The organism is Streptomyces sp. NPDC014864, assembly GCF_043081525.1.
Lineage (GTDB): Bacteria > Actinomycetota > Actinomycetes > Streptomycetales > Streptomycetaceae > Streptomyces.
The window spans coordinates 226,594-282,775 of the sequence record NZ_JBIBWT010000008.1 but is presented as its reverse complement, the minus strand read 5'-3'; the positions used below and the strand labels follow the sequence as shown (position 1 = coordinate 282,775).

General features: G+C 73.8%; 50 protein-coding genes and 1 pseudogene (2 of these 51 running past the window's edge). 14 read left to right on the top strand and 37 right to left on the bottom strand.

Annotated elements, in window-relative coordinates; all coding sequences use genetic code 11:
- The 4 genes in view from ACF1A5_RS17485 to argC are tightly spaced (each overlapping or abutting the next) and all read right to left on the bottom strand, a layout consistent with a single transcriptional unit that may run on beyond the window.
- Positions 1–605, bottom strand: the 5' portion of a protein-coding gene (locus ACF1A5_RS17485) for an acetylornithine transaminase (protein WP_392193723.1). The gene continues 580 nt to the left of window position 1, outside the view; only the first 605 of its 1,185 coding nucleotides appear in the window; it begins with the start codon at positions 603–605; the stop codon falls past the left edge of the window.
- Entirely contained in the window at positions 602–1,576 is a 975-nt protein-coding gene (gene argB / locus ACF1A5_RS17480) for an acetylglutamate kinase (protein ID WP_392193722.1), read from the bottom strand. Before argB ends, ACF1A5_RS17485 begins: the two co-directional genes overlap by 4 nt.
- Complete coding sequence (gene argJ / locus ACF1A5_RS17475) at positions 1,573–2,724, bottom strand: bifunctional glutamate N-acetyltransferase/amino-acid acetyltransferase ArgJ (protein WP_392193721.1); 1,152 nt, start codon at positions 2,722–2,724, stop codon at positions 1,573–1,575. Before argJ ends, argB begins: the two co-directional genes overlap by 4 nt.
- Complete coding sequence (gene argC, locus ACF1A5_RS17470; protein WP_392193720.1) at positions 2,721–3,749, bottom strand: N-acetyl-gamma-glutamyl-phosphate reductase; 1,029 nt, start codon at positions 3,747–3,749, stop codon at positions 2,721–2,723. Before argC ends, argJ begins: the two co-directional genes overlap by 4 nt.
- A gap of 174 nt (positions 3,750–3,923) precedes the next feature.
- Here argC and ACF1A5_RS17465 point away from each other — a divergent pair, with 174 nt between their 5' ends.
- Positions 3,924–4,385, top strand: coding sequence for a DUF6314 family protein (locus ACF1A5_RS17465; RefSeq protein ID WP_392193719.1), 462 nt, complete (start codon positions 3,924–3,926; stop codon positions 4,383–4,385).
- Here ACF1A5_RS17465 and ACF1A5_RS17460 read toward each other — a convergent pair.
- Genes ACF1A5_RS17460 through ACF1A5_RS17450 form a run of 3 tightly spaced genes read right to left on the bottom strand, consistent with a single transcriptional unit; the run spans position 4,367 to position 6,991 of the window.
- On the bottom strand, positions 4,367–4,960 hold the full coding sequence (locus tag ACF1A5_RS17460) for a histidine phosphatase family protein (RefSeq protein ID WP_392193718.1): 594 nt from the start codon (positions 4,958–4,960) through the stop codon (positions 4,367–4,369). The genes ACF1A5_RS17465 and ACF1A5_RS17460 overlap by 19 nt on opposite strands.
- A 52-nt stretch (positions 4,961–5,012) precedes the next feature.
- On the bottom strand, positions 5,013–5,480 hold the full coding sequence (locus ACF1A5_RS17455) for a GNAT family N-acetyltransferase (protein ID WP_392193717.1): 468 nt from the start codon (positions 5,478–5,480) through the stop codon (positions 5,013–5,015).
- 35 nt (positions 5,481–5,515) lie between these two features.
- Positions 5,516–6,991, bottom strand: coding sequence for a PLP-dependent aminotransferase family protein (locus ACF1A5_RS17450; protein ID WP_392193716.1), 1,476 nt, complete (start codon positions 6,989–6,991; stop codon positions 5,516–5,518).
- Between ACF1A5_RS17450 and ACF1A5_RS17445 the strand changes: the two genes are divergently transcribed.
- Both ACF1A5_RS17445 and ACF1A5_RS17440 read left to right on the top strand, forming a co-directional pair.
- Positions 6,990–7,994 carry a DMT family transporter gene (locus ACF1A5_RS17445; protein ID WP_392193715.1) on the top strand — a complete coding sequence of 335 codons (1,005 nt, stop codon included), beginning with the start codon at positions 6,990–6,992 and terminating at the stop codon, positions 7,992–7,994. The genes ACF1A5_RS17450 and ACF1A5_RS17445 overlap by 2 nt on opposite strands.
- A gap of 143 nt (positions 7,995–8,137) precedes the next feature.
- Positions 8,138–8,335, top strand: coding sequence for a DUF1918 domain-containing protein (locus ACF1A5_RS17440; RefSeq protein ID WP_392193714.1), 198 nt, complete (start codon positions 8,138–8,140; stop codon positions 8,333–8,335).
- Here ACF1A5_RS17440 and ACF1A5_RS17435 read toward each other — a convergent pair.
- Positions 8,332–9,648 (bottom strand): glycoside hydrolase family 10 protein, encoded by a 1,317-nt coding sequence (locus ACF1A5_RS17435; RefSeq protein WP_392193713.1) that lies wholly within the window; start codon positions 9,646–9,648, stop codon positions 8,332–8,334. The two genes, ACF1A5_RS17440 and ACF1A5_RS17435, sit on opposite strands and share 4 nt — an antisense overlap.
- A 172-nt stretch (positions 9,649–9,820) precedes the next feature.
- Here ACF1A5_RS17435 and ACF1A5_RS17430 point away from each other — a divergent pair, with 172 nt between their 5' ends.
- Both ACF1A5_RS17430 and ACF1A5_RS17425 read left to right on the top strand, forming a co-directional pair.
- Positions 9,821–10,693, top strand: coding sequence for a 3-hydroxybutyryl-CoA dehydrogenase (locus ACF1A5_RS17430; RefSeq protein WP_392193712.1), 873 nt, complete (start codon positions 9,821–9,823; stop codon positions 10,691–10,693).
- Positions 10,694–10,887: 194 nt separating this feature from the next.
- A complete protein-coding gene (locus ACF1A5_RS17425; RefSeq protein ID WP_392193711.1) occupies positions 10,888–11,145 on the top strand; it encodes a hypothetical protein in 258 nt (85 codons plus the stop codon).
- Positions 11,146–11,175: 30 nt separating this feature from the next.
- On the opposite strand, the gene ACF1A5_RS17420 is transcribed toward ACF1A5_RS17425, so the two are convergent.
- The 10 genes and pseudogenes from ACF1A5_RS17420 to infC form a co-directional block, all read right to left on the bottom strand.
- Positions 11,176–11,721, bottom strand: coding sequence for an NUDIX hydrolase (locus ACF1A5_RS17420; RefSeq protein ID WP_392193710.1), 546 nt, complete (start codon positions 11,719–11,721; stop codon positions 11,176–11,178).
- A 164-nt stretch (positions 11,722–11,885) separates the two neighbouring features.
- On the bottom strand, positions 11,886–13,226 hold the full coding sequence (locus tag ACF1A5_RS17415) for a transcriptional regulator (RefSeq protein WP_392193709.1): 1,341 nt from the start codon (positions 13,224–13,226) through the stop codon (positions 11,886–11,888).
- A 302-nt stretch (positions 13,227–13,528) separates the two neighbouring features.
- The gene (locus ACF1A5_RS17410) at positions 13,529–14,647 is read right to left on the bottom strand and encodes a PP2C family protein-serine/threonine phosphatase (RefSeq protein WP_392193708.1); all 1,119 of its coding nucleotides are present in this window, start codon (positions 14,645–14,647) and stop codon (positions 13,529–13,531) included.
- A 345-nt stretch (positions 14,648–14,992) separates the two neighbouring features.
- A complete protein-coding gene (pheT, locus tag ACF1A5_RS17405; RefSeq protein WP_392193707.1) occupies positions 14,993–17,506 on the bottom strand; it encodes a phenylalanine--tRNA ligase subunit beta in 2,514 nt (837 codons plus the stop codon).
- The gene (pheS, locus tag ACF1A5_RS17400) at positions 17,506–18,633 is read right to left on the bottom strand and encodes a phenylalanine--tRNA ligase subunit alpha (protein WP_392193706.1); all 1,128 of its coding nucleotides are present in this window, start codon (positions 18,631–18,633) and stop codon (positions 17,506–17,508) included. The genes pheT and pheS overlap by 1 nt, the downstream gene beginning before the upstream one ends.
- Positions 18,634–18,802: 169 nt before the next feature.
- Positions 18,803–19,948: an ATP-binding protein gene (locus ACF1A5_RS17395; protein ID WP_392193705.1), complete on the bottom strand. Its 1,146-nt coding sequence runs from the start codon at positions 19,946–19,948 to the stop codon at positions 18,803–18,805.
- Positions 19,949–20,045: 97 nt separating this feature from the next.
- Positions 20,046–20,907, bottom strand: a pseudogene (locus ACF1A5_RS17390) (TrmH family RNA methyltransferase).
- Positions 20,908–21,016: 109 nt separating this feature from the next.
- Complete coding sequence (gene rplT / locus ACF1A5_RS17385; RefSeq protein ID WP_003989074.1) at positions 21,017–21,400, bottom strand: 50S ribosomal protein L20; 384 nt, start codon at positions 21,398–21,400, stop codon at positions 21,017–21,019.
- Positions 21,401–21,499: 99 nt separating this feature from the next.
- Complete coding sequence (gene rpmI / locus ACF1A5_RS17380) at positions 21,500–21,694, bottom strand: 50S ribosomal protein L35 (protein ID WP_003977225.1); 195 nt, start codon at positions 21,692–21,694, stop codon at positions 21,500–21,502.
- A 106-nt stretch (positions 21,695–21,800) separates the two neighbouring features.
- On the bottom strand, positions 21,801–22,448 hold the full coding sequence (infC, locus tag ACF1A5_RS17375; protein ID WP_392193820.1) for a translation initiation factor IF-3: 648 nt from the start codon (positions 22,446–22,448) through the stop codon (positions 21,801–21,803).
- A 367-nt stretch (positions 22,449–22,815) separates the two neighbouring features.
- Between infC and ACF1A5_RS17370 the strand changes: the two genes are divergently transcribed.
- Entirely contained in the window at positions 22,816–23,172 is a 357-nt protein-coding gene (locus ACF1A5_RS17370; protein WP_356190052.1) for a DUF1844 domain-containing protein, read from the top strand.
- Positions 23,173–23,367: 195 nt separating this feature from the next.
- On the opposite strand, the gene ACF1A5_RS17365 is transcribed toward ACF1A5_RS17370, so the two are convergent.
- Complete coding sequence (locus tag ACF1A5_RS17365) at positions 23,368–24,099, bottom strand: SseB family protein (RefSeq protein ID WP_392193704.1); 732 nt, start codon at positions 24,097–24,099, stop codon at positions 23,368–23,370.
- Between the two features lie 210 nt (positions 24,100–24,309).
- Between ACF1A5_RS17365 and ACF1A5_RS17360 the strand changes: the two genes are divergently transcribed.
- Complete coding sequence (locus ACF1A5_RS17360; protein WP_392193703.1) at positions 24,310–25,002, top strand: serine hydrolase; 693 nt, start codon at positions 24,310–24,312, stop codon at positions 25,000–25,002.
- A 94-nt stretch (positions 25,003–25,096) separates the two neighbouring features.
- Here the strand turns inward: ACF1A5_RS17360 and mycP are convergent, their stop codons facing one another.
- Together mycP and ACF1A5_RS17350 are read right to left on the bottom strand one after the other, a co-directional pair.
- A complete protein-coding gene (mycP, locus tag ACF1A5_RS17355; protein WP_392193819.1) occupies positions 25,097–26,296 on the bottom strand; it encodes a type VII secretion-associated serine protease mycosin in 1,200 nt (399 codons plus the stop codon).
- An 890-nt stretch (positions 26,297–27,186) separates the two neighbouring features.
- Positions 27,187–28,299, bottom strand: a complete 1,113-nt coding sequence (locus ACF1A5_RS17350) for a hypothetical protein (RefSeq protein ID WP_392193702.1) — start codon at positions 28,297–28,299, stop codon at positions 27,187–27,189.
- Positions 28,300–29,506: 1,207 nt separating this feature from the next.
- On the opposite strand from ACF1A5_RS17350, the gene ACF1A5_RS17345 reads away from it, so the two are divergent.
- On the top strand, positions 29,507–30,709 hold the full coding sequence (locus ACF1A5_RS17345; RefSeq protein ID WP_392193701.1) for an amino acid deaminase/aldolase: 1,203 nt from the start codon (positions 29,507–29,509) through the stop codon (positions 30,707–30,709).
- 15 nt (positions 30,710–30,724) lie between these two features.
- On the opposite strand, the gene ACF1A5_RS17340 is transcribed toward ACF1A5_RS17345, so the two are convergent.
- The 4 genes from ACF1A5_RS17340 to ACF1A5_RS17325 form a co-directional block, all read right to left on the bottom strand.
- Complete coding sequence (locus ACF1A5_RS17340; protein ID WP_392193818.1) at positions 30,725–31,717, bottom strand: DUF2510 domain-containing protein; 993 nt, start codon at positions 31,715–31,717, stop codon at positions 30,725–30,727.
- A 71-nt stretch (positions 31,718–31,788) separates the two neighbouring features.
- Positions 31,789–32,580 (bottom strand): 3-oxoacyl-ACP reductase, encoded by a 792-nt coding sequence (locus ACF1A5_RS17335; protein ID WP_392193700.1) that lies wholly within the window; start codon positions 32,578–32,580, stop codon positions 31,789–31,791.
- Positions 32,577–33,956 (bottom strand): aldehyde dehydrogenase family protein, encoded by a 1,380-nt coding sequence (locus ACF1A5_RS17330; protein WP_392193699.1) that lies wholly within the window; start codon positions 33,954–33,956, stop codon positions 32,577–32,579. The genes ACF1A5_RS17335 and ACF1A5_RS17330 overlap by 4 nt, the downstream gene beginning before the upstream one ends.
- 11 nt (positions 33,957–33,967) lie before the next feature.
- Positions 33,968–35,338 (bottom strand): glutamine synthetase family protein, encoded by a 1,371-nt coding sequence (locus ACF1A5_RS17325; protein WP_392193698.1) that lies wholly within the window; start codon positions 35,336–35,338, stop codon positions 33,968–33,970.
- Between the two features lie 85 nt (positions 35,339–35,423).
- Here ACF1A5_RS17325 and ACF1A5_RS17320 point away from each other — a divergent pair, with 85 nt between their 5' ends.
- Together ACF1A5_RS17320 and ACF1A5_RS17315 are read left to right on the top strand one after the other, a co-directional pair.
- Complete coding sequence (locus tag ACF1A5_RS17320) at positions 35,424–36,161, top strand: FadR/GntR family transcriptional regulator (RefSeq protein ID WP_392193697.1); 738 nt, start codon at positions 35,424–35,426, stop codon at positions 36,159–36,161.
- An 81-nt stretch (positions 36,162–36,242) separates the two neighbouring features.
- Positions 36,243–36,953, top strand: a complete 711-nt coding sequence (locus tag ACF1A5_RS17315) for a gamma-glutamyl-gamma-aminobutyrate hydrolase family protein (protein ID WP_392193696.1) — start codon at positions 36,243–36,245, stop codon at positions 36,951–36,953.
- A 709-nt stretch (positions 36,954–37,662) separates the two neighbouring features.
- Here ACF1A5_RS17315 and ACF1A5_RS17310 read toward each other — a convergent pair.
- Positions 37,663–38,637: a phosphotransferase gene (locus ACF1A5_RS17310; protein WP_392193695.1), complete on the bottom strand. Its 975-nt coding sequence runs from the start codon at positions 38,635–38,637 to the stop codon at positions 37,663–37,665.
- Between the two features lie 64 nt (positions 38,638–38,701).
- Entirely contained in the window at positions 38,702–39,661 is a 960-nt protein-coding gene (locus tag ACF1A5_RS17305; RefSeq protein WP_392193694.1) for a LysR family transcriptional regulator, read from the bottom strand.
- Between the two features lie 70 nt (positions 39,662–39,731).
- Between ACF1A5_RS17305 and ACF1A5_RS17300 the strand changes: the two genes are divergently transcribed.
- Complete coding sequence (locus ACF1A5_RS17300) at positions 39,732–40,904, top strand: C4-dicarboxylate ABC transporter (RefSeq protein ID WP_392193693.1); 1,173 nt, start codon at positions 39,732–39,734, stop codon at positions 40,902–40,904.
- On the opposite strand, the gene ACF1A5_RS17295 is transcribed toward ACF1A5_RS17300, so the two are convergent.
- The 4 genes from ACF1A5_RS17295 to ACF1A5_RS17280 all read right to left on the bottom strand — a co-directional run bounded on the left by ACF1A5_RS17295 (position 40,816) and on the right by ACF1A5_RS17280 (position 46,284).
- Positions 40,816–41,535, bottom strand: coding sequence for a helical backbone metal receptor (locus tag ACF1A5_RS17295; RefSeq protein ID WP_392193692.1), 720 nt, complete (start codon positions 41,533–41,535; stop codon positions 40,816–40,818). The genes ACF1A5_RS17300 and ACF1A5_RS17295 overlap by 89 nt on opposite strands.
- A complete protein-coding gene (locus ACF1A5_RS17290; RefSeq protein WP_392193691.1) occupies positions 41,535–42,101 on the bottom strand; it encodes a helix-turn-helix domain-containing protein in 567 nt (188 codons plus the stop codon). Before ACF1A5_RS17290 ends, ACF1A5_RS17295 begins: the two co-directional genes overlap by 1 nt.
- Before the next feature lie 486 nt (positions 42,102–42,587).
- Entirely contained in the window at positions 42,588–45,203 is a 2,616-nt protein-coding gene (locus tag ACF1A5_RS17285; RefSeq protein ID WP_392193690.1) for an ABC transporter permease/substrate binding protein, read from the bottom strand.
- On the bottom strand, positions 45,196–46,284 hold the full coding sequence (locus ACF1A5_RS17280; protein ID WP_392193689.1) for a glycine betaine/L-proline ABC transporter ATP-binding protein: 1,089 nt from the start codon (positions 46,282–46,284) through the stop codon (positions 45,196–45,198). The genes ACF1A5_RS17285 and ACF1A5_RS17280 overlap by 8 nt, the downstream gene beginning before the upstream one ends.
- 227 nt (positions 46,285–46,511) lie before the next feature.
- On the opposite strand from ACF1A5_RS17280, the gene ACF1A5_RS17275 reads away from it, so the two are divergent.
- From ACF1A5_RS17275 to ACF1A5_RS17265, 3 genes are all read left to right on the top strand, one after another.
- Positions 46,512–47,417 carry a 5'-3' exonuclease H3TH domain-containing protein gene (locus ACF1A5_RS17275; RefSeq protein ID WP_392193817.1) on the top strand — a complete coding sequence of 302 codons (906 nt, stop codon included), beginning with the start codon at positions 46,512–46,514 and terminating at the stop codon, positions 47,415–47,417.
- Positions 47,418–47,520: 103 nt separating this feature from the next.
- Positions 47,521–48,366 (top strand): siderophore-interacting protein, encoded by an 846-nt coding sequence (locus ACF1A5_RS17270; RefSeq protein ID WP_392193688.1) that lies wholly within the window; start codon positions 47,521–47,523, stop codon positions 48,364–48,366.
- Positions 48,367–48,620: 254 nt separating this feature from the next.
- The gene (locus ACF1A5_RS17265) at positions 48,621–49,574 is read left to right on the top strand and encodes an RluA family pseudouridine synthase (protein WP_392193687.1); all 954 of its coding nucleotides are present in this window, start codon (positions 48,621–48,623) and stop codon (positions 49,572–49,574) included.
- Here ACF1A5_RS17265 and ACF1A5_RS17260 read toward each other — a convergent pair.
- The 6 genes from ACF1A5_RS17260 to ACF1A5_RS17235 form a co-directional block, all read right to left on the bottom strand.
- Positions 49,568–51,160 carry a cytochrome P450 gene (locus ACF1A5_RS17260; RefSeq protein ID WP_392193686.1) on the bottom strand — a complete coding sequence of 531 codons (1,593 nt, stop codon included), beginning with the start codon at positions 51,158–51,160 and terminating at the stop codon, positions 49,568–49,570. The genes ACF1A5_RS17265 and ACF1A5_RS17260 overlap by 7 nt on opposite strands.
- A gap of 58 nt (positions 51,161–51,218) precedes the next feature.
- Positions 51,219–51,839, bottom strand: coding sequence for an ATP/GTP-binding protein (locus ACF1A5_RS17255; RefSeq protein ID WP_392193685.1), 621 nt, complete (start codon positions 51,837–51,839; stop codon positions 51,219–51,221).
- Complete coding sequence (locus tag ACF1A5_RS17250; RefSeq protein WP_392193684.1) at positions 51,820–52,224, bottom strand: DUF742 domain-containing protein; 405 nt, start codon at positions 52,222–52,224, stop codon at positions 51,820–51,822. Before ACF1A5_RS17250 ends, ACF1A5_RS17255 begins: the two co-directional genes overlap by 20 nt.
- Positions 52,221–52,628, bottom strand: a complete 408-nt coding sequence (locus tag ACF1A5_RS17245; RefSeq protein WP_356190000.1) for a roadblock/LC7 domain-containing protein — start codon at positions 52,626–52,628, stop codon at positions 52,221–52,223. The genes ACF1A5_RS17250 and ACF1A5_RS17245 overlap by 4 nt, the downstream gene beginning before the upstream one ends.
- The gene (locus ACF1A5_RS17240) at positions 52,625–54,238 is read right to left on the bottom strand and encodes a sensor histidine kinase (RefSeq protein WP_392193683.1); all 1,614 of its coding nucleotides are present in this window, start codon (positions 54,236–54,238) and stop codon (positions 52,625–52,627) included. Before ACF1A5_RS17240 ends, ACF1A5_RS17245 begins: the two co-directional genes overlap by 4 nt.
- 409 nt (positions 54,239–54,647) lie before the next feature.
- Positions 54,648–56,182: the 3' portion of a DEAD/DEAH box helicase gene (locus ACF1A5_RS17235; protein ID WP_392193682.1), read on the bottom strand. Its footprint extends 1,318 nt past the window's final position; only the last 1,535 of its 2,853 coding nucleotides appear in the window; the start codon falls outside the window, past its right edge — the gene reads right to left on this strand; its stop codon occupies positions 54,648–54,650.

Sequence of the window (56,182 nt, the reverse complement as noted above, 5' to 3'; positions counted from 1 at the left end):
GCCTTGAGATAGCCGGCCGGGGGCACCACCACCCCGTTCTCGCCCTGGATCGGCTCGATGACGACCAGGGCCGTCTCCTCGGTGACGGCGGCGGCCAGGGCCTGCGCGTCTCCGTAGGGCACGTGTGTGACGTCGCCGGGCAGCGGGCGGAACGGCGCCTGCTTGCCGGGCTGCCCGGTGAGCGCGAGGGCGCCCATGGTGCGGCCGTGGAAGCCGCCCTCGGTGGCGACCATGTGGGTGCGCCCGGTCAGCCGGCCGATCTTGAAGGCGCCCTCGTTGGCCTCGGCGCCGGAGTTGCAGAAGAAGACCCTGCCGTCCCGGCCGAAGAGCTGGAGCAGCCGTTCGGCGAGCGCGACCGGCGGTTCGGCGACGAACAGGTTGGAGACATGGCCGAGGGAGGCGATCTGCCGGCTCACGGCCTCGACGACGGCCGGGTGGGCGTGGCCGAGGGCGTTGACCGCGATGCCGCCGACGAAGTCGGTGTACTCCTTGCCGTCCGCGTCCCACAGTTTCGCGCCCTCGCCGCGCACCAGGGGCAGCCGCGGAGTGCCGTAGTTGTTCATGAGCGCGCCCTGCCAGCGCGCGGTCAGTTCCTCGTTGCTCAAGACTCCCCCTGTTCGTGCCGGTCGCCCTGGTCGGCCCCGTTGCCGCGGTCGCCCTGGCCGGCCGGCGTGTCGTCGGGCACGACCATGGTGCCGATGCCCTCGTCGGTGAAGATCTCCAGCAGGATCGAGTGCTGCACCCGGCCGTCGATGACGCGGGCGGTGGTGACGCCGTTGCGCACGGCGTGCAGGCAGCCCTCCATCTTCGGCACCATGCCCGAGGACAGCTCCGGCAGCAGCTTCTCCAGCTGGGACGCGGTCAGGCGGCTGATCACCTCGTCGCTGTGCGGCCAGTCCTCGTAGAGGCCCTCGACGTCCGTGAGGACCATGAGGGTTTCGGCCCCCAGTGCCGCAGCGAGTGCCGCAGCAGCCGTATCAGCATTGACGTTGTAGACATGTCCGTCGTCCTGACTGCGGGCGATGGAGGAGACGACCGGGATGCGGCCGTCGGCGAGCAGGGCCCGGATCGCGCCCGTGTCGATCTCGGTGATCTCGCCCACCCGCCCGATGTCGACGAGCTCGCCGTCGATCTCGGGCGTGTGCCTGGTGGCGGTGATGGTGTGCGCGTCCTCGCCGGTCAGGCCGACGGCGAGCGGGCCGTGCTGGTTGAGCAGCCCGACCAGCTCCCGCTGCACCTGCCCGGCCAGCACCATGCGGACGACGTCCATGGCGTCCTCGGTGGTGACGCGCAGGCCGGCCTTGAACTCGCTGACGATGCCGTGCCGGTCGAGGGCGGCGCTGATCTGCGGGCCGCCGCCGTGCACCACGACCGGCTTGAGACCGGCGTGCCGCAGGAAGACCACGTCCTGGGCGAAGGCGGCCTTCAACTCCTCGTTCACCATGGCGTTGCCGCCGAACTTGATGACGACGGTCTTGCCGTGGTGCCGGGTCAGCCAGGGCAGCGCCTCGATGAGGATCTGGGCCTTGGGCAGCGCGGTGTGCTTGCGCGTGGTTCCCGTGCTCGCGTGGCTCATGAGGAGTAGGCGCTGTTCTCGTGGACGTAGTCGGCGGTCAGGTCGTTGGTCCAGATGGTGGCGGTCTCGATGCCGGCGGCGAGGTCGGCGACGATGTGCACCTCGCGGTAGCGCATGTCGACGTGTTCGCGGTCCTCGCCGACACCGCCGTTCTTGCAGACCCAGACGCCGTTGATGGCGACGTTGAGCTGGTCGGGCTCGAAGGCCGCGCCGGTGGTGCCGATCGCCGACAGCACGCGGCCCCAGTTGGGGTCCTCGCCGTGGATCGCGCACTTGAGGAGGTTGTTGCGGGCGATCGAGCGGCCCACCTCCACGGCGTCCTCCTCGGTGGCCGCGTTGACCACCTCGACCCTGATGTCCTTGCTGGCGCCCTCGGCGTCCCGCACGAGCTGCTGTCCGAGGTCGTCGCACACGGCCCGCACGGCCTCCGCGAACTCCTCGTAGGCGGGGGTGACCTCGGCGGCGCCGGAGGCCAGGAGCAGCACGGTGTCGTTGGTGGACATGCAGCCGTCGGAGTCGACGCGGTCGAAGGTGACCCGGGTGGCGGCGCGCAGGGCGCGGTCCAGCGTCCCGGCGTCGACGTCGGCGTCCGTGGTGAGGACGACCAGCATGGTGGCCAGGCCCGGCGCGAGCATCCCGGCGCCCTTGGCCATGCCGCCGACGGTCCAGCCCTCCTTGGTCACCACGGACGTCTTGTGGACGGTGTCGGTGGTCTTGATGGCGATGGCGGCCTTCTCGCCGCCGTGCTCGGACAGCTGGGCGGCGGCCGTCTCGACCCCCGGGAGCAGCTTGTCCATGGGGAGCGTCACGCCGATCAGCCCTGTGGAGCAGACGGCCACCTCGATGGCGCCGACACCGAGGACGTCGGCGGTCTTCTCGGCGGTGGCGTGCGTGTCCTGGAAGCCCTTGGGGCCGGTGCAGGCGTTGGCGCCGCCCGAGTTGAGGATCACGGCCGAGAGCCGTCCGTCCTTCAGCACCTGCTGCGACCACAGCACCGGCGCCGCCTTGACGCGGTTGGAGGTGAAGACGCCCGCGGCGGCGCGGCGCGGACCGGTGTTGACCACGAGGGCCAGGTCCGGGTTGCCGTTCTCCTTGATTCCGGCGGCGATGCCGGCCGCCGTGAATCCCTTGGCTGCCGTGACGCTCACGGTGCGACTCCGATCGTGGAAAGTCCGGTGGACTCGTCGAGCCCGAGGGCGATGTTCATGCTCTGCACGGCACCGCCCGCCGTGCCCTTGGTCAGGTTGTCGATGGCGCTGATCGCGACGATGCGGTGCGCGGCCTCGTCGTACGCGACCTGGATCTGCACGGCGTTGGAGCCGTGGACGGACGCCGTGGCGGGCCACTGCCCCTCGGGGAGCAGGTGCACGAACGGCTCGTCGGCGAGGGCCTTGTGGTAGGCGGCGCGGACCGAGTCCGCGGTCACGCCGGGCCGCGCCTTCACGTTGCAGGTGGCGAGGATGCCGCGGGGCATCGGGGCGAGGGTCGGCGTGAAGGAGACGGAGACCGGCTCCCCGGCCGCCGCGCTGAGGTTCTGGATCATCTCCGGGGTGTGCCGGTGGACCCCGCCGACGCCGTACGGCGACATCGACCCCATGACCTCGCTGCCCACCAGGTGCGGTTTGGGCGCCTTGCCCGCGCCGGAGGTGCCGGAGGCGGCGACGACCACGGCCTCGTTCTCGGCGAGGTGGGCGGCGTACGCCGGGAAGAGCGCCAGGGACACGGCCGTCGGGTAGCAACCGGGCACCGCGATGCGCTTGGACCCCTCCAGCGCAGCGCGGCCACCCGGCAGTTCGGGGAGGCCGTAGGGCCAGGTCCCGGCGTGCGGGGAGCCGTAGAACCGCTCCCAGTCGGCCGGGTCCCGCAGCCGGAAGTCGGCGCCCATGTCGATGACGAGGACGTCGGGCCCGAGCCGCTCGGCGACGGCGGCGGACTGGCCGTGCGGCAGGGCGAGGAAGACGACGTCGTGCCCGGTGAGGGTCTCGGCGGTGGTCGCCTCGAGCACGCGGTCGGCGAGGGGGAGCAGGTGCGGTTGCAGCGCACCGAGCCGCTGCCCGGCGTTGGAGCCACCGGTCAGCGCACCGATCTCGGCCTCCGGGTGCGCCAGCAGCAGGCGCAGCGCCTCTCCGCCCGCATACCCACTCGCCCCGGCGACCGCCACACGTACAGCCATGAACCCTCCTTCGACGGCATGACTATACGGTTGCTTGCACGTTTATGCAATCCTCCGCGGACTGGGACCGGCTCCCGCGGCGGCCCGGCTGTGCCGACCCGGGCCCCGGACGGCAGGATGGGGAGGAGGCGAGTGGGGTGTGCGGAAAGGCGACGGAGAGTGGGAGGGGCGCGGGTGAGCAGCGGGGCCGACGGCGGCGGGTTCTGGCCGGTGGGCGATGTGCTGGCCCATCTGGCCGGCGGCTGGCGGGTCGAGCGCACGGTACGGGATCTGGCGGGCGGCGCCGAGGGGCGGTTCACCGGGACGACAATCTTCGAGCCGCTCGACGGCGGCGGTCTGCTGCACCGGGAGTCAGGGGTCTTCGTCTGGCAGGGCGTCGCCAGGCCCGCCGAGCGGACGCTGCGCTTCCTCCCCGCCGACCCGCCCGGGACGGCTCAGGTGCGGTTCGCGGACGGGCGGCCCTTCCACGACCTCGACCTGCGGTCCGGGCACCATGTCGCCCACCACCCGTGCGCGGCGGACCGCTACCGGGGCGAGTTCACCGTCCTCGACGACGGGCACTGGCGGACGGTGTGGCGCGTGGGCGGTCCCGCCAAGGACCTGGTCCTCACGACGGACTACGCCCGCAGGGGCTGAGCGGTCACTCCGTCCAGGTGCAGGTTCCAGCGGCCCGCCCAGCCGATGACGGTGCTCGTCGACAGCGGGTGGACGTCGATGTTCCAGTACGTGGCGGGCGGCGCCTTCAGGGCGTAGACCAGGGCGGCCCGGATCACCGACGGCTCCGCCACCGCCACGATCCGGCAGCCGTCCTCGACGGGACGGGTGTCCAGCCAGCCGCCGACCCGGGAGATGAAGCCGAGCAGCGACTCGCCGCCGTGCGGGGTGGCGCGCGGGTCGGCGAGCCAGGCGTCCACGGCGGCCGGCTCGCGGGCCATCGCCTCGCCGAGGGTCAGTCCGCGCCAGCGGCCCATGTCGCAGTCACGCAGGGCGAGCTGTGCGAGCGGGGAGTAGCCCAGGGCGTCCCCGGTGGCCCGGCTGCGCGGGGACGGCGAGCAGTAGCGCAGTTCGGCGGCCGCCAGGGGCAGCAGGCCGGGGGCGACGCGGAGCACCTCGTCCCAGCCCGCCTGGTCCAGTGGCCGGTCGTCCTCGAAGCGTTCCGCGAGCAGCGGGGTGCTGCGCGACGTGGCGACGAACGTGACCCGAAGTGCCATGCGGCGATCGTGGGCCGACCCGGTGCCCAGGTCAAGGGGTGTCACCGGGGAGTTACCCAGGCTGTACCGAGTCTTGCGCCAGGACGAGCGCCATCCACTGGCCGGGCCGCTCCAGCGCCCGGAAGCCGAGCCTCTCGTACACCCCGTGCGCGTCGTGGGTGGCCAGCAGGATCCGGCGCAGCCCGCAGGGCCGCAGGTGCTCGCACACGGCGGCGACGAGCGCGGTGCCGATGCCCTTGCCGCGGACGGCCGGATCGACGTAGACGTCGCAGAGCCAGGCGAAGGTGGCCCGGTCGGTCACCACCCGCGCGTACGCGACCTGGTCACCGGACAGCGAGTCGAACACCCCGAACTGGAGCGAGCCGCTGGCCGCCCGCTCGTGCTTCTCGCGCGGCCGTCCCAGCGCCCAGTACGCGTCGGTGGAGAGCCAGCGGTGGACCCAGTCCACGTCGATGCGGCCGGGGTCGGAGGAGATCTCGTAGCCGTCGGCGAGGCGGGGCGTACGGGGCGTGTCCGTCATGGCGCGAGGCTGCCAGGGCGGGCCGGTCCTGTCGATCAGTTTTCGGGCCCCCGCGGCACCGTCCGCGTCCGGGCCGCCTCGGCCCAGGCCGTGCGCAGCCGCCGTACCCCCTCCGTGATCTCGGCCGTCCCGCCGACCGCGGCGAAGCTCAGCCGGATGTGGGCGGCGGGGGGCTCCGCGCTGAAGTAGGGGCGGCCGGGGGCGAGCGCCACGCCCGCGCGCAGGGCCGCGGCGGTCAGCGCGGACTCCTCCGCGCCGTCGGGCAGGCGCAGCCACAGGTGGTAGCCGCCGGACGGGATGTGCGGGAGGGCGAGGTCGGGGAGGTGCAGGCGCAGCGCGCCGGTCATCGCCTCCCGGCGTGCCCGCAGCTCGGCCGAGACCGCTCGCAGATGGCGCGGCCAGGCCGGTGAGCCGACGAGTTCCAGGGCCGCCTCCTGCAGCGGGCGCGGGACGAAGAAGCTGTCGACGACCTGGATGGCGCGCAGCCGCTCCAGCACCGGGCCGCGGGCGGCCAGGGCGCTGACCCGGAAGCTCGGCGAGGTCGCTTTGGTCAGCGAGCCGACGTGGACGACGACCCCGTCGGCGTCGTCGGCGGCCAGCGGGGGCGGCAGCGGTCCGGCGTCCTCGTGCACGAGGCGGCGCACGAAGTCGTCCTCGACGACGAAGGCGCCGGCCGCGCGGGCGATGCGCAGCACCTCCGCGCGCCGCCCGGGGGCGAGCACGGCGCCGGTCGGGTTCTGGAACAGCGGCTGACAGACGAAGACGCGGGCGCCGCTCGCCCGGAACGCGTCGGCGAGCAGCTCCGGTCGCACCCCGTCGGCGTCCACCGGCACGGGCACCGGCCGCAGCCCGGAGGCGCGGGCGATGGCGAGCATGCCGGGATAGGTGGGCGACTCGACCAGCACCGGGGCGCCCGGCGGGGCGAGCGCCCGCAGCGCGGTGGTCAGCGCGGACTGGCCGCCCGCGGCGATCAGGACCTCGGCCGCGGTGACGGAGCCGCCGGGCCCGCCGATGCCCCGCGCGAACCATTCGCGCAGCTCCGGCAGCCCCTCCAGCGGCGGCCGCCCCCAGGCGCCGGGGCGGCGGCCCGCGCGGGCGAGCGCCGCGGCCATGGCCCGCTCGGGTTGCAGCGAGGGATGCAGATAGCCGCCGTTGAACTCGACGACCCCCGGCGCCGGGGCGGCGAGGGAGACGGTGACCCCGGAGGCGTCCACCGTGCGCGGCACGAGATCGGCGCCCCCGTCCGCGCTCAGTGCGACCTCCTGCCAGGAGGTGTCCCCGGCGGGAGCGGCCGCCGCCCTCGGCCGGGCGCGGAAGGCCCCGGCGCCGGGCCGGGTGACCACCAGCCCTTCGGCGGCGAGCTGCGCCAGGGCCCGCGACACGGTCACCGGGCTGACCCGGAACCGCTCGACGAGGGCCCGGCTCGACGGGAGCTTCTCATCCGGCGAGTAGCGGTGCAGTTCCCGCCTCAGCAGTTCCGCCAGCTCACCGCCGCTGCTACGCTCTTGCATGAGAGCAGAGAGTAGCGCTACCGCGTCGAATAGGGTAGCGGTCGGGGCCCCGGAGCAGCACCCCGAGCCCGCGTGCACCGGGCCGGAGCACACCCGGCCGGAGCGCGGCGGACCGCGGAGCCGCCGCCCGGCGTCCGCCGGGGCGGCCCGGCGCGCCGGGACACTCCAGGCCGCCCTCGGTGTCGTCGCCTTCTCCCTCACCTTCCCGGCCACCGCCTGGGGGCTGGAGGGGTTCGGCCCCTGGTCGCTGGTCGCCTTGCGCAGCGTCCTCGCCGCGGTCGTCGCCGGCGGCTGCCTGCTGGCGCTGCGCGTCCCGCCGCCCGCGCCGCGCCACTGGCCCGCACTCGCGGTCGTGGCCGCCGGGGTGGTCCTCGGCTTCCCCCTGCTGACCACGCTCGCGCTGAAGACCTCCACCACCGCGCACGCCGCCGTCGTCGTGGGCCTGCTGCCCCTGACCACCGCGCTGTTCTCCGCGCTGCGCGTCGGCACCCGCCCCTCGCGCACCTTCTGGGCGGCGGCGCTGGCGGGCGCGGCGGCGGTGGGCGTCTTCACGGCGCGGCAGAGCGGCGGGGCCCTGACCACCGCGGACGGCTATCTGTTCGGCGCGCTGCTGGTGTGCGCCGCGGGCTACACCGAGGGCGGCCGGCTGGCGCGGATCATGCCCGGCTGGCAGGTCACCGGCTGGGCCCTGGTGCTCTGCCTGCCGCTCACCGTGCCGCTCACCGCGCTCGCGCTGTCGTACGAACCGGTGCGGCTGACCGCGCACGGCGTCGCCGGGCTGCTGTGGGTGGCGGTGGGCTCGCAGTTCCTCGGCCTGGTCGTCTGGTACCGGGGCATGGCGGCCGTCGGCATTCCCAGGGCCAGTCAGTTGCAGTTGGCCCAGCCCCTGCTCACACTGGTGTGGTCGGTGCTGCTGCTCGGCGAGCACCTCACGGCGGCCGCTGTGCTGACCGCCGCCGCCGTACTCGTCTGCATCGCGGTGACCCAGCGGGCGCGCGGCTGACGTCCGCGCCCAGGTCCACGCACTGTCCAGGTCCCCACACAGGTTCGCGCACAGCCCGACCGATACCGATACCGCCGCGCGCCCACGCCGTAGACTCGAGGCCACGGGCCGCTGCTCCCGCAGATGGTGAGGAGGCGCTGCAGATGCACGCATCCGTCGGCGACCAGCTTGTCCAGCACGGCAGGGTGGTCGGCCAGCACGACCAGATCTCCGTAATCCTCGAGGTGATGGGCGCGGAGGGCAACCCGCCGTACCGCGTCCGCCTGGAGAACGGGCACGAGGCCGTCATGTGGCCGGGCCCCGACTGCCAGGTGCTCCACCGGCAGAAGGAACAGTACTAACGCGCTGGTCGCGCCGGCTGCTCGTAGTGGTCGGCGACGACCCGCGTCATGGCTCCGGCCGGGTCCGCCGCGACCTCACGGGCGGCGAAGAAGACATGACCGCGCACCTCGGCGTGCCCGCGGGCGAGCGTGAGGTGCCGGGACAGCTCGGCCGGGTCCTGCCACGCCGCGCCCTGCGCCGGGTCGCCCACCTTGTACAGCGCCTCCCCGACGTACAGCTCGGTGCGGCTGCCCCGGGCGACCCCGGCCCACCAGGACACCAGCTCGGCGTAGTCGGCGGCGGGCAGGCCGATGTTCCAGTAGAGCTGGGGGACGACGTAGTCGATCCAGCCCTCGCGGACCCAGGTGCGGGTGTCCGCGAAGAGGTCGTCGTACGTCTGCACGCCCGCACGCGTGTCCGAGCCGCGCGGGTCCGTCGCGGCGTTGCGCCACACCCCGAAGGGGCTGATCCCGAACCGGGTGCCGGGCCGGATCGCGGTGATGCCGGCGGCGGTCTCGCGCACCAGCCGGTCGATGTTGTCCCGCCGCCAGGCGGCCCGGTCCGCGAAGCCGCCGCCGTGGCGGTCGAAGGCCGCGTCGTCGTCGAAGACCTGGCCGGCCACCGGGTAGGGGTAGAAGTAGTCGTCGAAGTGGACGCCGTCGACGGGGTACTTCCGCACCGCGTCGAGCATCGCCTCCCGGACGAAGGCGCGGACCTCGGGCAGGCCGGGGTTGTAGTGCAGCTTCCCTCCGTACGGCACCACCCAGTCGGGGTGCCTGCGGGCCGGGTGGGAGGCGACGAGCCGGACGGGGTCGGCGTGCAGGGCGATGCGGTAGGGGTTGAACCAGGCGTGCAGCTCCAGGCCGCGGGCGTGCGCCTCCTCGACCGCGGTGCCGAGCGGGTCCCAGCCGGGGTCCCGGCCCTGGGTGCCGGTGAGGAACTGCGACCACGGCTCGTACGGCGAGGGCCACAGCGCGTCGGCGGTCGGCCGGGCCTGGAACATCACGGTGTTGAGGCGGCGGCGCACCGCCTCGTCGAGGAGGGCGGTCAGCTCGGCGCGCTGCTCGCTCGCGCTCAGTCCGGTGCGCGAGGGCCAGTCGCGGTTGGCGACCGTGGCCAGCCACATGCCGCGCATCTCGGTGCCCGTGGTGCCGTCGGTGCCGGTGGCGCGGCCGGCGTCCGTGGCGCGCGACGGCCCGGCGGCCGGCGGGTCCGCGGGCGTCCGCGGTGGCTCGACGCGCGGGCGCCGGTCCGACGCCCCCGCCGGACCTCCCGTCGCCGCCAGGACGGTCAAGGCGGCCGCGGTGAACGCCCGCCGTGTGACTGGGCCCATCCGGGCACCCCCATGACGTCGTGGATCCGCTTCGTCACGGATCGTGTACCGGGCCAGGGTGCACCACCCGGGCGATCGATCATCGGCGCCGCGGGGGTAACGTGCACGAACGGAGCAGGCACCACACGGAGGGGCCGCCTGCCACAGCCGTAGGATCTGCGAAAGGGACGATGTGACCGGCATTTCGGGAGACATTGCGCGCGTCGGAGTGGTGGGCTGCGGCCAGATGGGTGCGGGCATCGCCGAGGTGTGCGCCCGTGCCGGGCTGGACGTCAAGGTCGCCGAGACCACCGGCGAGGCCCTGGAGATCGGCCGCACCCGGCTGTTCAACTCGCTGGGCAAGGCGGCCGAGCGCGGCAAGATCAGCGAGGCGGAGCGGGAGTCGACGCTGGCGCGGCTGAGCTTCACCACCGACCTCGGCGAGTTCGCGGACCGCGACCTGGTGATCGAGGCCGTCGTGGAGAACGAGCAGGTCAAGACGGAGATCTTCCAGGTCCTGGACCAGGTGGTGACCCGGCCGGACGCCATCCTCGCCTCCAACACCTCCTCCATCCCGCTGGTGAGGCTGGCCGTCGCCACCTCGCGGCCCGACCAGGTCATCGGCATCCACTTCTTCAACCCGGCCCCGGTGCAGAAGCTGGTCGAGCTGATCCCGGCGCTGACCACCTCCGAGGGCACGCTGAGCCGCGCGCAGCTGTTCACCGAGAAGGTGCTCGGCAAGCAGGCGATCCGCGCCCAGGACCGCTCCGGCTTCGTGGTCAACGCGCTGCTGATCCCCTACCTGCTCTCCGCGATCCGGATGTTCGAGTCGGGCATCGCCAGCCGCGAGGACATCGACAACGGCATGGAGCTGGGCTGCGCCCACCCCATGGGCCCGCTGAAGCTGTCCGACCTGATCGGGCTGGACACGGTCGCCTCGGTGGCGCAGAGCATGTACGAGGAGTACAAGGAGCCGCTGTACGCCGCTCCCCCGCTGCTGCAGCGCATGGTGGACGCGGGCCGGCTGGGCCGGAAGACCGGCTCGGGCTTCTACACCTATCCCTGACCACGCTCCGTACCCGCCGCGGGCGGACACGGGCCCGACACCCCGCGAGGGCGCCGGGCCCGCGGCATTCGCACACCGTGTGCGCGCCGGACCCGCATATGCCCCTCGCACACTCTCCCCACCCGCCCACCAGGCGAGTTGACTCATCATGCGCATGCAAGGGATGTGAGACGACTACGGAAAGGAGCGGACTCGTGACCGCCGATCCCGAGCATCCCGTCCCCCACGGGGAACTCGCAGAGTTACGACGCCGCCTCGACGTGGCCTACGCCCGCGTCGAGGGCGGGCTGGCACTCCTCAGCCACCGCACCGAGGAGGCCGCCAAGGAACTCGACGATCTGCACAGCCGGATCATCTCGCTGGAGCACGCCCGCTGGCCGCTGCCCGCCGTGGCGGCCCTCACGGCCGTCGGGGCCCTGGTCGTGGCCGTGTGGCAGGCGGTGGGGCACTGAGCCGGCCGGGGCCGGGACGCGGCGGGGGGATCAGTGCGGGGTGTCCTGCCCGAGCCTGAGGTGATGCAGCAGCAGTAACGCGGCCGCCATGTTGGCGGCCGGGACCTCCCCGCGGGCGACCAGGTCGGGAACGAGTTTGAGGGGGACCCATTCCCGCCGGTCGGACTCGAAGTCGTCCACGGGGTGCCCGACGTACTCGCCCTCGTCCGACCAGTAGATGTGGTGCCGGGCGTCGGTGAGGCCGTTGGACGGCTCCACGCTCATCAGGTGGTGCAGGGGCCCCGGCCGCCAGCCGGTCTCCTCCTCCAGCTCCCGGGCGGCCGCGCTCGCGATGTCCTCGCCGTCCTCGACGACGCCCGCCGCCAGCTCCCAGCCCCAGCTGTCGGTGATGAAGCGGTGGCGCCACAGGAGGAGGACCTCGTTGGCCTCGTTGAGCACCGTGGCCACGGCGACGGGCCGCATCCGTATCAGGAAGTGGTCGAGGTGCCGGCCGTCCGGCAGCTCGACATCCGCGAGATTGACGCTGAACCAGCGGTTTTCATAGACAGTTTGTTCGTTCTGCTTCGTCCACTGCACGGTTCTGCCACCTTCCGACGAGTAAGTGGCAATATCGCAGCCGGAGCGGTCCGGCAGCAGGCGCGCAGGGAGCCGCTCGCGGCGCAGCGGTGGGCGCAGGGGGCCGTGCAGAGGGCGCCCGGTCCACGCACGGACCGGGTACCTGGGGGGACGTCAGCCCTTCGTCACAGCGGTACGCGCAGTGCGCCGTCGATGAGTTCGGCCGCCTCGGCGGTGCCGGCGCAGCCGCTGCGCACCAGGTGGTCGCGCACCGCGCGGAGTCTGTCGCGCAGCCGCTGGGACTCCATGCCGCGGGCCTGTTCCGCCATCCGCACCGCGGTGGCCACCGCCTTCTCGGCGTTGCCGCGGCGCAGCTCGATCGTGCTGAGCATGGCCAGCCGGTGCACCCGGCCCCGGTCGTGGGCGGGGTTGTCCACCGCGGCCGCGGCGTGCTCCTCCGCCGCGGCCAGTTCGCCGAGGCTGAGCAGCGCCTCGGCCACCTGGACGTTGACCAGGCCGGGCTGGACATAGCCGGTCTCGTCGGGTTCGTAACCGCGCCGGATCCGCCCGGCGGCCTCCTCGGCCCGCCGGATGCAGGACAGGGCGCTCGTGCCGTCACCGAGGTGGGCGTACGCCTTGGCCTGCATCGCGTACAGGTCGGAGGCGAGGGCGGGGGTGATGTGCCGGCCGGCGGCGCGCAGCGCGGCCTCGGCGAAGGCCACGGCCTGGCGGTACTCCTTCATGAACAGTGCCTGGTTGACCAGCAGCGCTATGACGTACGCCCCCAGTCCCCGGTCCCCGCTGGCCTTGGCGAGCCTGAGGGCCTGGTGGAAGTAGCGCTGGGCGAGGCCGTGCGCGTCGGAGTCGTAGGCGCAGATGCCCGCGATCGCCACCAACCCGCCCGTGGCGCGGTGGAGTTGGCGGCCGGTGGCGTCGGTGTAGCTGCCGCGCAGCAGCGGCGTCGCCTCCGCGTTGAGGAAGCCGACGATGCGGCTGCGGGTCGCAACGCCGCCCGCCTTGCGGTACATCTGCTCGTAGTGGGTGCGGGCGGCGCGCAGCATGTCGATGTCGGCCGGGGTGACCCGGTGCCGGCCGCCGCGGGAGACGTCCACGTCCTCCGGCGGGTTCTCCCACTCCCACACGGGCATGACGGCCGGCGTGCCGGTGACGGCGGGCGCGCCGAGGAGGTGCGGGCGCTGCTGCTCGTCGCAGCGCCACAGGGCCGTGGCCCGTTCGACGAAGCCGGAGAGCGAGGTGCCGTGCGGGGCGGACGGCTCGCCGGGCACGCCGAGCCCGATGTCGTCCAGGGTGACGGGCCGGTCCAGCCGGGCGGCGAGCACTTCGCAGATCAGGTCGGGCACCTGGCCGCGGGGCCGCTGGCCCTTCAACCACCGTGCCACCGCGGTGTGTTCGTAGCGGAGGGCGAGACCCCGTGCCCGGCCCGCCTGGTTGACGTGCGCGGCGAGTCCCGCGTGCGAGATCCCGGCCTCGTCCAGGATCGCGTCGAGCAGTGTGTTGGGCTGCATGAATGCCCCCCGGTGACTCGGTGCGTGACAGCGTAGTGCGTTTGGCTTCACACGGGGTGTGAACGGAGTGCGCGAACCCGCCCTGTGCGCGCGCTGTCGCGGAGAGTTTCCGGCCGGTTGACTGAGATGCCTCGCAAGAGGCCGGCACGGGCCGCCGGCTCCCCCTCGTACAGTGCGGCGGCCCGCTTGCGCGCCGTCCGCTCAGCTGCCTGCCCGACACTCCGTGGCGGGGCGGACGGCGCGGCCGTCGCCGGCCGGCGGGGCGCGGGGTCAGGCGGCCGGGGCTGTCCATGGGGTGTCCGCTACGGGTTCGTGGGCGCCGGCCGCGCCCCGCGGTACAGCCGCGCCTCGGTGGCCTCCCTCGCCCCGGAGGGGCCGGCGCGGGTCGGCAGGGGCCGGTCGTTGTGGAGGACCAGGACCGCCATGTCGTCGGCCGGGCGTTCTCCGGTGTGGTGCAGGAGCCGGGCGAAGACGGTCCGGAGCACGGTGCGCGGCGAGAGGGGCCGGTCCCGCGCCGACTCGGCCAGGACCGCGGGCAGGGGGAAGAAGCGGCCCCGCTGGTCCCGTGCGTCCTCGACGCCGTCCGTGTAGAGGACCAGGGTCTGTCCCGGACGCAGACGGCCCGCGGAGGGGGCGGACAGGTCGGCCGGCAGGGGGAACAGGCCGAGCGGGGGCAGGGGTTCGGCCCCGGACAGCGGGCCGACGCCGGGGCCGCTCAGCACATAGGGCCAGGGGTGCCCGCAGTTGAGGGCGCGCATCTCGCCGTCGGCGTCGATCTCCAGCAGCAGGACCGTGACGAACTCCTCGGCCACGGGGTGCTCCGGTTCCACACCGGCGGGGGCGGGTCCGGCGCGTGCCCGCTCGCACAGGTGCCTGGCCAGCGCCCGCTCCAGCCGCCGCAGCACACCGGCGAGTTCGGCCTCGTCGTACCCGGCCTCGCGGAAGCTGCCGAGGACGGCGGCCACGGTGCCGATCGCCCCGAGGCCGTGCCCCCGGACGTCCCCCATGACCACGCGGACGCCGTGCTCGGTGGCGATCACCTCGTACAGGTCGCCGCCGATGGCGGCCCCGCGGTCCGCGGACAGCTGGGCGGCCGCGACGCTCAGCCCGTCGACACGGGGCGGCAGCGGCCGCAGCAGCACGCTCTGGGCGGCGCCCGCGACCGCGTGGGCCCGGCGCAGCTCGCGCAGCAGGACCCGCCGGACGTGCAGGACGAGCCCGGTACCCACGGCGAGGAAGACGGCGCTGGTGACGAGACGGGCGCCCAACCCGCTCTGCTGAGCGAGCGGGCAGGCCAGCCGGTACGTGGCCGCCACGGCGCCCCAGGCCGCGGGCGCCCCCAGGGCGACGGTCCGGCTCGGCGGCCGGTGGCCGGACGGGCCGCGGAGCGCCCGGCCGGGGCGGCGGATGCCCGACCGCACCCACGCTGGAAGCCCTCTCCGGGCGGGTGCCCGGGAGTCCGTACGGGACCACGCGCCGCGCGCGGTCCCAGCCTTGATGCGGATCATGCCCATGGCCCCCCATACAGGCCCTGACAGCGCAGACCGGCCCCGAGAGGCCGGTCCGATTCTGTCGAGCGCGCACCCGGTATGGGCCGGATCGAGGGGGTTGCCACCCGAACGAGTGAGGGATCTTCGGGCAGGCCGCATTTATGCAGCCCAGGGGCTGTGCGGCGGGCCTCTCGACGGGGGCGGGGGTGCGGGGGGACCGCGGGTCGTCCCCGCGATCCCCCGCGCCCGCCGCCTCGGCCGGGCGGCACCGCCGCGTCAGCTCCGCAGCACGGCCCCGGTGCGATCGGCGGCCAGCGCGACCGCCGCGTCCCGGGCCGCGGACGCCTCGTCGACCGTCAGCGTCCGGTCCGCCGCGCGGAAGCGCAGCGCGTACGCCAGCGACTTCCTGCCCTCGCCGAGCTGCTCGTCGTTCTCGTAGACGTCGAACAGGCGGATGGACTCCAGCAGTTCACCGGCGCCCTCGCGCAGCGCGGCCTCCACCTCGGCGTGCGGGACCGGCCTGTCGACGACCAGGGCGACGTCCTGCGTGGCCACCGGGAAGGTGGAGATGCTCGGCGCCTGCGGGGTGTCGTCGCCGACCTGCTCCAGGACGTCGAGGTTCACCTCCATCGCGCTGGTGCGCTCGGGCAGGCCGAGCGCCTTCACCACGCGCGGGTGCAGCTCGCCCGCGTGGCCCACGACCCGCTCCGTGCCGTCCACGGCGACCACCAGCTCGGCGCAGCGGCCCGGGTGCCACGGGCCGTACTGGCCCTTGCGGACGACCAGCTCGGCGCCCGCCTCGACGGCGACGGAGCGCGCCGCCTCGACGGCGTCGGCCCAGTCGGCCGGGCGGCCCCTGCCCCACCAGCCGGCCTGCTCGCGGGCCCCCGTGAGGACGACGGCCACGTGGCGCGGCTGCTCGGGCAGCGCGGCGTCCAGCTCGGCGATCTCCTTGTCGGTGGGGCGCCGGTCGACGGGCAGGTGCACGCCGGTGCGCTGCTCGTCTCGCGGCCGGAAGACCAGGCCGGTCTCGAACAGGGCCAGATCGTGCGAGCCGCGGCCGACGTTGCGGCGCAGGGCGCCCAGCAGGCCGGGCAGCAGCGTCGTGCGGAGCGCGGGCTCCTCGTCGTTGAGCGGGTTGGTCAGCCTGACGACGCGGCGCGCCGGGTCGTCGGCCGCCAGGCCGAACTGGTCGAAGACCTGCTCGGCGACGAACGGGTAGTTCAGCGCCTCGACGTAGCCCGCGCCGGCCAGGGCCCGGCCGATGCGGCGGTGCAGCCGCTGCCGGTGGGTCAGGCCTCGCCCGGAGGGGGGCTTGGGCAGCGTGGAGGGCAGGTTCTCGTAGCCCTCCAGGCGGATGACCTCTTCGGCCAGGTCGTTCGGGTCGGTCAGGTCGGGCCGCCAGGACGGGACGGTGACGACCAGCTCGTCCTGTCCGTAGACGTCGCAGCCGATCTCCTGGAGCCGCCGGACGACGGTCTCGCGGCCGTACACGACGCCCGCGACCTTGTCCGGGTGGTCGGCCGGGACGGTGATCGTGCCCGGCGCGGTGGCCGCGACGACCTCGGTGACGCCCGCCTCGGCGGTGCCACCCGCGAGGAGCACGAGCAGGTCGACGGTGCGCTGGGCCGCGGCGGAGGCGGCCTGCGGGTCCACGCCCCGCTCGAAGCGCCGGGACGCCTCCGAGGACAGCTTGTGACGGCGGGCCGTCCGCGCGATCGACACGGCGTCGAAGTGCGCCGCCTCGATGACCACCTCGGTCGTGGCGTTCTCCACGTCCTCGTGGTCGGCGATCTCGGTGTCGGCGCCGCCCATGACACCCGCGAGACCGATCGGGCCGCGCTCGTCGGTGATGACCAGGTCCTCGGCGTGCAGCGTGCGCTCGACGCCGTCGAGGGTGGCGAGCTTCTCGCCCTCCGCGGCCCGGCGTACGCCGATCGTGCCCTGGATCAGCTTGCGGTCGTAGGCGTGCAGGGGCTGGCCCAGCTCCATCATCACGTAGTTCGTGACGTCGACGGCGAGCGAGATCGGGCGCATCCCGACCTTCTGCAGCCGGCGCTGGAGCCAGATCGGGGAGCGCGCCTCGGGGCTCAGGCCGGTGACGGTCCGGGCGGTGAAGCGGTCGCAGCCGAAGGGTTCGGAGACCTGGACCGGGTAGCCGAAGGCGTTCGGGGCGGGTACGTCGATCAGGGCCGGGTCGCGCAGCGGCAGGCCGTAGGCGATGGCGGTCTCGCGGGCGACGCCGCGGATGGACAGGCAGTCGCCGCGGTTGGCGGTGACGGCGATGTCCAGCACCTCGTCGACCAGTTCCAGCAGCTCGATCGCGTCCTTGCCGACCTCGGTCTCCGGCGGCAGCACGATGATGCCGTGGGTGCCGTCGTCGCCCATGCCCAGCTCGTCGCTGGAGCAGATCATGCCGTGGGAGGTCTTGCCGTAGGTCTTGCGCGCGGAGATCGCGAAGCCGCCGGGCAGCACCGCGCCCGGCAGGACCACGACGACCTTGTCGCCGACGGCGAAGTTGCGGGCGCCGCAGACGATCTCCTGCGGTTCACCCGTTCCGTTGGCCTGCCCGACGTCGACGGTGCAGAAGCGGATCGGCTTCTTGAAGCCCTCCAGCTCCTCGATGGTCAGCACCTGGCCGACGACCAGCGGCCCCTTGAGGTCGGCACCGAGCTGCTCGACGGTCTCGACCTCCAGACCGGCCGAAATGAGCTTGGCCTGGACGTCGCGCCCGGACTCGGTCGCCGGCAGGTCGACGTACTCCCGCAGCCAAGAAAGCGGGACCCGCATCAGATCTCCATCCCGAACGGCCGGGTGAACCGGACGTCACCCTCGACCATGTCTCGCATGTCCTCGACGTTGTGGCGGAACATCAGCATCCGCTCGATGCCGAACCCGAAGGCGAAGCCGCTGTACTTCTCCGGGTCGACGCCGCAGGCGGTGAGAACCCGCGGGTTGACCATGCCGCAGCCGCCGAGCTCGATCCAGCCCTCGGACGAGCAGGTGCGGCAGGGGCGGTCGGGGTTGCCGACGGACTCGCCCTTGCACACGTAGCAGAGCATGTCCATCTCGGCGCTCGGCTCGGTGAAGGGGAAGAAGTTCGGCCGCAGGCGGGTCTTCATGCCCTCGCCGAAGAGCGACTGGACCATGTGGTCCAGGGTGCCCTTGAGGTCGGCCATGGTCAGGCCCTCGTCGACGGCGAGCAGCTCGACCTGGTGGAAGACGGGCGTGTGGGTGGCGTCCAGTTCGTCCGTGCGGTACACGCGGCCGGGGCAGATCACGTAGACCGGCAGTTCACGGTCGAGCAGGGAGCGGATCTGGACGGGCGAGGTGTGGGTGCGCAGCACGACGCCGGACTCGGTGCCGCCGTCACCCGCGGGGGTCTGCACGAAGAACGTGTCGGCCTCGCCGCGGGCCGGGTGGTCCGGGCCGATGTTGAGGGCGTCGAAGTTGAACCACTCGGCCTCGACCTCCGGGCCCTCGGCGACCTCGTAGCCCATGGCCACGAAGATGTCCTCGATGCGCTCGGAGAGCGTGGTGAGCGGGTGCCGGGCGCCGGAGGGGACGCGGTCGTACGGCAGCGTGACGTCGACGTCCTCCTCGACCAGCACCCGGGCGTCGCGTTCCGCCTCCAGCTCGGTCTGGCGGGCGGCGAGGCCCTTGTTCACCGCGCCGCGGGCCTGGCCCACGCGCTTGCCGGCGTCGGCCTTGGCGTGCGGGGGCAGGGCGCCGATCTCGCGGTTGGCGAGAGCCAGCGGGGAGGCGGGGCCGGTGTGGGCGACCTTGGCCTCGTGGAGCGCGTCGAGGGAGTCCGCGGCGGCGAAGGCGGCGAGCGCCTCGTCCCGCATGCGCTCGATCTCTTCCGGTTTCAACGCCTCGACCTCGACTGGGTCGTACGACTTATTGGGTGCCGACATCTCTTCCCGTGCTTCCGATTGGCTGGCTGGAGGTCCCGTCAGCGACTCTTGGACGGACCGTCTTCGATGGCGAGACGGGCCATCCCTGTTTTTGGGACGCAAAGGTGCCAAAGGCCGAGTCTAACGGGGCCGGGTCAAGGTGATGCGCCCGTGGGGCCTCGGCCGGTGCTCAGAGCAGGTGTGCCGGGGTGCCCACGGGCAGGGTAAATCGGAACTGCGCGCCGCCGCCGGGGGCGCGTCCGACCGTGATGGTGCCGCCGTGCACCTCGACGATGCCCTTGACGATGTAGAGCCCGAGGCCGGTGCCGCCGCGCTTGCTGCCCCGCCAGAAGCGGGTGAAGACGCGGTTCATGGACTCCTCCGGGATGCCGGGGCCCTCGTCGCTCACCGTGACCGACGTGGCGGTGTTCTCTTCCTCTTCCCCGTCGCGCGGGGACACCGAGGGCGTGATGTCTATGGTGACGGTTCCCTCACCGTGCCGCACGGCATTTTCGATCAGGTTGCTGAGCACCTGGTCGATCTTGTCGGGGTCGGCCCACAGGGCGGGCAGCGGCTGCTCGATGCGCAGCAGGAAGCGGTCGGCCGGCTGTCCGGCGGCGACGTACGCCTGGATGTGCCGGCCGACCGCGGCGCCTATGTCGATCAGCTGGCGGCGCACCTCCAGCCGGCCGGAGTCGATGCGGGAGATGTCGAGCAGCTCGGCGATCAGCCGGGTGACGCGGTCGGCGTCGGCGTCGACGGTCTCCAGCATCAGGCGCTTCTGGTCGTCGGTGAACCTCTCCCACTTGGCGAGCAGGGTGGCGGTGAAGCCCTTGACGGAGGTCAGTGGGGAGCGCAGCTCGTGCGCCACGGTGGCGATCAGCTCGGCGTGGCTGCGCTCGGTGCGACGGCGGGCCTCGGTGTCGCGCAGCGAGACGACGACGCGGCGGACGGGGCCGGTGGGGCGGGTACGCACGTACTTCGCCGAGACCAGGACCTCCCGCCCGCCGTGCAGCAGGAGGTTGCGCTCGGGCTGTCCGACCCGGATGGCCAGGCCGCCGTAGGGGTCGGTCAGCTGCCACCAGCGCCGGCCCTCGAGGTCCTCTAACGGCAGCGCCCTCTCCAGCCGCCGGCCGAGGGCCTCCTCGGCGGGCACGGCCGTGATGCGGGCGGCGGCGGCGTTGAAGCAGATGACGCGTCCCCGCTCGTCGGCGATCACCAGGCCGTCGGGCAGGTCGTCGGGATCGATGCCGAGACCGGCGGGGTCACCGTGCCGGGGCGTGGACGCGGGGCGCGCGTCCCGTGTGCCCGGTGCGCTGCTCGTGCCGACGCTCATCCCCGTACCCCACCTCTCAGCCTGCACCGGGAGTGCCCCCGCGCCGTGTCCGAGCGGAGCGGAAGCCTGGGGGGACGCCCCCGGGCTGGTCACCCTACTAGCTCTCGGTGACGGAGCGGCACCCTCCGTCAGGCCCGCTGTGCACGCGCCGACGCGTAGAGACATACGGCCGCGGCGGTGGCGAGGTTCAGACTCTCGGCCTTTCCGTGGATCGGGACTCGGACCACGGCGTCTGCGAGGCTGCGGGTCTCCTCCGGCAGGCCCCAGGCCTCGTTGCCGAAGACCCAGGCGGTGGGGCCGCCCATGGTGCCCCGGTCGAGCTCGTCGTCGAGGTCGTGGGGACCGGCGCCGTCGGCGGCGAGGACGCGGACCCCAGCGGCCTTCAGGCCCGCCACCGCCTGCTCCACGGGGACGCCCACGGCCACGGGCAGGTGGAACAGCGAGCCGACGGAGGCACGGACCGCCTTGGGGTTGTACAGGTCGACGGAGGCGTCGGTGAGGACGACGGCGTCGGCGCCGGCGGCGTCGGCGCAGCGCAGGACGGTGCCGGCGTTCCCCGGGTCGCGGACGTGCGCGAGGACGGCGACGAGGCGGGGGCGGGCGCCGAGGATCTCCTCGAACGGGGTGTCGACGAAGCGGCAGACGCCGACCAGGCCCTGCGGGGTGACGGTGGTGGAGATGTCGGCGATGACCTGCTCGGCGGCGAGGTGCACCCGGGCGCCGGCGGCGCGGGCCTCGCCGATGAGGTCGGCGTACCGCTCGGCGGCCTCCACGGTGGTGAACAGCTCGACGAGAGTCGGGGTGCCGTCGACGCGGTGCGCGGCCGCCTCCCGCACGGCCTGCGGGCCCTCCGCGAGGAACAGCCGCTCCTTGCCCCGGAAGTTCCGCTTGGCGAGCCGCCGGGCGGCGCCGACACGGGGCGAGCGGGGGGAGATCAGCTCGGGGCTGGCGGGGGGCATGGGTTCACCTTCGCGGCTGCTTCGGACAGCTGTTTCGGACACAAGGGGACCCGCAGACCTGTCCGGCCTGCGGGTCCCTACGTCACGTCGGCGTCTGGCCGGGGGGGCGTCACGCAGCCTTGGGCGCGTTGACGTCGCTCGGCAGCGCCTTCTGGGCGACCTCGACCAGCGCGGCGAACGCACCGGCGTCGTTGACGGCCAGCTCGGCCAGGATCTTGCGGTCGACCTCGACGTTGGCGGCCTTCAGACCCTGGATGAAGCGGTTGTAGGTCATGCCGTTGGCGCGGGCGGCGGCGTTGATGCGCTGGATCCACAGCTGACGGAAGTCGCCCTTGCGCTTCTTCCGGTCGTTGTAGTTGTAGACCAGCGAGTGGGTGACCTGCTCCTTGGCCTTGCGGTAGAGGCGCGAACGCTGACCGCGGTAGCCGGAGGCCTGCTCGAGGATCGCCCGGCGCTTCTTGTGGGCGTTGACTGCCCGCTTGACGCGTGCCACTTGATTAACTCCTTGTAGCGGGGCCGTGGGTGTCGTCACACGGCCCGGAAACGATTGGGTCCCGGTCCAGACGTACGGCGCTCAGGCGGCGCCGCGGCGTCACTTGCCGAGAAGCTTCTTGATCTTCGCGGCGTCGCCCGGGGCCATCTCGGCGTTGCCGGTGAGGCGACGCGTCACGCGGGACGACTTGTGCTCGAGCAGGTGGCGCTTGCCGGCGCGCTCACGGAGCACCTTGCCGGAGCCGGTGATCTTGAAGCGCTTGCTGGCACCGCTGTGCGACTTGTTCTTCGGCATAGCGCCGTTCTCTCCTCGTCGGTGGCGCTCCGGTGCCCGGTCGTGAAACCGGGCACGGTGGAGCGTCGCTTGTATCGGTTACGTCCTGGGACGGGTGTCCCGGGGATCACGCCTCGGCGGAAGCCTCGGCCGGAGCCTCTTCGGACTGGGCGTCGGCGGCGTTCTGCGAACGACCGGGGTTCGCCTTCGCTTCGGCCTTGCGGGCCTCCTGCGCCTGGCGGGCCTCGGCCATCGCCTCGGTCTTCTTCTTGTGCGGACCGAGGACCATGATCATGTTTCGGCCGTCCTGCTTCGGGTTCGACTCCACGAAGCCGAGGTCCTGGACGTCCTCCGCGAGCCGCTGCAGCAGCCGGTAGCCCAGCTCGGGCCGGGACTGCTCGCGACCACGGAACATGATCGTGATCTTGACCTTGTCGCCCTGCTTGAGGAACCGGACGACGTGACCCTTCTTGGTGTCATAGTCGTGCGGGTCGATCTTCGGCCGGAGCTTCATCTCCTTGATGACCGTGTGCGCCTGGTTCTTGCGCGCCTCACGGGCCTTCATGGCCGACTCGTACTTGAACTTCCCGTAGTCCATGAGCTTGCACACGGGCGGACGGGCGTTCGCCGCGACCTCGACCAGGTCCAGGTCGTACTCCTGCGCAAGCTCCAGGGCCTTGGCAAGCGGCACGATGCCGACCTGCTCGCCACTGGGACCGACAAGTCGCACCTCGGGAACGCGAATCCGGTCGTTGATGCGGGGCTCGGCGCTGATGGATCCTCCTCGGTAGCACCACGCGACGGCCTGGCGGACTGCCGCGTACAACTGTGTTCGATAGACCAACCGCGCCGAAGCAGTAAAAATGCCCCGGGACGATCACAGGCGGGGCTCCCATTGCTACCGGAGCACCGCCGCGATGGCCGCGGGGCGCGATTCGGACGGCTCCATCGTCCGTACGGAACGATGGTGGCCGTCTGACCGGGTGACCCGCCGTCCCGGGGGACGGTCGGGTGGGAGATCGGAGCCTCCACTTGTGGGCCGAGCACACATCGGTGTCCGGCCGGTCGTGAACAAGGTTAGCAGTATCGCTTGACAAGGGCTAATTGAGGAGCCGCCCCCGCGACCGCCTATCGTGTGCGCCATGAGTGAGACCCCTCCTGAGAACGCCGACTTCGACGCCATGGCCCGCGACATCGCCGAGGTCCCCGCGGTCGAGGTGATCGTGACGGTCGCCGTCAACCTGATGAGCGCCGCCGCCGTGAAGCTCGGTCTGACCGAGGAGGGCGACAAGTACAAGGACCTGGACGAGGCCCGCAAGCTGGTGACCGCCCTCGCGGGCCTGCTGGACGCGAGCGCGACCGAGATCAGCTCCTTCCACGCGGCGCCGCTGCGCGACGGCCTGAAGTCGCTGCAGCTGGCGTTCCGCGAGGCGTCGGTCGTCCCGGACGAGCCGGGCCAGGGCCCGGGTGAGAAGTACACCGGGCCGGTCTACGGCTGAGGCGGGCCTCCCCGGCCGGGAAGCACCGACCGGACGGAGTGGCGGCACGGACCGCGGGTCGGACCGGCGCCGCGCCGGGCCGGGCCGGGCCGGCGGGACGAACCGGCGGCACGGACCGCGGAACGAACCGGCGGGACGAGACGAGCGGGCGGCTCACGCGGTGGACTGAAGCGGGCCGGGCCGGCTGAGGCCGTCCTACTCCTTCACGTACAGAGGCTCGCCCGGCGGCGTCGCCCCGGCCGGCAGCAGTGCCAGGTCGAGGCCGCGCACCAGGCGGGCCCGCAGCGTCTCGCTGGCGGCGAGGTTCTCCGCGACGGCCCGGGCGGTCTCGGCGGGGGCCGCGGAGGGGTCGAGGACGAGGGCGAGGGTGCCGTCGGCCTCCCCCGGCCCCAGGTGCGCGCGGAGCACGCCCGGCTCGGCGGCCACGGCGTCCCGCACCGCCGCCACGACGGCCGGGTCGGCGAGCGGATCCGCCGTCGTCCGCCCCTCGGCGAGCGCGAGCAGCGCGGGCCCGGTCAGCTCGAAGGGGACCGGTCCGGCCATGTCCAGGACGACCGTGTCCGCCCGTTCGTGCGCGGCGGCCTCCAGCGCCTGGTGCAGGGGTACGGCGACGGGGCGGGCCCCCGGGTCCCAGCGGGCCAGGGAGTCGGTGGAGGTGAAGGCGGGCAGCGCCGTGCGGTGACCGGCCTTCATCGTGGGGACGGCCATGTCGCTGGTCTTCTCGCGGCGCAGCCCGTTCTCGTCCTCCTCCACCTCGCCGAGCACGGCCACGACGGGAACGAGCAGCCGGGCGCCCTCGAGCGCCTCCAGGACGGGGCCCACGGCGGTGCGGTCCTCGGCCCAGGCGGCGAGCGCCGCGCTCAGCCCGGGGTCGGCGGAGCCGTCGTCGCCGGAGTAGCCGGGGTCGGGAATGTTCTTGTTCGCCACGGTCCCGACCCTATCCGGGGGGTGCCGCGCGCCTGCTGCGGGCCCTGGGAAGGTGGGGACCGAGGGGTGCGGGCCGCCGTGTCGTGGTCGGCGACGCCGGGCCCTGCGTCGGCGGCCCGGTGAGCGGGGAGGTGTGCGGTGTGTGCGGTGACGGATCCCGTGGGTTGCGCGGGGAACCCTGGGGATCCGGGGGCGCGGCTGGCCGCGGCGATGAGGCAGGTGGCCGTGCCGGAGGGCGCGGCGGTGTCCGTGGCGGTCCTGGACGCGGAATCCGGGCGGAGCGCCGGGTACGGCGAGGGGACCTTCGTCACGGCGAGCGTCGTCAAGGTCGGCATCCTGGCGGCCCTGCTGCTCCAGGCGCAGGACGCGGGCCGAGGGCTGACGGCGCGGGAGAGGGCGTACGCCGCCGCGATGATCGGGCACAGCGACAACGACTCCGCGTCGGCGCTGTGGCGGAGCATCGGCGGGGCCGCCGGGCTCGACGCGGCCCACGCGCGCTTCGGGCTCACCGGCACCACGGGGGGTGACGGCGGGCTGTGGGGGCTGACCCGGACCACCGCCGCCGACCAGCTGACCCTGCTCCGGCAGGTGTTCGGGGACGACTCGGAGCTGAGCGCGGCCTCGCGGACGTACCTCCAGGGCCTGATGGAGCGGATCGCCGAGGGCCAGGACTGGGGGGTGTCCGCCGCCGCGGACGGCTCCGCGTGGGCCCTGAAGAACGGCTGGCTGCCGCGGAGCGCGACCGGGCTGTGGGTCGTCCACAGCGTCGGGCGGGTGACGGCCGCCGGGGGCACCCGCCTGGTGGCCGCGCTGTCGCACGGCAACGCTACGAAGGAGCAGGGCGTCGCCCTGGTCGAGTCGGCGGCCCGGGCGGCGGTGTCGGTGTTCGCCGGGGGTGTGTGAGGCGGGGGTGTGTGAGGCGGGGGTCCCGGCGCCCCGGCGCTTTGGTTTGCGGGGCGCGGGGGCGCGACGGATCCGCCGGCCGGGCCGTTCGATGTCAGAAGCCGTCGTGTTCCTCGCGGCGGCCCCGCCACAGGACGACCGCGGCGACCAGCAGCACTCCGCCGACGCCGCCCGCGAGAGGGCCGGCCCAGTCGGCCGCGTCGCCGGCCGCCGAGGCGGTGGCCGGGCCGGGGCCGAAGTACTTGTCGCCGTAGGCGGCCGCGTGCAGGTCCCCCGGCTGGAGGCGGCCCGCGGCGCGGATGGCGGCGGCGGGGTCGACGAAGCCGAAGCCACGGGAGTCGTCACGGCCGTCGACCGGGGCGTCCCGTGCCGTGTCCTCCAGGAGCCGCTTGATCTGGGCGGGCGTCAGACCGGGGTGGGCGGCCTTGACCAGGGCGACCGCGCCGGAGACGAAGGCCGAGGCCGCGCTCGTGCCCCAGCCTTCGTAGTACCTGTGGTCGGGATCGGCGATCACGATGTCGACGCCGGGCGCGCTGACGGCGGCGTACCAGCGGCGGGTGGAGAAGGACGCGCGGGTGCCGTAGCGGTCGACGGCGGCCGCGGCGATCACGCCCGGATAGGCGGCCGGGTAGGAGATGTGATCGCCCTTCTCGCCGCCGTTGCCCGCGGAGGCGACGACGACGGCGCCCTTCTTCAGCGCGTACTGGACGGCCGCGTCCTCGCCGGGCTCCGGGTGGGCGGAGGCGGAGTCGTCGCCGAGGGAGAGGTTGATGACGTCGGCGCCGTGGTCGGCGGCCCAGCGGATGCCGTCGGCGAGGGCGTTGCCCCGGCTGGCACGGGCGCGGGCACGGGCGGAGTCGCCGTCCTCGAGGATCACCCGGACGGGCAGGATCCGCGCCTGCGGGGCGACGCCCATGACGCCGTCGGCGTGGCCGGGGCCGTGGCCGTGACCCGCGATGATGCCGGCCATGGCGGTGCCGTGGCGGGCCCAGGCCCGGTCGCCGCGTTCGGCGCCGAAGTCGATCAGGTCCTTGGCGGGCAGGACGTTGCCGACCAGGTCGGGGTGGTCGGCCTCCACGCCGGTGTCCAGGACGGCGACGGTGATGCCCTTGCCCTTGGTGGTGCGCCAGGCCTCCTGCGTGTGCATGGCGTCCAGGGCCCACTGCTGGGCCCGGATGCCGTCGGCGTGGGCGGCGGTGGACGGGACGAGGGCGAGCACGGTGGCGAGCAGCACGCTCAGCGCGCCGGTGCCGCGGACCGCGCCGCCCCGCCCGTACCGCCCGGACCGGCCGATCCGGCGGGCCCGTCGGGGCTCGCGCAGGTCACGGGTCGCGACGGGGCGCGGGGCGGTCCGCGCGGGGGGCGCATCGGCGGGTGCCGGGGCCGCCTCGCTGGGCACGGGAGCTGCCCCACTGGGCGCGGGAGTCACCCCGGCGGGGACGGGAGCCACCCCACCGGGCGCCGGAGCCACCCCGGCGGGCGCGGGAGCTGCCTCGCCGGGTGCAGGGGACGCATCGGCGCACGTGGGGGCCACCCCACCGGGCGCGGGAGCCACCCCGGCGGGCACGGAAGCCACCCCACCGGGCGCCGGAGCCACCTGACGGGGCGCGGAAGCCGTCTCGCCGGGTGCAGGGGACGCATCGGCGGACCTGGGGGCCACCCCACCGGGCGCGGGAGTCACCCCGGCGGGGACGGGAGCCACCCCACCGGACGCCGGAGCCACCCCGGCGGGCGCGGGAGCTGCCTCGCCGGGTGCAGGGGACGCATCGGCGCACGTGGGGGCCACCCCACCGGGCGCCGGAGCCACCTGACGGGGCGCGGAAGCCACCCCACCGGGCGCGGGAGCCACCCCACCGGGCGCCGGAGCCACCTGACGGGGCACGGAAGCCGTCTCGTCGGGTGCGGGGGACGCATCGGCGGACGTGGGGACCGCCTCGGTGGGTGTCACGGTGGCTCTCACAGCAGTGGTCACGGCGGCTGTCGCACGGGCGTGCGCGGCGGCACTCACACGGGCGTTCGTGGCGGCTTCGGCGGTGCCGTCCGCGGCGGCAGCTGCTTTCGCAACCCCTTCGACCGTGCCGTCCGCGGCCGCAGCGACTTTCGGGATGCCTTCGGCGGCGGCTTTCGCAGCGGACTTCGCAGCGGTTCTCGCAGGGGGCTTCGCGGTGCCTTGCGCCCTGGCGCTCACGAGGGCTGCTCCGTGGCCGAGCCGACGGTCTTGCGGAAGCCGCGCTCGATGCGGTCGGCGAGGCCCTGTGCCTCGTTCCCGAGGCCCGACTGGGCCGCGGCCGTGGTGGCACCGGGCTGCATCGCGTCCGCGGCGGGCTGCGGGGCGTCGACGGTGCGGCCGTCGGCCCAGCCGGAGACGGCGTAGACGACGACCGGGGCGTCGGTGAGCACCGACAGCGTCCACGAGGCCCGCTGCTTGTCGCCGAAGGCCGCGGCGACGGTGCCCTTCGCCGAGTACGGGCGGGGTACGAAGTCGGTGCGCCGGTCGAGTCCCGCCTTCTTGAACCGGGCGTCGAGCGCGGTCATGGTGGCGGCGTCGGCCTTGGTGAAGAGCATCCCGACGGTGGTGACGTAGGTCTGGGTGGCATCCGTGTAGGTGGCGCGCAGCAGGCGGGCGCAGCCGACCGGGGCGAGCGTCTTGCGCAGCAGCGGGTCGAAGGCGTCAGCGCAGCCGCCGTCCGGCGCCACGGCGATCCGGGTCCAGGTGCGGTCGGCGCCGCCGGGTCCGGCGCCACGGCCCTCCACGGTGGGCGGGAACAGCTGGTCGACGGGGACGTTGTGCCACATCTCCCCGGCCCCGGCGAAGGTCCCGGCCGCGCCGCCCTCGCCGGAGTCGCCGGTGAGCCAACTCCCGGTCACGGCACCGCCGATGAGTCCGATGCCGAGGACGACGCACGCGGCGGCCAAGGCGGTCCGCGGACGCACCCGGACAACTGCGAGCGCCCGTCCGCGCCCGCGTTCGTCGTAGCCCTCGGGCTCCCCGAAGGCCACGACGGGCCGGCTCGCGCCGAGGTACGCCCCGGGCGCCATGCCGGCGCTCCACGACAGGGCCGGGTCGGGGGCCACGGCGGCGTCCGGTGCCGCTGGGGTGCGCGGCGGGGCGGCCGGGGGCGGAGGGACGGCTGCGGAGGGCGTCCGGGTGGTGCCGGGCGGCGCCGTGGTGACGTGCGGGGCGTCGGCGCCAGGGGGTGCGGTCGCCGGGCGGGGCGGTGCGCCTGGTGTCGTCGGCGGCCGGTGGGCGGGGAGGGGGCGCAGGCGCGCGGTCGTCTCCGGCACGGCCTCGCCCAAGCCCTGACCTGCGGCGGACCCACCGCGACCGGCGGTGGGCGGGGTGTCGGGGAAGCGGGCGGAGGCCGGCGGCGGGGGCGGGACGAAGGCTTCCGCGGGGCGCGCGGGCGCACCGGGCGTACCGGACGCACCGGACGTGCCGGTGCGCGGAGCCGGGCGGAGGGCTTCATCGCCGGGCGCGGGAGAACCGGAGGAGCCGGCGGCGCGCGAGGGTTGCCGCTCGGCGTCACCGACGCGCGGAGGCGGGGGCCGGAAGCCCGGGAAGCGGGGGCGGGACCCCGGGGCGGCGGGCGCCCGGTCCGAGCCCGGCGTGACCGAAGGACGGCCGGCACCGGTGCCGGTCCGGGAGTAGGTGCCAGTACCAGTACCAGTGCTACTGCCACTGCCACTGCCACTGCCACTGCCACTGCCACTGCCACTGCCGGATCCCATTCCGGATCCGGTGTCGCCGGTTTCAGGGAGGGGCCGAGGAACACGGCCCCTCTCCGGGGAGGCCGCGGCGCGACCGGAGTCGGGAACGGCCCGTGCCGCCGGGTCGGCGTGCCCGGACGCGCCGCGGACCCGCTCGCGCGAACTCGCGGCGGCGGCCCCAGCGGCGGCCGAACCCACTGCGGCCCCACGCGTCGCCCGGCCGGGCCCACCGGCCACCACACCCCATACGGCGCCCCTGGAACCAGCCTCGGCACCGGCACCGGGCTCACCCCCGGCGCCCCTCGCGACGCCGAGGATCCCGGCCCCGCCCTCGGCGCCGGAGCGTACGGACGTGCCGGAACCGGGTCCTGCCCCCCGCTCCCCCGGGCCGGCCGCCCCGGCCTCTCCGGCCGCGGCGTTCCCCGGTGGGGTCGTGGAGTCGTCGGGGCGGGGGTCGGCCGAGGCCGGGCGGGGCGGGGCCGCCGGCCGCGGTGGGACGGGGGCGTGGCGTGCTTCCGTGCTCATGCACCCCCCGTTTCCTCGTGCCCGGGCCGTTCCCTCGTACGCGGGCCCTGCCAGTCGCCCTGCCCGGCACGGACGGTCTCGTCCACCGGGCACGCATACCCGTACGAACGAATGGCCATCCCGGCTCAGATCCCGGCCGGAATCGTCGTGCCGCACGTGCGCGTCACTCTACGGGTTGCCCGCACCCGTACGGGAACCAGTCCGCGGCCCCGGGGCATCTGCCCGGAACGTCCCCCTACCCTGCGGTAATCCTGTCTGGCAGGCTTCGTTCATGACTGCGCGCGCCGCCGACCGGGCCCGTTTCGACCGGGCCACCGCCCATCTCGACGCCCCGGTCGCGATCGTGGATCTGGACGCCTTCGACGCGAACGCGGACGACCTCCTGCGCCGGGCCGGCGGCAAGCCCGTGCGGGTCGCGAGCAAGTCCGTGCGCTGCCGGGCCCTGCTGGAGCGCGTCCTGGACCGGGACGGGTTCGCGGGCCTGATGTCGTTCACCCTCACCGAGTCCCTGTGGCTGGCCCGCTCCGGGTTCGACGACGTGCTCCTGGCCTATCCGTCGGCCGACCGCGCCGGCTTCGGCGAACTCGCCGGCGACCCGAAACTCGCCGCCGCCGTCACCGTGATGGTCGACGACCCGGCGCAGCTCGACCTCATCGACGCCGCGCGCGACGGCGGACGCGAAGTGGTGCGCGTGTGCCTGGAGTTGGACACCTCGCTGAAACTGCTCGGCGGGCGCGTGCGCGTCGGGGCGCGCCGCTCCCCGCTGCACTCGCCCGCGCAGATCGCCGACATGGCCCGCACGGTGGCCCGGCGTCCCGGGTTCCGGCTCGTGGGGATCATGGCGTACGAGGGGCACATCGCGGGCGTGGGCGACGCGCTCGCGGGGCGCCCGCTGCGCTCGCGTGCCGTCCGGCTGATGCAGGCGGCCGCGCGCCGGGAACTCGCCGAGCGGCGGGCCGCGGCAGTGCGGGCGGTACGGGCCCTGGTGCCGGACCTGGAGTTCGTGAACGGCGGCGGCACGGGCAGCGTCCAGCACACCGCCGCCGAGGACGCCGTCACGGAGATCGCGGCCGGCTCCGGGCTGTACGTCCCCCGTCTCTTCGACAACTACACGTCCTTCCGCGGGCGTCCGGCGGCGCTGTTCGCCCTGCCCGTCGTCCGGCGCCCCGGGGTCGGGGTGGTGACGGTCCTCGGCGGCGGTTACCCGGCCTCGGGCGCGCCCGGCGCGGACCGGCTGCCGGTGCCGTACCTCCCGGAAGGGCTGCGCTACGACCCGCAGGAGGGGCCCGGCGAGGTGCAGACGCCGTTGCTCGGCTCGCCCGTCGACGACCTGCTGATCGGCGACAAGGTGTGGTTCCGGCACGCCAAGGCCGGCGAGCTGTGCGAACGGTTCGCCGAACTGCACCTCGTCGAGGGCGACCGGGTGACGGCGACGGTGCCGACGTACCGGGGCGAGGGCCGTACGTTCCTGTAGGGGCCCGGCCCCCTGTCAGCTCGACGGGCCGATGCTGCTGCCGACACCGCCGCCCGTGGCCGCGTCGCCGACCGGCCGGATGCCGCGCGTGATCCTGTCCATGTCGGCCGGCGGCGGTCCGTCCGGGCCCGCGTCGAAGACGAAGCGCACGACGACCGGTGCCTCGGTGCCGACACTGGACGGGAAGGCGAGCGACTCGACGTAGCCGCCGGGCCCCTTCGCCGTCCTGACGCGCCAGCGCACGAAGTACCCGGCGCGGCCCGCCACGGCGATCTGCCCGGACCGGACGACCTGGTGCGAGGTGATCCCGCCGAAGGGGCGCTCGCCGATCGCGTCGCGGTCGAAGGCCGCGTCGGCCGCGTCCTCGATGTCGTGCCGGGCCAGCGTCTCGGGTGACGTCCCGTCGGCCGCGGTCGCCGTGCGGGTGAGGACCAGGCCGTGCCGGCACAGGCCGGCGCCGGCCGGGCAGTCGTAGGTGCCGTGGGTGGTCATGACGACGTCCTCGTCGGCCACGTCCTGCGGTGTCTCCCAGCCGTCCGGGAGGGGGAGGGTGATGCCGTTGAGCTGGTCGACCACGAGGGAGGGGTCGTCGGTGGCGGAAGCGCCGGGGGAGGCCGGCCGGGACGCGGTGTGCGGGGCGCTGGTGGGCACGGCGGGCGGGGTGGTGGGGGCGTTCTTCGCCTCGGTGCCGCCCTCGTCGCCGTGCCCGAGCACCAGCGCTCCCGTGACGATCGCGGCGGCCAGGACGGCCCCGGTGCCGGCCAGGGCGACGGCCTTGGCGCGTGGACGCCGTCCCGGTGGTGCGGGCGGTGCGGGTGGCCCGGCGGCGGGCGGCACCTGCGGCGCCGCCGGCTGCCCGAAGGTCCGCGGTACGGGAGGGGCTTGCGGCGCTCGGGGTCCCTGACGTTCCTGCGGTGCGCGGCGGTGCTCGGTCCAGGACGTGCCGTCCCACCAGCGCTCAAGATGCGGGGCCGTCGGATCGCCGTACCAGCCGGGCGGGGGCGTCATGCTCATCCCGGCACTGTAGGACGGACCGTCCGGCGCCGTGGGCCGGACGGTCCGTATGGCTGCCGCGACGCCTACAAGGGCGTGACGTACGCCCCGGAGATCCCCCCGTCGACCAGGAAGTCGGTGGCGTTGACGAAGGAGGAGTCGTCGCTGGCGAGGAAGGCCACGGCGGCGGCGATCTCCTCGGCCTCAGCGAAGCGGCCGACCGGGATGTGCACCAGGCGGCGGGCGGCCCGCTCGGGGTCCGTGGCGAACAGCTCCCGCAGGAGCGGGGTGTTGACCGGCCCGGGACACAGGGCGTTGACCCGGATGCCCTCGCGGGCGAACTGCACGCCCAGCTCGCGCGACATGGCCAGCACACCGCCCTTGGACGCGGTGTACGAGATCTGGGAGGTGGCCGCGCCCATGCGGGCCACGAACGAGGCGGTGTTGATGATGGAGCCCCTGCCCTGGCGCCGCATGTAGGGGATGGCGGCCTTGCAGCACAGGTAGACGGAGGTGAGGTTGACCTCCTGGACCCGCTTCCAGGCCTCCAGGCCGGTCTCCAGGATGGAGTCGTCGTCGGGCGGGGAGATGCCCGCGTTGTTGAAGGCGACGTCGACGCTGCCGTAGGTGTCGAACGCCGTCCGGAACAGCGCCTCGACCTGGTCGGGGCCGGTGACGTCCACCTTCACGAAGAGTCCGCCGATCTCCTCCGCGACCGCCTTGCCGCGGGGCTCGTCGACGTCGCCGCAGACGACGTGCGCGCCCTCGGCGGCAAACCGGCGCGCGGTGGCCAGACCGATGCCGCTGCCGGCTCCGGTGACGACGGCGGTGCGGCCGACCAGACGGCGGCAGACGGTCTCAGGGGTCTGTGAGCTCACTGTGCGGGGCCCTCCGTGCTGATGAAGACGTTCTTGGTCTCGGTGAAGGCGGTCAGGGCATCGGGGCCGAGTTCGCGGCCGACGCCGGACTGCTTGAACCCGCCGAACGGGGTCCAGTAGCGGACGCTGGAGTGGGAGTTGACGGACAGGTTGCCGGCCCGGACGGCCCGGGAGACGCGCAGCGCGCGGCCGATGTCCCGGGTCCAGATGGAGCCGGACAGCCCGTACGGCGTGTCGTTGGCGAGGCGGATCGCGTCGGCCTCGTCCTCGAAGGGGAGGACGACGGCGACGGGTCCGAAGACCTCCTCGACGGCCACGCGCGCGCGGGGGTCGACGTCGGTGAGGACGGTGGGCGGGAACCAGAATCCGGGCCCCTCGGGGGCCTTGCCCCGGATGCCGGGCGCGTCGGCGTCGACGTAGGCGCGGACGCGTTCCAGGTGCGCTCGGGAGATGAGGGGGCCCATCCGGGTGTTCTCGTCGGCCGGGTCGCCGACGACCACGGACTCGACGGCGGGGGCGAGGAGGCCGAGGAAGCGGTCGTAGACGCCGCGCTGGACGAGGATGCGGGTGCGGGCGCAGCAGTCCTGGCCGGAGTTGTCGAGGAAGGACATGGGGGCGGCGGCCGCGGCGGCTTCGAGGTCGGCGTCGGCGAAGACGATGTTGGGGCTCTTGCCGCCGAGTTCGAGGGTGACGCGCTTGAGGAGCGCGGACCCCTTCGCCAGCACCTGCCTGCCCACGGTGGCCGATCCGGTGAAGACGATCTTGGCGACGCCCGGGTGCCCGACGAGGGCGTCGCCGGCGACGGGGCCGTGGCCGGGCAGCACCTGGAAGATGTGCTCGGGCAGGCCCGCCTCCAGGGCGAGTTCGGCCAGACGCAGGGCGGTGAGCGGGGTGGTCTCGGCGGGCTTGAGGATCACCGCGTTGCCGGCGGCGAGCGCGGGTGCGGCCCCCCAGGCCGCGATCGGCATCGGGAAGTTCCAGGGGGCGATCACCCCGACGACGCCGAGCGGTTCGAGGATCGTGACGTCCAGGCCCCCGGCGACCGGGATCTGACGGCCCGTCAGGCGCTCCACTCCCCCGGCCGCGTAGTCGAGCAGGTCGCGGACGTTGCCCGCCTCCCAGCGGGCGTTGCCGAGGGTGTGGCCGGCCTCGCGTACCTCCAGCCGGGCCAGTTCCTCGACGTGTTCGTCGACGGCCGTGGCGAAGCGGCGCAGCAGCCGGGCCCGGTCACCGGGCGGGAGGGCGGCCCATCCGGCCTGCGCCGCGGCGGCCCGTACGACGGCGGCGTCCACGTCGGCCGCGGTCGCGGCCGGGACGGTGGCCACGACCTCCTCGGTGGCCGGGTTCAGGACCCGGAGCTCGTGCTGGTCGGACACGGAGGGACCTCTCACATGCGTTCGAAGGAGCGGCGCAGCTCCCAGTCGGTGACCGCGGCGTCGAAGGCGTCCAGCTCGACGCGCGCCATGTTGTGGTAGTGCGCGACGACCTCGTCGCCGAAGGCGGCTCTGGCGATCTCGCTGCCGGCCCAGAGGTCGGCGGCCTCGCGGAGCGTGGTGGGCACGTGCGCGAACTCCGCGGTGTAGGCGTTGCCGGGGCAGGGCTCGGGCAGTTCCAGCTTCCGCTCGACGCCGTACAGTCCGGCGGCCACCAGCCCGGCCACGGCCAGGTGCGGGTTGACGTCGCCGCCGGGCAGCCGGTTCTCGAAGCGCAGGGAGCGGCCGTGGCCGACGACCCGGAGGGCGCAGGTGCGGTTGTCGTGGCCCCAGGCGACGGCGGTCGGGGCGAACGAGCCGTCCTGGAACCGCTTGTAGGAGTTGATGTTGGGCGCGTAGAGGAGGGAGAACTCGCGGAGCGCGGCGAGCTGTCCGGCCAGGAAGTGCCGCATCACCTCCGACATCCCGTCCGGGTCGCCCGGCGCGCCCGCCATGGCGTTGGCGCCGTCGGCGCCGGCGAGCGACAGGTGGATGTGGCAGGAGTTGCCCTCGCGCTCGTTGTACTTGGCCATGAAGGTGAGGGAGACTCCCTCCTGGGCGGCGATCTCCTTGGCGCCGGTCTTGTAGATCGCGTGCTGGTCGCAGGTGGCGAGGGCCTCGTCGTAGCGGAAGGCGATCTCGTGCTGGCCGGGGTTGCACTCGCCCTTGGCCGACTCGACGGTGAGGCCGGCGCCCGCCATCTCGTTGCGGATGCGGCGCAGCAGGGGCTCGACGCGGCCGGTGCCGAGGATCGAGTAGTCGACGTTGTACTGGTTGGCCGGGGTCAGCCCCCGGTAGCCCGCCTCCCAGGCGGCCTCGTAGGTGTCCTTGAAGACGATGAACTCCAGCTCCGTGCCGACCTGCGCGCTGTACCCGAGCTCGGCGAGGCGTTCGAGCTGGCGCCGGAGGATCTGGCGGGGCGCGGCGAGCACCGGGGAGCCGTCGTGCCAGGCGAGGTCGGCGATCACCAGGGCGGTGCCCGGGTTCCAGGGGACGCGGCGCAGCGTGGACATGTCGGGATGCATGGCGAAGTCGCCGTAGCCGCGGTCCCATGACGACATGGCGTAGCCGTCGACGGTGTTCATCTCGGTGTCGACGGCGAGCAGGTAGTTGCAGCCCTCGGTGCCGTGGTGGAGCACCTCGTCCAGGAAGAAGCGGGCGGCGAACCGCTTGCCCTGGAGACGCCCTTGCATGTCGGGGAAGGCCAGGACGACAGTGTCGATCTCGCCGCTCGCGACGAGGGCGTGCAGTTCCTCGGCGGCGAGCGGGGGTGTGCGGTCTGCCACGGGTGAGCCTCCTCGGGCTACGTCGGCCGGCCGGGAGCCATAAGGTATTGCCGAGAACCATTGCTTGGGAAGGGGATGCGGCGGGATGTCGCGGGACATGGCTCCGCATGGGCCGGCCGATCGCCTCGCGCCGGTGCTGCGGCCGGTGCGCGCGGGCAACGGGTTCGAGGAGGCGCTGGAGCAGATCCTGCAAGTCGTCCGGCTCGGCCTGGTGCCGGCCGGAGAGCGGCTGCCCGCCGAACGGGAGCTGGCGGAGCGGCTGGGGATCAGCCGGGTGACGCTGCGCGAGGTGCTGAAGGTCCTCGCCGACCAGGGGCTGGTGGAGTCGCGGCGCGGGCGGTACGGCGGCACGTTCGTGCTGCCCCGCCCGGCGGCGGGCGGCGAGGACGAGTTGCGGCGGCGGATCGCCGAGGCCGACATCGAGGACGTGCTCCGCTTCCGCGAGGTGCTGGAGGTGGGCGCGGCCGGCCTCTGCGCGGCGCACGGGCTCACCGGCGCGCAGGCGGCGCGGCTGCGCGGGGCGCTGGAGGGCACGCACGACGCGCCGCCGGCCGAGTACCGCCGCCGGGACACGCTGCTGCATCTCACCCTGGCCGAGCTGTGCGGCTCGCCGACGCTGGCCGCGCAGTACGCGGCGGTCCGGGCGACGGTGAACGACCTGCTCGACTGCATCCCGCTGCTCGTGCGCAATCTGGAGCACTCGCAGCGGCAGCACACCGCTCTGGTGGAGGCGGTGCTGGACGGGGACGCCGACGGGGCGCGGGAGATGATGCGGGAGCACTGCGCGGGCACGGCGGCACTGCTGCGGGGCTTCCTGGCGTGAGGCGCCGCCGTGGGGGCTTGCCGCGGCGGGCCGTAGCCGTAAAGGTAGCCCCGTACACCTTTGGGGGTCAGGGAGGCCAGCGTGACCGGACGACCGCTGATCGGGATCAGTACGTACCTGGAGACCGGGGCGCGCTGGGGGGTGTGGGAGCTGGAGGCGGCGCTGCTGCCGGCCGGCTATCCGCGGCTGGTGCAGCGGTCGGGCGGGCTCGCCGTGATGCTGCCGCCGGACGCGCCGGAACGGGCCGCGGCCGTCGTGGCCCGGCTCGACGGGCTGGTGATCGCGGGTGGCCCGGACGTCGAGCCGTCCCGCTACGGCGCCCTGCCCGACCCCCGGACGGGTCCGCCGGCCCGGACCCGGGACACCTGGGAACTCGCCCTGATCGGCGCCGCCCTGACGGCGGACGTCCCCCTGCTGGGCATCTGCCGCGGCATGCAGCTGCTGAACGTGGCCCTCGGCGGCACCCTGATCCAGCACCTGGACGGGCACGCGGAGGCGGTCGGCGTCTTCGGCGGCCACCGGGTCGAGCCGGTCCCGGGGACGCGGTACGCCGAGGCGGTGCCGGAGGAGACGACCGTCCCGACCTATCACCACCAGGCGGTGGACCGCCTCGGCGCGGGCCTCGTCGCGTCGGCGTACGCGGCGGACGGCACGATCGAGGCCGTCGAACTGCCCACCGCCCACTGGGTCCTGGGCGTGCAGTGGCACCCGGAGATGGACGACGACCCACGACTGATGCGCAGCCTGGTCCACGCGGCCACCGCGCGCTCCCCCCAGCACGCGGAGCCCTGAACCGCTCCCCCGGCCGGGACCAGACACGGACGCTGGGACGGAACGCGCGGCGAACCCGGTCGGGGCTCGTACCGGCGCCGGGGCCGGGGCCGGACCGAGGCGAGGGCCGGTCCGAGGGCGGCCCGGGGCCGGGCCGGACCGGGGCCGACGCCGGTCCGAGGTCCATCCGGGGCCGGCCGGAGGCCAGGACCCAATCGAGACGGGAGCCGAAAGCCGGGCCGGGGCCGGCCCGAGGCCAGACCGGGACCGGGACCGAGGCCGGACGGAAGGCCACAGCCCGGCCGACGAGGCCGGGCCGGACAAGGACCGAGACCGGGACCGGCACCGAGACCGACGCCAGGGCCGAGACCGGAGCCGAAAGCCGGGGCCGAGACCGGAGCCGAAGCCAGACCGTGGGACCGAGACCGGGACCGAGGCCGGACGGAAGGCCCCAGCCCGGCCGACGAGCCCGGGCCGGACAAGGACCGAGACCGAGACCGGCACCAAGACCGACGCCAGGGCCGAGACCGGAGCCGAAAGCCGGGGCCGAGACCGGAGCCGAAAGCCGGGGCCGAGACCGGAGCCGAAGCCAGACCGTGGGACCGAGACCGGGACCGAGGCCGGACGGCGGCCAGAGTCAGACCGAGGTCGGACCGAGACCGGGGTCGAGGTCGGGGCAACTCCCGGGCCGGGCCAGGCTGGAGCCGGGGCCTCGGCCGGGCGGAGCTCCCTAAGCCCACCCCAACCGCGCCCTGAGCCACGCCAAGGCGGTCTCGCCCTGTGCCCGCTGGAAGGCGCGCAGGGTGGGGATGCCCGGCGGGTCCGGGTGCAGGCTGTGGTGGAGGAAGAAGCCGGTGAGGGCGGCGAGCGTGGCGGTGACCGCCTCGGGGTCGGCGGTGCGGCCCAGGGGGTGGGCGGTGAAGACCTTCTCCGGGTCGGGGCCGCCCTGGGCCCGTACACACGGCAGCATGAGCAGCAGGTCGAACCACGGTGCGGCGCGCACCGCGTGCGGCCAGTCGACGAAGACGACCTCGCCGTCGTCCTCCCGCTCTCCGGTGAGCAGCACGTTGTCGGCCCGCAGGTCGGCGTGGGCGAGCGTGTCCCCGGATGCGGCCTCGGGCCACGGTGCGGCGAGGTCGGTGAGCTCCGCGAGGTGGACGACGGCCCAGGGGTCGACGCGCCCGTCGAGGTGCCCCTGCGCGCCGTCCAGCAGCCGGCGCCAGCCGGCGAAGTCCTGGGCGAGCGCCTCCGCGGCGGGCGGGGCGGCGACCGGCGACGGGCTGAGGCCGCGGCTCAGCCGCTCGACGGCGTCGAGGACCCGCCGCAGCTCGTCCGGCCGCCACGGCAGACGCGGCTGGCGTCCGGAGACGTCCTCGAAGACCAGGGCGACCCAGCCGCCGTCGTCGTACGTGCCGAGCAGACGGGGTGCGGGTACGGCGTCGGGGAGGGCGGCGGCGTTGCGGGCCTCGGCGCGGTGCAGGCGCGGGCTGAGCGGGTTGGCGTCCGCGCCGACGGCCTTCACGAAGGCGCGGCGGCCGGAGGCGGTCCGGACCCGCGCGGCCGCGCCGGGCGAGAAGCCGCCGGGCTGGGTCACGGCGTGCACCACGGGCGCGCCGAGGACCTCGGCCACGGCGTCCCGGACGGTCTCCGGCAGCCGTTCCCAGGGGGTTCGGACACCCGCGGCGGGTGGAGCGGTGCTGGTCATGCGCCATGGTGGCGCCCGGTCCGACCGGAACGCCAACGCTTTTCCGGCGCCCGGCCCCGCCCCCTCAGCCGGCCGAATTGCCCGGCCGGGCCCGGGAGCGGGTCAGGGACAGGAGGTCGCGGGCGGGGCCGGCGGGGCGGTGGCCCGTGGGCCAGACGGCTCGCAGGTCGCGGGTGAGGGCGATGCCGTCGACCGGGATGCTCACCAGCCGGCGCAGGGACAGCTCCTCGCCCACCGCCAGTTCGCTCAGCACCGCCGGCCCGGCACCGCTGACCGCGGACGCCTTGACCGCCGTGGTCGAGGACAGTTCGATGAGCGGCCTGGCCAGGCCGCCGAGCGCCGCGTCCAGGACCTGCCGGGTCCCGGAGCCCTCCTCGCGCAGGATCAGCGGGGTCGCCGCCAGTTCCCCGGCCGCCAGCGGCCTTCGGCGGCGCGCCCAGGGGTGGCCGGGGGCCGTCACCACGACCAGCCGGTCCCGGGCGATCACCGCGGAGTCCAGGCCGGACGGCACCGACAGCCCCTCCACGAAGCCGAGGTCGGCCTCGTCGGCGAGCAGCCGCTCCGCCACCGCGGCCGAGTTCCCGGCCAGCAGCGACACGGCGGTGTCCGGTCGCCGCCCGCGCAGCGCGATGAGCCAGCCCGGCAGCAGGTACTCGGCGATCGTCATGCTGGCCGCCACCCGCAGCCGCGAGTCCCGACGGTCGCGCAGCGCCTGCGCCCCCGCGTCGAAGGCCTCGGCCGCCTCCACGACCCGCCGGGCCCAGTCCGTCACCAGCGCCCCGGCGTCCGTCAGTCGCGACCCGCGAGGCGAACGGTCCACCAGCGCCACCCCCAGCTGCCGCTCCATGGAGCGGATCCGGCTGCTGGCGGCAGGCTGGGTGATGCCCAGCTCCCGCGCCGCCCCGCCGAGGCTGCCCAGGCGCGCCACCGCCAGCAGCAGTTCCAGCGCCCCGAGATCCGGCACCCGGTGCGCCAGCGGCACCCCGGGGGGCCGCTGCCGTCCGTTCCCCTCCGCGCCTGTCATAAATCCAGCTTATGCCCTGATAGAACGAGGCCCCCTGGTGACGTGCCCTGCCCCGGGACAGCCTGGGTCCATGGTCACCGCCGCCCAGCCCCTCCCCGTCCGTGCCGCACCCCGGCCCCGCTTCCCCGCCGTCCGTCACCTCGGACCCCACTGGTACGCCGCCGTCATGGGCACCGCCGCCGTCGCCACCGCGGGCGCCACGCTCCCGGTGCGCGTGCCGGGGCTGCGCACCGCCTGTGCCGCCGTCTGGGCGCTGTCGCTGGTCCTGCTCGCGGTCCTGCTGACCGCCCGGGCCCTGCACTGGAGGCACCATCGCGACCAGGCGCGCGCCCAGCTGCGCGACCCGGCCGCGGCCCCGTTCTACGGCTGTCTCGCCATGGCCCTGCTGGCCGTGGGCGGCGGCGCCCCCGCCGCCGGAGGGGACTGGCTCGGTTCCCGGACGGCCCTCGCGCTGGATGCCGGACTGTTCGCCGCTGGTACGGCCGTCGGGCTCGCGGCCGCCGTCGCGGTGCCGTACCTCATGGCCGTACACCACCGGGCCGGGTCGCCGGAGGCCTCTCCCGTGTGGCTGCTGCCGGTCGTCGCTCCCATGGTGTCCGCCGCGCTCGGCCCCCGCCTGGTGCCGCTGCTGCCGGCCGGGCAGGCGCGCCGGACGCTGCTCCTCGGCTGTGTGGCGCTGTTCGGGCTCAGCCTGCTCGCGACCCTGGCGCTGCTGCCGCCGGTGCTCGCGCGGCTGCTCACCGCCGGCCCGCTGCCCCTCGCGCTCACCCCGGCACTGTTCCTGGTCCTCGGCCCGCTCGGGCAGTCCACCACCGCCGCGGGCGCCTTCGCGGACGCGGCACCCGGCGTCGTACCCGCCCCGTACGCCCGGGGCTTCGACGTCCTGGCCGTTCTGTACGGGGTCCCGGTGATGGGCTTCGCGCTGCTGTGGCTGGCCCTGGCCGCCGCCCATGTGCTGCGCGCCCGGCGCCGGGGCATGGGCTTCGCGATGACGTGGTGGGCGTTCACCTTCCCGGTGGGCACCTGCGTCACCGGCGCCGCGGCCCTCGCCCGGCACACGCATCTCGCCGTCTACGGCGGGCTCGCGGTCGGCCTGTACGTCCTCCTCGTGGCCGCCTGGACCACCGCGGCCGCGCACACCGCGCGCGGGCTGCTCAACGGCGCGCTGCTCGCAGCGCCTCCCCCAGCACCCGCGGCGCCTCGGCCAGTGACGGTCCGTACCAGGTCAGGTGCCGTCCGCTGACCAGCGCGCAGGGCAGACCGGGGAAGGCCTCCGGCCCGTCGCCGGCGGTGAAGCGGTACGGCTCGTCCGGCAGCACGACGACGTCCGGAGCCGCCGCCCGCAACTCCTCCAGACCGATCCGCGGATAGCGCTCGGGATGGCGCGCGTACCGGTGGTCGACGCCGAGGCGGGCCAGCACGTCACCGGCAAAGGTGTCCCGGCCGAGCACCATCCAGGGCCGCCGCCAGATCGGCACGACGGCGGTGGTACGGCGGGCCGGCGGGCGCAGCGCCGACCAGGCCGCCTCCGCCCGCGTGAGCCAGGGCGGCCGCTCGTCCGCACCGCACGCCCGGAGCACCCGGGCCAGTTCCCCGAAGGCCTGGGCGACGGTGCGGACCTCGGTGACCAGGACCCGCACCCCGGCCGCGCGCAGCGCGTCGAGGTCGGGCGCCCGGTTCTCCTCCTCGTTGGCGATCACGAGGTCGGGGGCGAGGGCGGCGATCCTGTCGACGTGGGGGTTCTTGGTGCCGCCGATCCGTACGACGTCGAGGTCCGCGGGACGGGCGCACCAGTCGGTGGCGGCGATCAGGACGCCGGGCTCGGACACCGCGACCGCCTCGGTGAGCGAGGGCACCAGGGAGACGACCCGCATCAGCGCGACCGGTCCTGCACCGCCTCGATGTGCTCGGCCACCGCGACCACGATCACCCGGGTGTCCGGCACGGTCGCCCTCCAGCGGTGGCGCACGCCGCCGGTCAGGTACATCGTGTCGCCGCGCACCAGCCGGTAGGCGCGGCCCTCCGCCTCGATCTCGACCGCGCCGTCGGCGACGTACATCAGCTCGTCGTTGCGGTGCTGGAACTCGCGGCCGGCGTCGTGGTCCCCGGTGTACTCCGAGGCGTGCAGCTGGTGGTGGCCGCGCACCAGTGAGCGCAGCCGGGGCTCCGGCCCCAGCTCCGCCTCCTCGGCCCGCACCACGTCGACGCTGCACGCCGGGTCGGCCGCCGCGAGCAGTTCCACGGCGGTGGTGCGCAGGGCGTCGGCGACTTTTTCCAGGGAGCTACGGCTGGGCCGGGCCCGGTCGTTCTCCACCTGGCTCAGGAAGGGCACCGACAGGCCGCTGCGCTGGGCCACGACGGCGAGGGTGAGGTCCAGCGCGCGGCGCCGCCGCCGGACGGCCGCGCCCACTCGAAGGGGCTGCTCTTTGTGGTCGCCCATCGCTCCGGCTCCCTCCTCCGCTCGTCGGTCCGCTGTCTGGGGGCCCGGGTCCGGGCGCACTCCCCCTGATGACTTCTCTGCACCCTACGCATGTTCGGCAAACCGTTTCATGCGGCCGTCACATCCCCGTCATATCGTGTGGGGCCCGGCCCCCCGGTTCGCGCCAGTGGATCCGGGTGCGCGCCGTCCCGCGCGCCACGTGCGCCGCGGCCTCCTGCTCCGGGCCGGCGGGGCGGGAGCGACGGACCGACGGGCGGGCCGCGCTCCTCACCGGCTGCACGGGCCCGGGCTCTGGTGGGGACGTCGCTGTGAGTGGTTGACCGAATCCTTCCCGTGCGCCCCGAACGGTTCCGGTCACCCCCCTGGGCACGCCGGGCACCGTGCGGACCGCCGCCCGGGGAAGGCCCGAGGGGCGGGCCCCGGGCCCACGCGGTCAGGGTGCGTGGGAGGGGCCCGCCCCTCGGGCGGTGCGCGGCGCGGCGGTTCCTACTGCTGAGTCATCCGGTCGGCGACGTCCGGGTGCTGCTTCAGCCAGGAGGCGACGGCCTCCTCCTCGTGGCCCTGGCCGCGCTGGTTGATCTCGCTCTCCAGGCTGCCGAGCTCGGACTCGCTCATCCGGAAGTTCTGGACCCACTTGGTGAGCTGCGGGTACTGCTCCGGGAACTTCTCGTTGGAGATGGTGCGGATCGTGTTGCCCTCACCGAAGAGCTTCTTGTCGTCCTTCAGCTTGGTCAGGTCGTAGCGGGTGTAGGCCCAGTGCGGCGACCACAGAACGACCGCCACGGGCTTCTTCTGGGCGTAGTCCCGCTTGAGCTCGGCCAGCATCGCCGGCGTGGAGCCGTCGACGACCTTGTACTCCTTGTCCAGGCCGTAGCCGGGCAGGACCTTGTTCTTGAGCAGGTTCATCTCGCCGGTGCCCGGCTCGATGCCGATGATCTTCCCGTCGAACGTGCCGGCCTTGCCCTTGAGGTCCTCGAGGGTCTTCACGCCCTTGACGTAGGAGGGCACGGCGACCTCCAGCGAGGTGGGCCGGTACCAGGTGCCGAGGTCCTTCAGTCTGTCCTTGCTCTTGTCCCAGTAGTTCTTCTGGGCGTAGGGCAGCCAGGCGTCGAAGTTGAGGTCGATGTCGCCGGAGGCCAGGCCGGTGTAGACCGGGCCCACGTCCATCTGCTTCAGGTTCAGCTGGTACCCGCGCCGCTGCAGGACGTTCTTCCACAGGTAGGTGACGGCGACGTCCTCGTCCCACGGGAACCAGGCGACGTTCAGGGGGCGCTTGGCCTCGGCCGGCTTCGCGCCGGCACCGCCCGGGAGCGGGGCCAGCTTGTCGACGACGCCCGGGTTCTCCTTCAGCCAGGCACGTACGGCGTCCTGCTGCTTGCCCTTGCCGGCCTTGTTGATCCGGGCCTCGAGGCTGGTGAGCTGCTTCTCGTCGAGCTTGAAGTTCTTCAGCCACCTGCCGACGACCGGGTTGTCGGCGGCGAAACCCTTGCGGGCCAGCGTGTGCACGCCGTCGCCCTTGCCCCAGGCGCCCTTGGGGTCCTTCAGCTTCTTCAGGTCGTAGTCGTTGTACGCCCAGTGCGGCGACCAGAGCGTGACGACGATCGGCTGCTTCTTGCTGTAGGCGCGCTTGAGCTCGGCCAGCATCGCGGGCGTGGAGCTGTCGACGACCTTGTACTCCTTGTCCAGGCCGTACTGCTTGAGGACCTTGCTCTTCAGCAGGGCCATCTCGCCGGCGCTGGACTCGATGCCGGTGATCTTCCCGCCGAAGGTGCCGGCCTTGCCCTTGAGGTCGTCGAGCGAGTCGACGCCCTTCATGTACGCGGGCACGGACAGCTCCAGGGACGTCTGCCCGTACCAGGAGCCGAGGTCGTCGAGCTGCTTGCCGTACTTCTTCCAGTACTGCGCATGGGTCGTGGGCAGCCAGGAGTCGGTCTCGAAGTCGACATTGCCCTGCGCGAGGGAGGTGTAGAGCGGTCCGGCGTCGAACTGCTTGGCGTCGACCTGGTAGCCGCGCTGCTCCAGGACCTCCTTCCACAGGAAGGTGGAGGCGACGCCCTCGTCCCACGGGATGTAGCCGATGCTGATCTTCTTGCCCTGGCCGACGTCCTTGCTGCCGGCCACGGAGCCCGAGCCGCCGCCGTGGGCGAAGACGCCCATGCCGCCCGCCACGAGGGCGAGGATCACGACGCCGACCACGGCGACCGTCGGACGCGGCCGGTAGGACCAGATCTTCAGGCCCTGCGCGGCGCGCGCCTTGGCGGCCGCGCGCCGGCCGAGCGGGGAGACCTGGGTGCCCAGGGCGCTGGTCATGCGGTCCAGGTAGATCGCGAGGATCACGATGGCCACACCGGCCTCGGAGCCGAGGCCGACGTTGAGCTGGCCGATGGCCTCGTTGACGTCGCCGCCGAGGCCGCCGGTGCCGACCATGCCGGCGATGGCCGCCATGGACAGGCCGAGCATGATCACCTGGTTGACGCCCGCCATCACCGTGGGCAGCGCCAGCGGAAGCTGGACCCGCAGCAGGGTGTTGCGGGGCGTGGTGCCGAACGCGTCGGCGGCCTCGACCAGTTCCTTGTCGACCTGGCGGATGCCCAGCTCGGTCATGCGCACGCCCGGGGCGAGCGCGAAGATCAGCGTGGCGACGATGCCCGCGGAGGCGCCCGTCCCGAAGAACAGGATGGCCGGGATGAGGTAGATCATCGCGGGCAGCGTCTGCATGAAGTCCAGCACCGGCCGGACCAGGGCGCTGACCCGGTCGGAGCGGGCCGCCCAGATGCCGACCGGCACCGAGATCACCAGCGCGATGATCGTGGCGACGAGGACGAGGGACAGGGTCACCATCGCGTCGTCCCACAGTTCGAGGGAGTCGATGAAGGCGAAGCCCACGAAGGTGAGGACACCGGCGAGGGTGCCGCGCAGCCAGAAGGCCAGCACGGCGAAGACGCCCGCGAGCAGCAGCGGCTCGGGCGCCTGGAGGACGGCGGCGATGCCGTCGTAGGCGCCGGTGAAGACGGCCTTGAGGAAGTCGAAGAGCCAGGCCATGTGGCCCAGCAGCCAGTCGACGGCGCTGTTGACCCAGTCGCCGAGGGGGATCCTAGGCACGGGCCACCACCTTCTCGCCGCCCTTGCCCCGGGCGCTGTCGCAGCTGCCCGGCGCGGCCTGCTCGTCACCGAGGAAGCCGACGAGGCGCTGACGCTGGACGACGCCGACCAGCTCACGGTCCTCGTCCACCACGGCGACCGGGTGCGGCACCCGGGCGCTGATCGCGCACAGGTGGGTGAACGGCGTGTCCGGCGTGGCGGTCTCGCAGTCGCAGTCCGCCTCGTCGCCGCGCACGGCGCGGTCCATGACCGCCTCGGCCGTCAGGACCCGGGAGCGGTCGACGTCCTGGATGAAGGAGGCCACGTAGTCGTTGGCCGGGCGCAGCAGGATGTCCTCCGCGCTGCCGGTCTGCACGATGCGGCCGTCGCGCATGACGGCGATGCGGTCGCCCAGGCGCATGGCCTCGTTGAGGTCGTGGGTGATGAAGACGATCGTCTTCTTCAGCGTCTGCTGGAGCTGGAGGAGCTGGTCCTGCATGTCGCGGCGGATCAGCGGGTCCAGGGCGCTGAAGGACTCGTCCATCAGCAGCAGGTCGGCGTCGGTGGCGAGCGCGCGGGCCAGGCCGACGCGCTGCTGCATACCGCCGGACAGCTCGTCGGGCCAGGACTTCTCCCAGCCGGCCAGGCCACACAGGGCGAGCGCCTCGTCGGCGCGGCGTTCGCGCTCGGCGCGGGGCACGCCCTGCACTTCCAGGCCGTAGGCGGCGTTCTCGCGGACGCTGCGGTGCGGGAAGAGCGCGAAGTGCTGGAAGACCATGCTGATCTTCCGGGATCGGACCTCGCGCAGCTCCTTGCCGCCGAGGCCGGTCAGGTCCTGGCCGTCGAAGCGGACCTGGCCCGAGGTGGGCTCCAGCAGACCGTTCAACATGCGCAACAGGGTGGACTTGCCCGATCCGGACAGGCCCATCACGACGAAGATCTGGCCGGGCTCCACGGTGAAGGAGGCGTCGATCACCGCGGCGGTGGCGCCGTCGGCGCGCAGCTCCTCACGGTCGGCTCCTCGGCGGAGTCGGTCCACTGCTTTGTCCGGTCGTCTGCCGAACACCTTGAACAGGTGCTCGGCCTCTAGCGATGCTGACACGCGCACCTCTTGTCTCGGGGCCAGGGGCAGGACACGAAGGGCCGCTAACAGTTGAATCACGCAACGACCGTCGCTCCGAAGCCGCGCCTGCCCAGGATCTCCGGCCCCAAACTCGGCAGTGGCCCGCCTCACACGTCGCTGACCTCGCGCTTCCGGGGGCCCGCCCCCGCGCCGGACGGTGACTGTCGGTGCGGTGCGGCATGATGCGGGGCGTGACCGGACGACTGATGCTCCTCGACACCGCCTCCCTGTACTTCCGTGCCTACTTCGGCGTGCCGGAGTCGATCAAGGCCCCGGACGGCACGCCGGTGAACGCCGTGCGCGGGCTGCTCGACTTCGTCGACCGCCTGGTCAAGGACCACCGCCCCGACCGTCTGGTCGCGTGCATGGACGCGGACTGGCGTCCGCACTGGCGGGTCGAGCTGATCCCCTCCTACAAGGCGCACCGCGTCGCCGAGGAGCACCCGGGCGGCCCGGACACCGAGGAGGTGCCCGACACGCTCACCCCGCAGGTCCCGGTGATCGAGGCCGTCCTCGACGCCGTCGGCATCGCGCGCGTGGGCGTCGAGGGGTACGAGGCGGACGACGTCATCGGCACCTTCACCGCGCGGGCCGAGGGCCCGGTCGACATCGTCACCGGCGACCGCGACCTCTACCAGCTGGTGGACGACGCGCGCGGGGTGCGCGTGCTGTACCCGGTCAAGGGCGTGGGCACCCTGCAGACCACCGACGAGGCGCTGCTGCGCGAGAAGTACGGCGTCGACGGCCGCGGGTACGCGGATCTGGCGCTGCTGCGCGGCGACCCGAGCGACGGCCTGCCGGGCGTGCCCGGCATCGGGGAGAAGACGGCGGCCGTCCTGCTCGACCGGTTCGGCGACCTGGCGGGAATCCTGGCGGCCGTGGACGACCCGAAGGCCAGGCTGACGCCCTCCCAGCGCAAGCGGCTCGACGAGGCACGGCCGTACCTCGCGGTGGCGCCGAAGGTGGTGCGCGTCGCGGACGACGTGCCGCTGCCGGACGTGGACACGGCGCTGCCGCGCACCCCGCGCGACGCTGCGGCACTCCAGGAGCTGGCGGCCCGCTGGGGACTGGGCGGCTCGCTGCAGCGCCTGCTCACCACGCTCGGGTCGTGAGGAGGCCGCCCGCGCCCGCTCATGAGGCGTTCGCGGACGAGGTGTTCACGCCAGGAAGGTGCTAACTTAGGTAACCCTAAGCATGGGGAACTGGGAGGCCGTCATGGCAGATCGTCCGGCGCGCAAGACGCGGAAGACGCATTCCGCGCAGGTGATCCGCACCGAACGGCTGACCCCGCACATGCAGCGCGTGGTGCTGGGCGGCCCGGGCCTGGCCGGCTTCTCGGCCGGCACGTGCACCGACCACTACGTGAAGCTGCTGTTCCCGCCCGCGGGTGTCACCTACCCCGAGCCCTTCGACCTGGAGCGGATCCGCGCGGAGCTCCCGCGGGAGCGGTGGCCGGTGACCCGGACGTACACCGTGCGAGCCTGGGACGCCGAACACCGGGAGCTGACCCTGGACTTCGTCGTCCACGGCGACGAGGGCCTCGCCGGCCCCTGGTCGCTGGCCGTCGAGCCGGGCGCGACCGTGCGGTTCACGGGACCCGGCGGCGCCTACGCCCCGGACGCGAGCGCCGACTGGCATCTGCTGGCGGGCGACGAGAGCGCCCTGCCCGCGATCGCCCGCTCCCTGGAGGCCCTGCCCGAGGGCGCCGTCGCGCACGCCTTCGTCGAGGTGGCCGGTCCGCAGGAGGAGCAGAAGATCGACTCCGATGTCGAGGTCGTCTGGCTGCACCGCGGGGACCGGCCCGTCGGCGAGGCCCTGGTGGAGGCCGTACGGGCGCTGGACTTCCCCGAGGGCCGGGTGCACGCGTTCGTGCACGGCGAGGCCGGCTTCGTGAAGGAGCTGCGCCGCCTGCTGCGGGTCGAGCACGGCATCCCGCGCGAGGACCTGTCCGTCTCCGGCTACTGGCGGCTCGGTCACAACGAGGACGGCTGGCAGGCCTCCAAACGGGAGTGGAACGCCCGTATCGAGACGGAGCAGGAGGGCGCGCCCCCGGCCGCCTGAGCCCCGCGTGCCGCTGTGCCGGCCTCCGGCCGCGGGCTGCCCGCAGCCTCGGACGCCGGGACCGGCACCTCGGACGCCCTGACCTGGACCTCCTACGCCGGGACCCGCACCTCGGACGCCGGGACCGGCACCTCGGACGCCCGGATCTCTGCCTCGGCCGCCGGGAGCTGCACCTCTTACGCCGGGACCTCCATCTCGTACACCGGGGCCCGTACCGCTCACGCCGGGACCCGCACCTCGTACGCTGGGCCGTGATGCGACGCAAGACCCCGATTCCGCCCCCGCCCCTGCCCCAGCGCGACGGCGTGGACCCCGTGCGGGTGCGGCTGCCCGGGGAGGGCGCCTGGGCCACGGTGCGCGAGCATCTGGTGGAGCGGCTGTCGGGCGCCGGGCCCGGGGTGGTCGACGCGATGTTCGAGGCGGGGCGGATCGTCGGGGCCGACGGGCGGGCCGTCGCGCCCGACGCGGCCTACCGGCCGGGGATGTTCGTCTGGTTCCACCGGGAACTCCCCGACGAGGTCCCGGTGCCGTTCCCGCTGGAGGTCGTCCACCGCGACGAGCACATCGTCGTCGTGGACAAGCCGCACTTCCTCGCCACCACCCCGCGCGGCAGCCATGTCACCGAGACCGCGCTGGCGCGGCTGCGGCGCGAGCTGGGCATCCCCACGCTGACGGCCGCGCACCGGCTGGACCGGCTCACGGCCGGCCTGGTGCTGTTCACCGTCCGGCCCGGGGAACGCGGCGCGTACCAGACGCTGTTCGGCGACCGGCGGGTGCGCAAGGAGTACGAGGCCGTCGCCCCGTACGACCCCCGGCTCGCCCTGCCGCGCACGGTGCGCAGCCGGATCGTGAAGGAGCGCGGGGTCCTCACCGCCCGCGAGGTGGCGGGCGAGGTGAACGCGGTCACCCGTGTGGAGCTGACGGAGCACCGCGCGGACGGCCTCGCACGCTACCGGCTGCTGCCCACGACCGGGCAGACCCACCAACTGCGGGTGCACCTCAGTGCGTTGGGCGTGCCGATCCTCGGCGACCCGCTCTACCCGGTGGTGACCGGCCCCGTGCCGCCCGGTGACTTCCGGCGGCCGCTGCAACTGCTGGCGCGGACGCTGGAGTTCACCGATCCGGTCACGGGGCGGGAGCACCGGTTCGACAGCGGGCGCACGCTCGGTGCCTGGTCCTCCCCCGGCGCGTGGGCGACTGGTCAGTAGCCGCGCCACCAGCGCAGCAGGCGCCGCCACGCCCCCTGCGGGCGGGCCGGCGCGGCGGGTTCACCGGCCGGCACGGGCCCGGGCCACGACGGTGCGCTCTCGCCCGGCACGGCCGACGCGACCTCCCGTACGGACGTCGCGCCCTCCGGTGCGGGTGACGCCGAGGGCGCGGCCGAGGCGACCGCCCACCGGGACGACGCCGACGGTTCGGCCGACGGTGTCGCGGGCGCCGCGCGTTCGGTGCCGATCTCCCAGGCGGCGCGCTGCTGCGGAACCGCGGCCGGGTTGAGGCTCGGCTTCGCCGTCACGTCCTGCGGCGGCCGCGGCGTGAACCGTACCGGCAGTTCCACCAGGTGCTGGGAGGCGATGGACTCGGTCCAGCGCAACTCCTCCTCGTCGCAGTCGAGCTGGATGTCCGGCAGCCGCATCAGCAGGGCGTCCACGCCGACGTCGGCGATGGCGCGCCCGATGTCCTGGCCGGGGCACTCGTGCGGGCCGCCGCCGAAGGCGAGGTGCGAGCGGTTGCCCTGCATGTCGGCGTCCAGGTCGGGGCGCACCCGGGGATCGACGTTGCCCGGCGCGATGCCGAAGAGCAGTCCGTCGCCCCGGCGGATGCGCTGCCCGCCGAGTTCCGTCTCCTGTTTGGCGAAGTAGCCGAAGACGGTACTGAACGGCGGCTCGTCCCACAGGGACTGCTCCACCGCCTCCGGCACCGTCATCTGCCCGCCGTTGAGCTGGGCGCGGAAGCCCGGCTCGGTGAGCACCCGGCGCAGCACGTTGGCGAGGAGGTTGGCGGTCGCCTCGTAGGCGGCGATGAGCACCACCCGCAGGTGCTGGCCGATCTCGTCGTCGCTGAGGCCGGCCGGGTGGCCGATGAGGTGGCTGGTGAAGTCGTCCTCGGGCCGGGACCGGCGGCGGGCGGCCAGGCGCAGCAGGCAGTCCATGATGTACTGATTGCTGGCGATCGCGGTCTCGGTGCCCTTGAGCATGTCGCGGGCGGCGTGCACGATGCGGTCGTTGTACTCCTCGGGCATCCCGAGGACCTGGCACATCACCGCCATGGGCAGGTGCTCGGCGAACTCGTCGACGAGGTCGGCCCGGCCCTCCTCGCAGAAGCGGTTGACGAGGCGCTGGCTGGAGCGGCCGATGTGGCGGCGCAGACCGCGGTGGTCGATGGTGGCCATGGCGCCGGTGACCGCGCCGCGCAGCCGCTTGTGCTCGTCGCCCTCGGCGTGCGAGCAGATGGGCTGCCAGGCGATGTGCGGCATGAGGGGGTGGTCGGGCTTGACCATGCCCTCCCTGAGCGGGGTCCAGATACGGCTGTCCCGGGTGAACTGGGAGGGTGTGCGCACCATGTGCAGGTTCTCGGCGTGGCCGAGGACCACCCACATCGGCACGTCGTCGTGGAGCAGCACGGGCGCCACCGCGCCGTACCGTTTGCGGAGTCGGTCGTACAGCGCCGTCAGGTCCTTTGCCTCGTGCAGCCGGTGCAGTCCCCCGGGCCCGACGCCGTGCGCGGGGCAGCCGGGGGGCGGATCGAGGGTGAGGTCGTCCGGTCCGGTCAGGGAGTGGGGTTCGGGCGTCACAGTGGTCGCTTTCGGACGGGAGTGAGTGCGGAGTGTGGGAACTCGCTGCGAGGGGGCCTCAGGTGAGCGAGCCCGTCATGGCGAGCGAGTGCAGGAAGCGCATCAGGGTCATGAGGACGTCGCGGCTGGAGGCCCGGCGGCGGACGTCGCACTCGACGATGGGGATCTCCGGGGACAGGTCGAGCGCCGTGCGCAGCTCCTGCATCGGGTAACGGGGCGCGTCCGGGAAGGAGTTGACGGCGACGACGAAGGGCACGCCGCGCTCCTCCAGACGCCCTATGACGTCGAAGCTGACCTCCAGGCGGCGGGTGTCGACGAGCACGACCGCGCCGAGCGCGCCTTCGAACAGGCCGTTCCACAGGAACCAGAAGCGCTGCTGCCCGGGGGTGCCGAAAAGGTACAGCACCAGCTGGTCGGTGATGCTGATGCGGCCGAAGTCCATCGCCACGGTGGTGGCGGTCTTGGAGTCGGAGCCGTAGTTGTCGTCGACGCCGATGCCGGCCTGCGTCATGGTCTCCTCGGTGGTCAGCGGCCTGATCTCGCTGACCGAGCCGACCATGGTGGTCTTGCCGACCCCGAACCCGCCGACCACCACGATCTTCACCGCGGCCTGGGCCGTGTGCGGCAGGTGGTCCTCGGTCCGTGGTCCGGGGACGGCGTCAGAGCCTTTGAAGTCCATGCATCACCGCTTCGAGGAGGGAACGGTCGGGTACGGCCTGGCGGACGATCGGGGCGCGTGCCTGAACCAGTTCGGCCGTGAGCAGCTCGGTGAGCAGGACCGTCATCGCGCTGAACGGCAGGCTGAGATAGGCCGAGAGCTCGGCCACGGACAGAGGGGCCGCGCAGAGCCGGAGCACCGCCGCCTGCTCGGGGGTGGCGGACGGGGGCGGATCGGCGCGGGCCACGATCAGGGTCACCAGGTCCAGGGCGGCACGGGCGCCGTCCTCGTCCGCGCCGGCCACCACGTACAGGCGCTCGGGGTTCTTCTCCTCGCCCTGCTTGGCGGGTTCGGGGGGCGGCGGTTCGTGCCGGGGGTAGCGCCTCTGGCGTCGCGGAGGAGTCATACGGTCTGCCCGTTGCGTCGGGGCGGACTGGTCAGATGGGCACCGATGCGGACCACGAGGTCCCGCATCCGGGCGCTCATCAGGCCGGGTTCGGTCCGGATGTCGGCGAGCACCGCGAGGTAGGCGTTGGCGCCGGCGGACATCAGGTAGAAGTAGCCGCCGTTGATCTCGATGATGACCAGCTTCATCCGGCCGTCGCTGTCGGGGATCTCGACGGCGACGGCGCCGGCGAGGCTCTGCAGTCCCGCGCAGGCCGCGGCGACCCGGTCGGCCGCGTCCGGTTCGCCGCCGTAGCGGGCGATGCGCAGGCCGTCGGCCGAGAGGACCACGATCATCTCGATGCCGGGTACGCCGTCGTGGAGCTCCTTGAGCATCCAGTCGAAGTTCGCTCGCTGCTGGATCACTTGAGGTCCCCCTCGTCGTCGGCCTCGGCGCGGGCCGGTCGGTCGATCAGATGGGTGAAGGCGGTCGGGTCCTGCGTGAACGCGGTGGGGTCGGGCCCTGGGTTGTCCTTCTTGAGTCCGTCCCAGAAGGCCTCGACCCACAGGCCCGGTTCGGGCTCCTTCTCGTCGGTCTTCGGCTCCGGTTCGGGCGTGGACCACACGGAGCGGCCCTCCTGTTCGGCGCGCTCGGCGGCGACCTGCTCGGCGATGCGCTGGCTGAGGGGGGTCTTGACCCGGCTGCGGCGCTGCGGAAGGCCGCCCGGCGTCCATTCGGTGACCTCGGGGACGTCGTCCTCCAGGGACACCGGGGCGGGGAGGCGCGGACTGGTGGGGCGGCGCCGCTTGGGGGCGCGCTTGGGTCCCTCCACCGTGCCCTCGGTGGGCTTGGGGATGGCGGTGGCGCCGATGCCGTGGGCGAGTCCGGGGGCGGGCTCGCTGGTCATCATGTCGCTCGGCACGACCAGGACGGCGCGGACACCGCCGTACGCGGAGGCCCGGAGCGACACCTGCATCTTGTACGTCGTGCACAGCCGGCCCACGACGGCCAGGCCCAGCCGGGGGCTCTCGCCGACGTCCTGCAGGTCCATGCCGGCCTTGGCGCGCTCCAGCATCCTCTCGACCCGGGCGCGGGCCTCCTCGCTGAGGCTGACGCCGCCGTCCTCGATCTCGATGGCGACGCCGGTCTGCACCTCGATCGCGGTGACGTGCACCTTGGTCTGCGGGGGCGAGTAGCGGGTGGCGTTGTCGAGGAGCTCGGCGGCGGCGTGGATGACGGGCTCGACGTGGGTGCCCTTGATGTTGACCTTGGCGATGGAGTGCAGCTCGATGCGGCGGTACTCCAGGATCCGGGACATGGCGCCGCGCAGCACGCTGTAGAGGGTGACCGGGTTGGGCCACTGACGGCCGGGGCGGCCGCCGCCGAGGACGGAGACGGAGTCGGCGAGGCGGCCGATCAGCGCGGTGCCGTGGTCGATGCGCAGCAGGTCGTCGAAGACCTCGGGGCTGCGCCCGTGGTCCTCCTCCATCTCCCGCAGTTCCTTGGCCTGCTGGTGGACGATGGCCTGGACGCGCCGGGCGATGCTGACGAAGGAACGCGAGGTGGAGTCGCGCAGGGCCTCTTCCTGGTCGACGATGTCGAGGATGGACCGCAGCACCGTGCGCTGCGACTCGGGGATCCGCCGCCACTCGGGATGGTCGTCGACGACGTCGAGCATGACCTCCCGGGGGGAGTTGCCGGAGCGCAGGTGGTGGACCGCGGTGGGGATGATCTCCGATCCGAGACGGACGATCTCCTGGTCGTGGGCGGCCAGGAGCCGCTCCAGACGCGCGGTGTGGCGGGCGTGTTCCGCCCGCTGTTCCCGGATGGTGCGGCCGCGGCGCACCGCTTCGGCCGCGGTGGCGAGCACCAGCAGGGTGGCGACGGCGCCGAGGCCGCCGACGGCGAGGCGGGCCGGGCCCGTCACCAGGGCGACGGCGGCCCCGGTCGCCGCCGCCATCAGTATGGCGGGCGGCAACAGCACACGCAGGAAGGGAAGTTCACGGTCACCGGGGGGTGATTGGACACTCACCATGTAAGCCCTCTGAGACGAGTCGGCTGGGTTTCGGGGGAGCTTGCTACGGGGTACGTCATGGAAATGTCTGGAACATCGGCAGATTTGGGAACAAGCGCACGAATACGTCTCAACTCGGTGCGCCGCGGGCGAGCTTAGTCCGAGCGGATCATCGCCATGTCATATTCAGCAAGCACCTGAATCGGCACGCGGGACAGGAGTACGCTCAGGTCGTTTACACGCTCGGCCCGCTCTCGCACACGGAGTGTCACGGCGTACGGGCGTGCGAAAACGACTCACCGTCAGGAGTGAAAGGGCGCTTCCAGATCGCCGGCGCCCGTGACCTCGCGCCGCCGGGGCGGCACAGCACACAGACGGGTGCGGGGCGCGCGAACGGTCTCGCGCACCCCGCACCCGTCGAACGTCCGTCTCACCCCACGGACGAGTACGCCACCACTCCCCGCAGCAACTGCTCGACGGCCTTGCGCGCGTTCTTCGTGACGGTCGAGCCCTCCGCGGGGGCCGCTGCGGCGATCTGCCCCAGTACGTCGATGACCTGCTTGCACCAGCGCACGAAGTCGCCCGCGGGCATCTCCACCTCGCGCAGCACCTCGTCCAGGCCCTTGCCGGAGGCCCACATGTAGGCGGCCCAGGCGAAGCCGAGGTCGGGCTCGCGCTGGCCCACGCCCTCGGCCTGGTTGATGCGGAAATCCTCCTCCAGGGCGTCCAGGCGCCCCCAGATCCGCACCATTTCGCCGAGCGCCGCCTTCGCGTTGCCCGAGGGCACCTTGGGCGTCATCGCGTCGTCGCTGATCCGCGCCTCGTACACCAACGCCGAGACACAGGCGGCGAGTTCGGCCGGCCCGAGGCCCTCCCAGACCCGCTCGCGCAGGCACTCGCTGGCGAGCAGGTCGAGCTCGCCGTAGAGCCGGGCGAGCCGCTTGCCGTGCTCGGTCACCTCGTCGCCCCTCAGATAGTCGAGCTCGGTCAGCAGCGCGACGATGCGGTCGAAGGTGCGCGCGATGGTGTTCGTCCGGCCCTCGATCCGGTGCTCCAGCTGCTTGGTGTCGCGCATCAGCCGGTGGTAGCGCTCGGCCCAGCGGGCGTGGTCCTCACGGTCGTTGCAGCCGTGGCAGGGGTGGGCGCGGAGCGCGGTGCGCAGCCGGGCGATCTCCCGGTCGTCGGCCGCCTGCGAGCGCCGCTTGCGCTGCCGCTCCGGCGCGATGTGCCCGGCCTTGGTGCGCAGCGCGGAGGCCAGGTCCCGGCGGGACTGCGGTGAGCGCGGATTGAAGGACTTCGGGATCCGCATCCGCTCCAGCGGCTCGACCGGGACCGGGAAGTCCATGGTCGCCAGCCGCTTGACCTGGCGCTCGGCGGTCAGCACCAGCGGGCGCGGGCCGTCGTGGTACTCGAGGCCCCGGTGGCCGTTCGTACGGCCCGCGGGCAGACCCGGGTCCAGGACCAGCGCCAGGCCCGCGTACTTGCCGGTGGGGACGTGGATGACGTCACCCGGCTTGAGCTTCTCCAGGGCGACGGCGGCCTCGGCGCGCCGCTGGCTCGCGCCCTGCCGGGCCAGCTCGGTCTCCCGGTCCTTCAGCTCGCGGCGCAGCCGCGCGTACTCCTCGAAGTCGCCGAGGTGGCAGGTCATGGAGGCCTTGTAGCCGTCCAGCCCCTCCTCGTTGCGCTGCACCTGCCGGGAGATCCCGACCACCGACTTGTCGGCCTGGAACTGCGCGAACGACGTCTCCAACAGCTCGCGCGAGCGGTGCCGGCCGAACTGCTCGACCAGGTTGACCGCCATGTTGTACGACGGTTTGAAGCTGGAGCGCAGCGGATACGTCCGTGTGCCGGCGAGTCCGGCCAGGTGCTCGGGGTTCATGCCGCGCTGCCACAGCACCACCGCGTGGCCCTCGACATCGATCCCACGCCGGCCGGCCCGGCCGGTGAGCTGCGTGTACTCGCCGG

Coding starts and splice junctions, on each gene's coding strand:
- ACF1A5_RS17415 (WP_392193709.1), bottom strand. CDS start 13,226: ATGCAGCCCAACACACTGCTCGACGCGATCCTGGACGAGGCCGGGATC.
- ACF1A5_RS17340 (WP_392193818.1), bottom strand. CDS start 31,717: ATGACGCCCCCGCCCGGCTGGTACGGCGATCCGACGGCCCCGCATCTT.
- ACF1A5_RS17270 (WP_392193688.1), top strand. CDS start 47,521: ATGGCAGATCGTCCGGCGCGCAAGACGCGGAAGACGCATTCCGCGCAG.
- ACF1A5_RS17310 (WP_392193695.1), bottom strand. CDS start 38,637: ATGACCAGCACCGCTCCACCCGCCGCGGGTGTCCGAACCCCCTGGGAA.
- ACF1A5_RS17395 (WP_392193705.1), bottom strand. CDS start 19,948: ATGAGCGTCGGCACGAGCAGCGCACCGGGCACACGGGACGCGCGCCCC.
- ACF1A5_RS17290 (WP_392193691.1), bottom strand. CDS start 42,101: ATGGGCGACCACAAAGAGCAGCCCCTTCGAGTGGGCGCGGCCGTCCGG.
- ACF1A5_RS17250 (WP_392193684.1), bottom strand. CDS start 52,224: ATGACTCCTCCGCGACGCCAGAGGCGCTACCCCCGGCACGAACCGCCG.
- ACF1A5_RS17435 (WP_392193713.1), bottom strand. CDS start 9,648: ATGGGCCCAGTCACACGGCGGGCGTTCACCGCGGCCGCCTTGACCGTC.
- ACF1A5_RS17240 (WP_392193683.1), bottom strand. CDS start 54,238: ATGGTGAGTGTCCAATCACCCCCCGGTGACCGTGAACTTCCCTTCCTG.
- ACF1A5_RS17450 (WP_392193716.1), bottom strand. CDS start 6,991: ATGCAAGAGCGTAGCAGCGGCGGTGAGCTGGCGGAACTGCTGAGGCGG.
- ACF1A5_RS17445 (WP_392193715.1), top strand. CDS start 6,990: ATGAGAGCAGAGAGTAGCGCTACCGCGTCGAATAGGGTAGCGGTCGGG.
- ACF1A5_RS17320 (WP_392193697.1), top strand. CDS start 35,424: ATGTCGCGGGACATGGCTCCGCATGGGCCGGCCGATCGCCTCGCGCCG.
- ACF1A5_RS17295 (WP_392193692.1), bottom strand. CDS start 41,535: ATGCGGGTCGTCTCCCTGGTGCCCTCGCTCACCGAGGCGGTCGCGGTG.
- argC (WP_392193720.1), bottom strand. CDS start 3,749: ATGGCTGTACGTGTGGCGGTCGCCGGGGCGAGTGGGTATGCGGGCGGA.
- ACF1A5_RS17370 (WP_356190052.1), top strand. CDS start 22,816: ATGAGTGAGACCCCTCCTGAGAACGCCGACTTCGACGCCATGGCCCGC.
- ACF1A5_RS17440 (WP_392193714.1), top strand. CDS start 8,138: ATGCACGCATCCGTCGGCGACCAGCTTGTCCAGCACGGCAGGGTGGTC.
- ACF1A5_RS17460 (WP_392193718.1), bottom strand. CDS start 4,960: ATGGCACTTCGGGTCACGTTCGTCGCCACGTCGCGCAGCACCCCGCTG.
- ACF1A5_RS17300 (WP_392193693.1), top strand. CDS start 39,732: ATGGTCACCGCCGCCCAGCCCCTCCCCGTCCGTGCCGCACCCCGGCCC.
- rpmI (WP_003977225.1), bottom strand. CDS start 21,694: ATGCCGAAGAACAAGTCGCACAGCGGTGCCAGCAAGCGCTTCAAGATC.
- pheS (WP_392193706.1), bottom strand. CDS start 18,633: ATGTCGGCACCCAATAAGTCGTACGACCCAGTCGAGGTCGAGGCGTTG.
- ACF1A5_RS17360 (WP_392193703.1), top strand. CDS start 24,310: ATGAGGCAGGTGGCCGTGCCGGAGGGCGCGGCGGTGTCCGTGGCGGTC.
- ACF1A5_RS17275 (WP_392193817.1), top strand. CDS start 46,512: ATGCTCCTCGACACCGCCTCCCTGTACTTCCGTGCCTACTTCGGCGTG.
- ACF1A5_RS17345 (WP_392193701.1), top strand. CDS start 29,507: ATGACTGCGCGCGCCGCCGACCGGGCCCGTTTCGACCGGGCCACCGCC.
- ACF1A5_RS17255 (WP_392193685.1), bottom strand. CDS start 51,839: ATGGACTTCAAAGGCTCTGACGCCGTCCCCGGACCACGGACCGAGGAC.
- ACF1A5_RS17455 (WP_392193717.1), bottom strand. CDS start 5,480: ATGACGGACACGCCCCGTACGCCCCGCCTCGCCGACGGCTACGAGATC.
- pheT (WP_392193707.1), bottom strand. CDS start 17,506: ATGCGGGTCCCGCTTTCTTGGCTGCGGGAGTACGTCGACCTGCCGGCG.
- ACF1A5_RS17305 (WP_392193694.1), bottom strand. CDS start 39,661: ATGACAGGCGCGGAGGGGAACGGACGGCAGCGGCCCCCCGGGGTGCCG.
- argB (WP_392193722.1), bottom strand. CDS start 1,576: ATGAGCCACGCGAGCACGGGAACCACGCGCAAGCACACCGCGCTGCCC.
- ACF1A5_RS17265 (WP_392193687.1), top strand. CDS start 48,621: ATGCGACGCAAGACCCCGATTCCGCCCCCGCCCCTGCCCCAGCGCGAC.